This window comes from Flavobacterium sp. RSSB_23 (assembly GCF_051547145.1).
Classification (GTDB): domain Bacteria; phylum Bacteroidota; class Bacteroidia; order Flavobacteriales; family Flavobacteriaceae; genus Flavobacterium.
Genome location: NZ_JBPTTO010000001.1, coordinates 288238 through 345908 on the forward strand (window position 1 = coordinate 288238; position 57671 = coordinate 345908).

General features: G+C 34.6%; 49 protein-coding genes (2 of these 49 only partly in view). 26 read left to right on the forward strand and 23 right to left on the reverse strand.

Annotated elements, in window-relative coordinates; all coding sequences use genetic code 11:
• From ACSVH9_RS01330 to ACSVH9_RS01375, 10 genes are all read right to left on the reverse strand, one after another.
• A protein-coding gene (locus ACSVH9_RS01330; RefSeq protein ID WP_438062131.1) for an ankyrin repeat domain-containing protein crosses the window boundary here: on the reverse strand, positions 1-1416 show its 5' portion. Its footprint begins 99 nt before the window's first position; only the first 1416 of its 1515 coding nucleotides appear in the window; its start codon is at positions 1414-1416; its stop codon lies off the left edge, out of view.
• 190 nt (positions 1417-1606) lie between these two features.
• Positions 1607-2728 carry a PepSY-associated TM helix domain-containing protein gene (locus ACSVH9_RS01335; RefSeq protein ID WP_438062132.1) on the reverse strand — a complete coding sequence of 374 codons (1122 nt, stop codon included), beginning with the start codon at positions 2726-2728 and terminating at the stop codon, positions 1607-1609.
• A 69-nt stretch (positions 2729-2797) separates the two neighbouring features.
• Complete coding sequence (locus ACSVH9_RS01340; RefSeq protein WP_438062133.1) at positions 2798-4930, reverse strand: TonB-dependent siderophore receptor; 2133 nt, start codon at positions 4928-4930, stop codon at positions 2798-2800.
• Between the two features lie 184 nt (positions 4931-5114).
• On the reverse strand, positions 5115-5591 hold the full coding sequence (locus ACSVH9_RS01345; protein WP_438062134.1) for a DUF6265 family protein: 477 nt from the start codon (positions 5589-5591) through the stop codon (positions 5115-5117).
• 145 nt (positions 5592-5736) lie between these two features.
• Positions 5737-8043, reverse strand: a complete 2307-nt coding sequence (locus ACSVH9_RS01350) for a DNA topoisomerase 3 (protein ID WP_438062135.1) — start codon at positions 8041-8043, stop codon at positions 5737-5739.
• Between the two features lie 375 nt (positions 8044-8418).
• Positions 8419-10182 carry a flavin monoamine oxidase family protein gene (locus tag ACSVH9_RS01355; RefSeq protein WP_438062136.1) on the reverse strand — a complete coding sequence of 588 codons (1764 nt, stop codon included), beginning with the start codon at positions 10180-10182 and terminating at the stop codon, positions 8419-8421.
• Positions 10183-10190: 8 nt separating this feature from the next.
• A complete protein-coding gene (locus ACSVH9_RS01360) occupies positions 10191-11381 on the reverse strand; it encodes an FAD-dependent oxidoreductase (RefSeq protein WP_438062137.1) in 1191 nt (396 codons plus the stop codon).
• 609 nt (positions 11382-11990) lie between these two features.
• Positions 11991-12527: a DUF998 domain-containing protein gene (locus ACSVH9_RS01365; RefSeq protein ID WP_438062518.1), complete on the reverse strand. Its 537-nt coding sequence runs from the start codon at positions 12525-12527 to the stop codon at positions 11991-11993.
• A gap of 514 nt (positions 12528-13041) precedes the next feature.
• Positions 13042-13794: an HNH endonuclease gene (locus ACSVH9_RS01370; protein WP_438062138.1), complete on the reverse strand. Its 753-nt coding sequence runs from the start codon at positions 13792-13794 to the stop codon at positions 13042-13044.
• Entirely contained in the window at positions 13787-14965 is a 1179-nt protein-coding gene (locus ACSVH9_RS01375; protein WP_438062139.1) for an AAA family ATPase, read from the reverse strand. The genes ACSVH9_RS01370 and ACSVH9_RS01375 overlap by 8 nt, the downstream gene beginning before the upstream one ends.
• 501 nt (positions 14966-15466) lie before the next feature.
• On the opposite strand from ACSVH9_RS01375, the gene prfA reads away from it, so the two are divergent.
• The 4 genes from prfA to ACSVH9_RS01395 all read left to right on the forward strand — a co-directional run bounded on the left by prfA (position 15467) and on the right by ACSVH9_RS01395 (position 19651).
• Positions 15467-16543, forward strand: coding sequence for a peptide chain release factor 1 (prfA, locus tag ACSVH9_RS01380; RefSeq protein ID WP_342692445.1), 1077 nt, complete (start codon positions 15467-15469; stop codon positions 16541-16543).
• A gap of 175 nt (positions 16544-16718) precedes the next feature.
• Positions 16719-17540 carry an orotidine-5'-phosphate decarboxylase gene (gene pyrF / locus ACSVH9_RS01385; protein WP_438062140.1) on the forward strand — a complete coding sequence of 274 codons (822 nt, stop codon included), beginning with the start codon at positions 16719-16721 and terminating at the stop codon, positions 17538-17540.
• A gap of 420 nt (positions 17541-17960) precedes the next feature.
• Positions 17961-18767, forward strand: a complete 807-nt coding sequence (locus ACSVH9_RS01390) for an ABC transporter substrate-binding protein (protein ID WP_438062141.1) — start codon at positions 17961-17963, stop codon at positions 18765-18767.
• Between the two features lie 98 nt (positions 18768-18865).
• Entirely contained in the window at positions 18866-19651 is a 786-nt protein-coding gene (locus tag ACSVH9_RS01395; RefSeq protein ID WP_438062142.1) for an alpha/beta fold hydrolase, read from the forward strand.
• A 193-nt stretch (positions 19652-19844) separates the two neighbouring features.
• On the opposite strand, the gene ACSVH9_RS01400 is transcribed toward ACSVH9_RS01395, so the two are convergent.
• Both ACSVH9_RS01400 and purU read right to left on the reverse strand, forming a co-directional pair.
• The gene (locus tag ACSVH9_RS01400) at positions 19845-20561 is read right to left on the reverse strand and encodes a DUF4197 domain-containing protein (protein WP_438062143.1); all 717 of its coding nucleotides are present in this window, start codon (positions 20559-20561) and stop codon (positions 19845-19847) included.
• A 30-nt stretch (positions 20562-20591) separates the two neighbouring features.
• Positions 20592-21446, reverse strand: coding sequence for a formyltetrahydrofolate deformylase (purU, locus tag ACSVH9_RS01405; RefSeq protein WP_300976839.1), 855 nt, complete (start codon positions 21444-21446; stop codon positions 20592-20594).
• Positions 21447-21733: 287 nt separating this feature from the next.
• On the opposite strand from purU, the gene ACSVH9_RS01410 reads away from it, so the two are divergent.
• Entirely contained in the window at positions 21734-25174 is a 3441-nt protein-coding gene (locus ACSVH9_RS01410; RefSeq protein ID WP_438062144.1) for a methylmalonyl-CoA mutase family protein, read from the forward strand.
• Between the two features lie 84 nt (positions 25175-25258).
• Here ACSVH9_RS01410 and ACSVH9_RS01415 read toward each other — a convergent pair whose 3' ends face one another.
• The 3 genes from ACSVH9_RS01415 to ACSVH9_RS01425 form a co-directional block, all read right to left on the reverse strand.
• A complete protein-coding gene (locus tag ACSVH9_RS01415) occupies positions 25259-25657 on the reverse strand; it encodes a secretion protein (RefSeq protein WP_315139896.1) in 399 nt (132 codons plus the stop codon).
• 408 nt (positions 25658-26065) lie between these two features.
• Positions 26066-26464, reverse strand: a complete 399-nt coding sequence (locus tag ACSVH9_RS01420) for a secretion protein (protein ID WP_315159909.1) — start codon at positions 26462-26464, stop codon at positions 26066-26068.
• Positions 26465-26819: 355 nt separating this feature from the next.
• Complete coding sequence (locus tag ACSVH9_RS01425) at positions 26820-27209, reverse strand: FimB/Mfa2 family fimbrial subunit (protein WP_315230781.1); 390 nt, start codon at positions 27207-27209, stop codon at positions 26820-26822.
• A gap of 192 nt (positions 27210-27401) precedes the next feature.
• Here ACSVH9_RS01425 and ACSVH9_RS01430 point away from each other — a divergent pair, with 192 nt between their 5' ends.
• The 3 genes from ACSVH9_RS01430 (at position 27402) to ACSVH9_RS01440 (ending at position 29777) form a co-directional block, all read left to right on the forward strand.
• Complete coding sequence (locus tag ACSVH9_RS01430) at positions 27402-28274, forward strand: AraC family transcriptional regulator (protein ID WP_438062145.1); 873 nt, start codon at positions 27402-27404, stop codon at positions 28272-28274.
• Positions 28275-28339: 65 nt separating this feature from the next.
• Positions 28340-29191: an alpha/beta hydrolase gene (locus tag ACSVH9_RS01435; RefSeq protein ID WP_438062146.1), complete on the forward strand. Its 852-nt coding sequence runs from the start codon at positions 28340-28342 to the stop codon at positions 29189-29191.
• A gap of 73 nt (positions 29192-29264) precedes the next feature.
• Positions 29265-29777, forward strand: coding sequence for a hypothetical protein (locus ACSVH9_RS01440; protein ID WP_438062147.1), 513 nt, complete (start codon positions 29265-29267; stop codon positions 29775-29777).
• Positions 29778-29835: 58 nt separating this feature from the next.
• Here ACSVH9_RS01440 and ACSVH9_RS01445 read toward each other — a convergent pair whose 3' ends face one another.
• Positions 29836-30789 (reverse strand): TerC family protein, encoded by a 954-nt coding sequence (locus ACSVH9_RS01445; protein ID WP_438062148.1) that lies wholly within the window; start codon positions 30787-30789, stop codon positions 29836-29838.
• A gap of 190 nt (positions 30790-30979) precedes the next feature.
• On the reverse strand, positions 30980-31996 hold the full coding sequence (locus ACSVH9_RS01450; RefSeq protein WP_315139877.1) for a glutamine synthetase beta-grasp domain-containing protein: 1017 nt from the start codon (positions 31994-31996) through the stop codon (positions 30980-30982).
• 550 nt (positions 31997-32546) lie between these two features.
• Here ACSVH9_RS01450 and ACSVH9_RS01455 point away from each other — a divergent pair.
• From ACSVH9_RS01455 to ACSVH9_RS01515, 13 genes are all read left to right on the forward strand, one after another.
• Positions 32547-34736: a glutamine synthetase III family protein gene (locus ACSVH9_RS01455; RefSeq protein ID WP_438062149.1), complete on the forward strand. Its 2190-nt coding sequence runs from the start codon at positions 32547-32549 to the stop codon at positions 34734-34736.
• Positions 34737-35058: 322 nt separating this feature from the next.
• Positions 35059-36285 (forward strand): hypothetical protein, encoded by a 1227-nt coding sequence (locus tag ACSVH9_RS01460; RefSeq protein ID WP_438062150.1) that lies wholly within the window; start codon positions 35059-35061, stop codon positions 36283-36285.
• A 65-nt stretch (positions 36286-36350) separates the two neighbouring features.
• The gene (locus ACSVH9_RS01465; protein ID WP_438062151.1) at positions 36351-36845 is read left to right on the forward strand and encodes a hypothetical protein; all 495 of its coding nucleotides are present in this window, start codon (positions 36351-36353) and stop codon (positions 36843-36845) included.
• Positions 36846-36849: 4 nt separating this feature from the next.
• Positions 36850-37245 (forward strand): hypothetical protein, encoded by a 396-nt coding sequence (locus tag ACSVH9_RS01470; protein ID WP_438062152.1) that lies wholly within the window; start codon positions 36850-36852, stop codon positions 37243-37245.
• 35 nt (positions 37246-37280) lie between these two features.
• Complete coding sequence (locus tag ACSVH9_RS01475) at positions 37281-37568, forward strand: CsgE family curli-type amyloid fiber assembly protein (RefSeq protein ID WP_438062153.1); 288 nt, start codon at positions 37281-37283, stop codon at positions 37566-37568.
• A gap of 16 nt (positions 37569-37584) precedes the next feature.
• Positions 37585-37989 (forward strand): curli production assembly/transport component CsgF, encoded by a 405-nt coding sequence (locus ACSVH9_RS01480; RefSeq protein WP_438062154.1) that lies wholly within the window; start codon positions 37585-37587, stop codon positions 37987-37989.
• A 1-nt stretch (position 37990) separates the two neighbouring features.
• On the forward strand, positions 37991-39364 hold the full coding sequence (locus ACSVH9_RS01485; protein WP_438062155.1) for a CsgG/HfaB family protein: 1374 nt from the start codon (positions 37991-37993) through the stop codon (positions 39362-39364).
• Positions 39365-39405: 41 nt separating this feature from the next.
• On the forward strand, positions 39406-40887 hold the full coding sequence (locus ACSVH9_RS01490; protein ID WP_438062156.1) for a carboxypeptidase regulatory-like domain-containing protein: 1482 nt from the start codon (positions 39406-39408) through the stop codon (positions 40885-40887).
• A gap of 248 nt (positions 40888-41135) precedes the next feature.
• Positions 41136-41861 (forward strand): OmpA family protein, encoded by a 726-nt coding sequence (locus ACSVH9_RS01495; protein WP_438062519.1) that lies wholly within the window; start codon positions 41136-41138, stop codon positions 41859-41861.
• Between the two features lie 79 nt (positions 41862-41940).
• Positions 41941-43119 (forward strand): AIR synthase related protein, encoded by a 1179-nt coding sequence (locus ACSVH9_RS01500; RefSeq protein WP_438062157.1) that lies wholly within the window; start codon positions 41941-41943, stop codon positions 43117-43119.
• Positions 43120-43197: 78 nt separating this feature from the next.
• Positions 43198-43554, forward strand: a complete 357-nt coding sequence (locus tag ACSVH9_RS01505) for a hypothetical protein (protein ID WP_024981137.1) — start codon at positions 43198-43200, stop codon at positions 43552-43554.
• A gap of 240 nt (positions 43555-43794) precedes the next feature.
• A complete protein-coding gene (locus ACSVH9_RS01510) occupies positions 43795-44391 on the forward strand; it encodes a GNAT family N-acetyltransferase (RefSeq protein ID WP_438062158.1) in 597 nt (198 codons plus the stop codon).
• A 239-nt stretch (positions 44392-44630) separates the two neighbouring features.
• Positions 44631-45071, forward strand: coding sequence for a hypothetical protein (locus ACSVH9_RS01515; protein WP_024981135.1), 441 nt, complete (start codon positions 44631-44633; stop codon positions 45069-45071).
• Between the two features lie 72 nt (positions 45072-45143).
• Here ACSVH9_RS01515 and ACSVH9_RS01520 read toward each other — a convergent pair whose 3' ends face one another.
• The 6 genes from ACSVH9_RS01520 to ACSVH9_RS01545 form a co-directional block, all read right to left on the reverse strand.
• A complete protein-coding gene (locus ACSVH9_RS01520; protein WP_438062159.1) occupies positions 45144-46358 on the reverse strand; it encodes a peptidylprolyl isomerase in 1215 nt (404 codons plus the stop codon).
• 139 nt (positions 46359-46497) lie between these two features.
• Positions 46498-47604, reverse strand: a complete 1107-nt coding sequence (locus tag ACSVH9_RS01525; RefSeq protein ID WP_438062160.1) for a peptidylprolyl isomerase — start codon at positions 47602-47604, stop codon at positions 46498-46500.
• A 24-nt stretch (positions 47605-47628) separates the two neighbouring features.
• Positions 47629-48258 carry a gliding motility-associated peptidyl-prolyl isomerase GldI gene (gene gldI, locus ACSVH9_RS01530; protein ID WP_438062161.1) on the reverse strand — a complete coding sequence of 210 codons (630 nt, stop codon included), beginning with the start codon at positions 48256-48258 and terminating at the stop codon, positions 47629-47631.
• A 4-nt stretch (positions 48259-48262) separates the two neighbouring features.
• Positions 48263-49267 (reverse strand): DHH family phosphoesterase, encoded by a 1005-nt coding sequence (locus tag ACSVH9_RS01535; protein WP_438062162.1) that lies wholly within the window; start codon positions 49265-49267, stop codon positions 48263-48265.
• 171 nt (positions 49268-49438) lie between these two features.
• Positions 49439-50704 carry a chloride channel protein gene (locus ACSVH9_RS01540; protein ID WP_438062163.1) on the reverse strand — a complete coding sequence of 422 codons (1266 nt, stop codon included), beginning with the start codon at positions 50702-50704 and terminating at the stop codon, positions 49439-49441.
• A 47-nt stretch (positions 50705-50751) separates the two neighbouring features.
• Positions 50752-51138 carry a RidA family protein gene (locus tag ACSVH9_RS01545; protein WP_298295092.1) on the reverse strand — a complete coding sequence of 129 codons (387 nt, stop codon included), beginning with the start codon at positions 51136-51138 and terminating at the stop codon, positions 50752-50754.
• 407 nt (positions 51139-51545) lie between these two features.
• On the opposite strand from ACSVH9_RS01545, the gene ACSVH9_RS01550 reads away from it, so the two are divergent.
• The 5 genes from ACSVH9_RS01550 to ACSVH9_RS01570 form a co-directional block, all read left to right on the forward strand.
• Complete coding sequence (locus ACSVH9_RS01550; protein WP_315175485.1) at positions 51546-52220, forward strand: hypothetical protein; 675 nt, start codon at positions 51546-51548, stop codon at positions 52218-52220.
• A 78-nt stretch (positions 52221-52298) separates the two neighbouring features.
• Positions 52299-53828 carry a glutamine-hydrolyzing GMP synthase gene (guaA, locus tag ACSVH9_RS01555; RefSeq protein ID WP_438062164.1) on the forward strand — a complete coding sequence of 510 codons (1530 nt, stop codon included), beginning with the start codon at positions 52299-52301 and terminating at the stop codon, positions 53826-53828.
• Between the two features lie 127 nt (positions 53829-53955).
• Positions 53956-55917 (forward strand): PBP1 and LysM peptidoglycan-binding domain-containing protein, encoded by a 1962-nt coding sequence (locus ACSVH9_RS01560; RefSeq protein ID WP_438062165.1) that lies wholly within the window; start codon positions 53956-53958, stop codon positions 55915-55917.
• A gap of 8 nt (positions 55918-55925) precedes the next feature.
• The gene (locus ACSVH9_RS01565) at positions 55926-56156 is read left to right on the forward strand and encodes a DUF3820 family protein (RefSeq protein WP_159683298.1); all 231 of its coding nucleotides are present in this window, start codon (positions 55926-55928) and stop codon (positions 56154-56156) included.
• Positions 56157-56328: 172 nt separating this feature from the next.
• Positions 56329-57671: the 5' portion of a CTP synthase gene (locus tag ACSVH9_RS01570; RefSeq protein ID WP_300978573.1), read on the forward strand. Its footprint extends 271 nt past the window's final position; only the first 1343 of its 1614 coding nucleotides appear in the window; the start codon lies at positions 56329-56331; its stop codon lies off the right edge, out of view.

The window sequence follows — 57671 nt, forward strand, 5'->3', positions numbered from 1 at the left end:
TTGAGCCCCAACAGAGATTAAGTATTTTAATATAGTATCGTCTTTCGCAATCATGGCCGCTTTATGTAAAGCCGTCAAGCCATCATTGTTTTTTGCATTGCTATCAATTTTTAAATCGGCTAGTTTTTTGAGCAAATTTAAATCGTTTTTAATAACCGCCAAATGATACAGTGTGTTTCCATCTTTTTGAGGTGTAGAGAGTACAAAGCCTTTGTCTTGTAGTATTTTAATTTTAGCATCAAAAGGGTCTTGTTTTGGAGAGTTGGCTGCTTCAGGACCACGTCCGCCGCCTGTTTGAGGACGATACGATTGAATTAAATAGTAGCCTAAATTGTTACCATCTTTATCGGTTACTTTGATATCAGCATTATGATTCAAAAGTTGCGTGATTGCCTCTGGCGTTCCTGATTTAACTGCAAAAGTTAAAGCACTTTCTTTTTTTAAGTTTTGCGCATTAATGTTTTTGGTTACCGCTATTAATTGTTCCAAAGTAGCAGTTTCACGACCAGCAGCTGCAAGCATCAATGGTGTATTTCCTTCTTTGTCTGCTTGGTTAGAATCTACACCTTTAGAAAGGAAATAAGTTATGATTTCTGTTTGATTAGGTTTATTTGCTAAAAAGTGAAGTACTGTTTCACCAGACTTACTGCTAATAGTAGGTTTGATTTTCAATTCTTCAACCAAATATTTATAGGTTTCAAGTGTGCTTGATTCTCTTCGTGTGCCTTGAGCGGCAAAAAGAAGCGCATTATTAGTGTATTTTACTCCTTTTGCTAAAAGGGTTTTCAAGAAAGCAACATTGCCAGTTTTTGCAGCATAATCAAATGCTGTGTTGCCGTTGCTATCTACATCTTTTAGGGATAAGCCTTTTGTAGTTAAATAATCACTTAAGGTTAAGTTTTTATCTGTAGCAATGGTCATTAGTTGCAGGTTAACCCCGTCTTTGTATTTTTTCTTTGGATCAATGCCCGCTTTAAAAAATGCCTCGTACAATTTCGGATTTGCTTGTCCACCAATGGCTGCAAAAGTAAGAGGTGTTTCTCCTTTACTGTCTTCCAAATTGATGTCAGAACCTTTAGCGATTAAGTATTCTATAATTTCCACATTCCCTTTGTTAGCTGCCCAATGCAGGTAGATTCGGTTGTCGTGGGTCAGTTTGTTTACCTCGTTTCCTGGTTGTTCCAATAAGAATTTAATAGTAGGAGCTGGCGCATCATTATTGATAGCCATTACGGTTACATCAAAAGCATTGGGTGTTGCCGCAGATGGGCTGTTGCCTTTTTCAATTTCTGCTTTTACAGTGGCCACATCGGGCGAAGTTTTCCAAAAGGATTGGTCGAGTAAGCTATTTTTTTGTTGGGCACTGCATAATAAAGTAATAGCAAATGCTAATGGGGTTATAAAGTATTTTTTCATATTTTGAAAAGTAAAACGATAGGGGTTAGAGTGTTATTTAGAATAAATAAAAATAATAGCAAAAGTAAAAATAAAAAGGAATCTACCAATATTAAATTTGTCTTTTATTACCGTATTTATATGGTTATTTAGATGCAAATAAAGGCAAAAGGTTTAATGGAGATTCATAATTTAAAGCTAAATATGTGTTTTATTTAGCTTTTTTTCTGCCATACCAAATCATGCAACCTGTAATCGGTAATGTGGCGATTAATAAACTAATCAAAAAAGCAAAAACTTTACCTGCTAATCCCATTATAGCTCCTGTGTGAATATCATAATTCATTCTCAGCAATCGGTCTGAGGTATCTGCCTTAGCTATTTTTCCGTAGATGTGAGTTACTTCTTTTTCTTCTAATGTATTTTGGTCAAAATAGCGATAATCGGTTTTCCAGTAGGTTCCTTTTTCTAAGTTAGCATTAGTAGCTATAGCGCTTTTTGGGTTTTCAGGTGGATGTACTTCAATATAAACGGCCTTCGGGTATTGTTCTTGCATGAGCAGAAATACTTTGTCCAAAGGGTTCTCTATTTTTTTTGCTAGTGCAACTTCTTTTGAAACGGGGTCTTCATAGAGTAATGACTTTTCTCCTCCTATGATTTTGTAATAGCCATACGCAAACCAAGGAAATCCCCAAACGAGGCCTGTTATGGCAAAGATTAGAGCGATTGCCAAGACATAAAATCCCGTAATATTATGCAAATCGTAGTTTTTTCGTTTCCATTTTAGACCTTCTTTCCATCTAAACCAAAAACGTTGTTTGGCTGCTTTCTTGTTTTTAGGAAACCATAAAATTAAACCAGATACAAGTAGTACAAGGAAGATAAGCGTAGCAGAAGCAACTATAACTTGTCCTATTTTATGAGGTAACCACAAGTAGAAATGACCATCTAATATAAATCTAAAAAAGCCATCTTCCATATTGGCTACTTTTAGTACTTTGCCCGAGTAAGGGTTCAAGTATACCACATAATGATAGGTAGGTTCATAGTGATAAAAGATAGCTTCTACAGCTTGGTCAGGAGCATTGTATTTTAAGGCATGTAACACCTTGTTAGGCAATTCTTTTTTAGCAATTGGTAGTAATTGCGAGGGCAAAAGAAAAGGTACTTTTTGTTTTTCTACAAAGCGGTATTCTTGTGTAATGTCCTGAATTTCTTCCTGAAAAGCATACAAACAACCAGTTACAGCTATGATAAATACAATAATTCCTGAACCCAAGCCCAGCCAAAGATGCAGTAGTCGAATGCTTTTTTTAAAATTAATTTTTTTCATTTTAAATGATTAAAACTCCTCACCGAAATGAGGAGTTTTGTTAAACAAAAACAATAGCAATTATGAAAACTAAAACTTATACGATAATCCAGCGGTAAGACTTCTTAATCGTTGAGGGGTTACCGTTGACCAACCAGAAAAATACTTCTCATTCAATACGTTATTTAATTTTAAAACAAAATTGAATTTATCGTGATTGAAAGACAAAGCAGTGTTCAACACGGTGTAATCTGGTAAAGCAAAAGTGCCTGTAGTACTTCTGTTTAATGTTTTGTATTCGCTAGCATAATTTCCGCCAAGACCAAAGCCAAAGCCTTCTAATGCGCCAGATGGAATGGTATAATTTGCCCAAAGATTGATTAATGTTTCTGGTCCCGCTTCTTCTGGTCTAAACCCTAAATAACCATCTCCAGGATTGTCTTTGGTTACTTCACTTTTATTGTTGCTCACGCCAGCGATGATGTTAAGTCCTTGGGTTGGATTTGCTGTAAAACTAATTTCTACTCCTTTGCTATTCACTTCACCGCCCTGAAAAGAATCGTTGATGTTGTTTGGATTGGTCATTAGTCTGTTTTTTACATCAATATTGTAGTAACTAATCGATGCTGATATGATGTCTTTGTACAGATTGGTTTTTAATCCAAATTCATACTGATTGGCGTGTTCGGGGTCGAAAGATTTCATTCTTGGATTACTTCCGTCAACATTGCTAACTTCTTTTGGAGCCACGTTGGTAAATCCATTCATATAATTTCCAAAAACAGAGACTTTGTTTTCAATGATTTGATATACGGCGCCAAATTTTGGAGAAACAGCCGTTTGAGAATTACTTTCATTAGCTGTTGATGATTTGAAATTATCAATACGTAAACTTGCCATAACCGAAAGTTGATCTGTAATATTTAGAACATTAGAGGCATATGCGCTCAAGACTTCGGTTTGTGCATCTGTGTTACCTTCGAAAGAACCCACGAGTAACTTATCAACGCCTGCTTGGGTAACATCTCCTGTATCGGTTTGATTCACAAGTGATACTTTACCATTGCCAACCCAACCAGTACTTCCGTTGATGATATTGATTTTTAAATAATCAGCACCAACGACCAAACGATTTCTTAGGGAGCCAATTTTAAAGTCTCCAATGAAATTTTGTTGCAAATCTGTGCCTAAGGTTTCACCATTTCTTTTTGAAATGAAACGGGTGAATTCATTTCCATTGGCTGAATCCCACAAATAGGAATAATAACCATTTGTTTTGCTGTTATTTCTTGATAATACGGTTTGTGAAGTCCATTTTTCAGAGAGTTTATAGAACATTTGTGCTTGTAAGTTGAAGCTGTTGTTGTTGATTGTTAACTCATTCGAAGTATATGATTTTTTGTAATTGTCTTCAAAAAGAGCTATCGAATTAAATGACAAAGGCGCATATCGGCTTAAGAAAATCATAGGTGCATTGGCAGAAGTGCGATTGGTAAATTCGGTTGTAATTAAGAAAGACAATTTATCATTTATCTTATAGCTCAACGAAGGTGCTAAGAAAAAGGATTTCGCAAAACCTGCATCTTGAAACGAATTCTCTTTTTGATGAGCCGAAGTCACACGAATTGAAGCGTCTTGGTTCAATGGGATATTTACATCGGCAGTTACGCGATTGAGTCCGTAGGATCCTGAAGTATAGCTCACTTCTCCGCCAAAGTTTTGAAACGGTTTTTTGGTCACAACATTAATTAATCCTCCGTAAGAGATGAGGCTGCTTCCGAACAAAGTTCCAGAAGGTCCTTTTATCACTTCGATATTGTCGATGTTTATAGGGTCTATGGTTCCGTTATTAATCCCTGGAAGACCATTAATCATTGTGGGTTGCACCGCAAATCCTCTCATCGAAAAGTACTCAGCACCATCGCCGCCTCTTCCCGTTGATTCCCACAAACGAGTAATTCCTGTAGCATTTTTTAAGGCATCATTAAAGTTGGTAACCAATTGCTCTTTCATCAACTCACCCGTAACGGTGTTGTATACTTGTGGGTTTTCGATATTATTCAGTGGCATTTTAGCAACAGTCGTACTTTTTTCTCTTTTGTATTTGTACTTGTTGCTAATTTCTACCGATTTTAATTTGTTGATGGTGTCTTTTTCTGTGTTTTGACCATAAAAAGCATTGCTTAATAACAATGCGGTTGTGGCTAGTAGTATTTTATTCATTTTATTTAGATTGATTAAAAATAATATTGCAAATATAAAAGCCTCTTTGATAAAATCAAAGTTTATTTAGAATAAATAAAAATAAAAACAAGTGCAGCCTTCTATCCGTTTCAATAATAGTATTTTACGGATAAAAAAAACCTCGATTTTTTAGAATCGAGGTGCAAAAAGAATGGGGATAGTGTTATTTTACCTTTTTAAGCGTATAGGTTTCGGATGTAACTTTTCCGGCTTGTTTTCCAGAAATTTTTGCAATCAGCGTAGTGGCATCTGCTAATTTATAATTGATTTTTTGTGGGTAATCGTGTTTTGGATTTTCGAATACCAAGTTTTTTTCGGTGGTGGAAGTGAGGGGAAACGAAACGGCTTCGTCATTATTTTCACCTTTTACAGTAGCTTTATAGATAAGGTTTTCTCCTTTTTGTTGCAACACAATTGTTTCGTTGTGCAAAGTATCTTTCCCTTTTATAAAATACGAAGTCCCTTCAAAAGTGCTGTCGTTTACAGATTTCCATGTTTCTTCTAAAATTCCTTGTTCAGACTGCTGGCTCCAAGTGCCCAAGAGCCATTGCGAAGCTTTGATTTTTTCATTTTTGTTCGCGTTGTTGTTACAAGACGCAAGTGCTAAAAAGACCAATAAAAGTGTCGTTTTTTGAAACATGATGCAAATTTTTTGTTTGGATTGATGGCGCTAATTTATGAAAAAAGTTTGCGTTCTTAACCGCAAAGATCACAAAGTTAGCGCAAGGAACGCAACGCTTAGCGAACTTTGCATAATTCTTTGTGAACTTTGCGGTTGAATAGAATTAAATGCTTTTCTCTAAAATAGAATAAACCAGTTCTTTTGTCGGTTTTTGATCTTTTAGTTTTTCTCTAACCATTTCAAAAGTAACTTTAAAATCACAACCCAATTTATAATCGCTACAACCGTAAGCCGTTTTTCCTTTTAGCACTGTTCCTTTTTTGCATTTTGGGCAAGTCAAAGTATCAACTGTCTTTTTTAATTCGGTTTTCTTTGGTTCTAATTTGAGTTTGAAATTTTCTTCAAAACGGATTAAACCCTCAACTGATCCTGCATCGGTTTTAAAGTCTTTTAAATTTACAGTTGATCCTTTTTGAAGCAAGCGCAAATATTGACTTTCAGAAATCTTTTTACCTTCAAAAACATAGGGAAGTACAAAATCACAATCCGATTTATATTCACTACAACCATAAGCCGATTTTCCTTTAATCAAATTTCCTTTTTTACATTTAGGACAGATTGCTGCCAAAATTCCTACCGCTTTCTTTTTCTCTACAACAGTTTCGATTTTTGGAACATTTGCGGCGTGTGAAATATTGGCACGTCTGGTTTCGCTTCTCACTTCATAGACTAAATTATCCACCATTTGCTTCATGTTTTTTATGAAAGCCGAAGCCGTATAGGCGCCTTTTTCAATGTCGCGCAATTGCTTTTCCCAAGTTCCTGTGAGTTCTGCTGATTTTATCAATTCATTCTGAATCGTATCAATCAATTGCACTCCTGTTGGTGTGGGCAAAACTTGTTTTTTATTGCGGACTATGTATTTTCGTCTAAAGAGCGTTTCAATAATATTCGCGCGAGTAGAAGGACGACCAATACCATTTTCTTTCATTAATTCTCGTAAATCCTCGTCGTCTACTTGTTTGCCAGCGGTTTCCATAGCTCTCAAAAGTGTAGCCTCGGTAAACTGATTGGGCGCTTTGGTTTCCTTTTCTAAAAAAGAAGGTTGGTGTGGTCCTTTTTCGCCAACCACAAAATTAGGAAGGAGGTCTGCTTCTTTTTCTTTGGTATTTGTACTGAGCGGAGTCGGAGTCTCAAAAACAACGCGGAATCCTTTCTTTAAGATTTCCTTCCCAGTAGTTTTGAAATGTACCTCGGCTGCTTTACCAATTACGGTAGTGTTAGCCACCAAACAATCGTCATAAAATACAGCGATAAAACGCTTTACAATGCTATCATATACTTGCTGCTGATTGAATTGTAAATGGCTCTGCACGCCAGTAGGAATGATGGCGTGGTGGTCGGTAACTTTTTTATCGTTAAATACCTTGGGCGATTTTTTTATCTTTTTTGCCAACAGCGGTTCTGTCAGTGCAGCATATTGCGTTAAGTTTTGCAAAATTGCAGGTACTTTTGGATAAATATCGTTGGGCAAGAAAGTAGTGTCAACTCTAGGGTAAGTAACTACTTTTTGTTCGTATAAAGTCTGAACAATTTTAAGTGTTTCCTCTGCTGAAAAACCAAATTTGGTATTGCAATACACCTGTAATCCTGTTAAATCAAAAAGTTTTGGAGCATATTCATTGCCCTTCTTTTTATCGATACTAACAATCTCAAAATCACTTTCTTTAACTTTGTTGGCCAAAACCGCTCCCTCGTCTTTATTCAAAAAACGCCCTTCTTCATAACTAAAAACCGTTTCTCTGTACAAGGTTTGCAATTCCCAATAGGGCTGAGGTTTAAAATTTTCAATCGCTTTGAAGCGTTCTACAACCATCGCCAGTGTAGGAGTTTGCACCCTTCCAATTGACAATACTTGTTGGTAACCACCGTGTTTTACAGTGTACAAACGCGTGGCATTCATCCCCAGCAACCAGTCGCCAATGGCTCTAGAGAAACCCGCATAAAACAAATTATCATATTGTGACGCTGGTTTTAGGTTTTGAAAACCTTCTTTAATAGCCTCTGAGGTCAGAGACGAAATCCATAAACGTTGTACTTCGCCTTTGTACTTCGCTTCGTTCATTACCCAACGCTGAATGAGTTCCCCTTCTTGTCCAGCATCACCACAATTAATCACAACTGTAGCTTTGTCAAACAAACTTTTGATGATGTTGAATTGCTTTTGAATTCCCGAATTCTGCACCAATTTAGTTTCAAATTTTTCTGGAAGCATCGGAAGGTTATTCAAATCCCAACTCTTCCAGTGAGGCCAATAATCGTTTGGTTCTTTCAAAGTACACAAATGCCCAAACGTATACGTTACCGCATAACCATTACCTTCAAAATACCCATCGTGCTTGGTATTCGCGCCCAATATGGTGGCAATTTCTCGAGCAACGCTGGGTTTTTCGGCAATACAAACCTTCATTTTTTCTTTATTAATTTGAAGGCGCAAATTAGGAATTTAGAAATTGAGAAACCATCAAAATAGGTAGGAGTTATGAACGAATCTTTTGGTTGTATTTAGGAGCAGCAACAATAGTGCTACCCTCACGAATCCTCCTGCTGTCCGCTATATCTGTGGCTCTGAACCCCAGAGCCACACGATGCCGCTACCATCAGGGCTAGACAAGAAGGTCTCCTTTTCATAACATAAAAAAACCTCGCTTATAATTTCCTAAGCGAGGTTCTATATATTTAATTTTTACTATTCTTCCATCAAGTATAACTTTCGATAGAAAAGAAGGTTCAATAGGCTTTAAAACGTATTCAGTTCTGGAAGTAACTAAAAGGCAAAGTAATTTTACCAACCTAAGTAATAATCATTTGCTAACCAGATAGGACGTTGTAATCCAAAGTGTTCTTGCAGCATTTTTTCTGCTTCGCAAAACGCTCCTTCAACCCAACCTTGCTGGTCTGAGTAGGCTTCTCCACAAATATGAATTTGCTCATTTTGTTCTGGTTTTCTCATATAAAGCATTACATTTTTTACCGCATAACCCGCTTTCCATGCATGGTAACCTGCTCCAAAAGGGTCATCCGTCCAATCTTTAAAATACGTTACATATGGCTCCGGAATAGTTACTTGCGGGCCATGCACTTCCCTAAGTTGATTGAGTAATTCGTTTACCATCAATTTTGTGGCTTGCACATCATTCAATTGATGCAATTCTTTTAAGGAGGCTGAGTTAGCCGCTTTAACTTCAAAAAGTACTTTGTCGTCGGATAATGCTTTCCAGAAGGTTTCGGTTTCCATATCTCCATAACTTCCCAATAACATAGAATTGTTTGTTACGGTATCTGTACCAAAATAATAGCATTGACGCATAGGTATGTCTGTAATAGAATGTCCCGAGTCGATGCCTAACTCTTTCCACCAAGGGTATTCAAATCCCATTAATATTTTAAAAGCGGGTTCCATTATAACGGAGCGAATATTTTCATTTAAAACAGAGTTTTCATTACTGTTAAAGAAGAAATTATTTTGGTCCAAAAGCTCTAAAGATTTTCTTGGCATTGCCAGTACAATGGTATTAGCATATACGTTCCATTCTGTGTTTGTTTTTAAATTCAAGAAGGTCAATTGGTATTTATGTGTGCTAGTACATGGATGCTCTTTTGTGAAAGTAATCAGTTTATTTTCAGACCAAATGCAAGCGTCTGAGTGTTCCATATACGAATTAGCAATGGCGTAGGCTATACTATCGTAACCTTCTTCTATAGTTTTATAAATGGTTCCTTCAGAAAAATCTCCTACCATATATGGAAATGCTTCTGCAGCATTCCAATTGATAGTATTTGAATAGTATCCACCAGCATTTGCCAGAAATTCATAACCCTCTTGCGAAACTTGATCTTTGATTAAATTCCAAAATCCTAAATCGTTGACTTTTCGATTGTAGTAAGGAGAATTAGGAAAATTATATACTAATTTGGGTTTTATATCGTCCCAGTCGACACTCGTAAGTTCAAAAGAATAGTCATAAATAGTCGTTCCTTTTTTAATTTTCGTGCCATAGTTTTCAGCTACCCACGCATCGGCCATTAATACGTCATAAATGATTTTATTGAAAAGTTGGTCAGAACTAAATCCTAAATCATTTTCATTTAAGAAATATCTTGTGATCAATTTTTTATCCTCTTTTTGTGCTTCATCCCAAGCGTTTTGTTTGAAATGCTCTTTTCGAAGATACATAATGAGTTTCGATGGATCTCCCATAGGAAAAGGAACAGGTGTCATTTTGTCTTTTAAAACAGGAATGCGTTTTTCAGGGTTTACTTCAGTTAAAGGATATCCTTCAATAAGTGTAGTTACGATTTGTTGAGAAGTCAGGTAGCGCATACCGCCTAATTCTCCCCAAAAGTTCATCCCAGGCATAATAACCGATTCTAGTCTTCCGCCGAGTTTACTATTCATATCAAAAATTTGTACTTCGCTTGCTTTGTATTTTTTATCTGTAACCAAGCGATAAGCTGTGTATAGTCCAGAAGTTCCTGCACCAATAATAGCTACTTCAATTTTTAAATCAGGTTGCATACCTGTTTGTAGTGGGGTGTTTTTATTCATTGTGTTCGTTATTTAGTTGATTTGAAAAATTGATGACCTAATTGAAAAGGAGTGATGTCAAAATTGGTTTTACCGTCCAATGCGAGATCGGACATAATTTTCCCTAAAAAAGGAGTGAATTTTGCCGCCCACCCAGTGGCATACAATACAATGTTCTTGTGATTCGGAACATAGCTTGGAGCAAAATCAATTAATAATTCTTTGTTGGGAATAGTACTCAAAGAAATTAGACAAGTTGAGGTGTATTCTGGAGTAGGATCTAAACCCGTCATATGGTCTTTTACCCAATCTGAAGTATATCCTAGTTCTTGTGCATTAGGAATAAGTTTTCGCTCACTAGGTTCATCAAGTGGATTGATAACAAAATCGGGAGCTACTCGAATGTACTCTGGATGGTCCCAATCTACTGATGGAAAACCATAAAATTGATTGCCGTTTTCACCGATGTTATTTTGGAATACAAACCAAGTTGGATATTGAATATTTGGATCGTTTTTTTTGAAATAAGCAGATGACATATTCCAATACGTCGCATCAATTTTGAAATGGAGCAAATTGATTACACTGTTGATGTATGGCCCAGGAATTATCACTAGTTTTTTAGAAATGTACTTTCCGTTTGGAGTAGTCACTTCAAAAAGCTCACCTGATTGATCGATAGCTATTACCGGTGCATTCTCTTCTAGGGAAACAGTTTCCTCTTTTTTACATAAATTTAAAAGGGCTTCGTTAGTGGCTTTAAAATTAATACTTCCACCATCGGCTTGAAATAATCCTGTGTAGTTTTCGGGGATGTTTTTAAAATGGTATTTTTCTTCAATTTCCTTTGCTGTAAGCGAAGTGTAAGGCACATTCAATGCTTTTAGTGCTTCTTCTGCTTCAGCAATATTTCCTTCTGTAGATTGTACCGTAGGGTCTCCAAACCAAAGTGTACCAACTTTGTCTATCAATTTGGTTTCACTTTCCTTTTCTAATTCAACCCAATACGGTTCTGAATCCAAAGCCATTTGTACCATGTATTCGTCGGGATAGGGGATTCTAAACTGACGCGAAACTCCTGCCGAACTGCCTAATTGATTTACAAAGGTAAACTGCTCTAAGACCAATGTTTTTGCTTTTCTTTTGCCAAGATGGTAAGCGGATGCTAATCCAATGGGACCACCTCCAATAACTATTGCATCGAAGTTTTCTGTTTTCATAGTTGCTCTTTTTAGTTTTTATCTTGTAATGTAATACAAGTCTAAAATTACTTCGGTTGCAAAATGTGTACAGAAAAAATGACACCAAGCTGTTTTTATTTGTTATTAAACCATCAACAGAAAAGCGTAACGATACCAATATTCTTAGCTGCTATGCCAATTGGATTATTCACTGCTTTTTTATGAAATGAAACTAAAAATGAGAGAAGTAGTAGCAATTCCTTAACGATAGCAGTTGCAAAAAAAAATCAGTCTGTATTTATTAGTGAGTTATTACGTTAGGTATGGGTTTCAAAGTCGCACTTTTGGAGCTGTAGTTGCTGATTTTACATTGATATCATTCTAAAGCTATTCCCGTAAAAAGTCAGGAGGCTTTTTCATATTTACGGTTTATAACACGATTTAAAATAGCTCGAAGTCAGAGACGTTCGAGCAGCATACACAAGAAATTTATTTATGGATAAGAACACTTCGGGTAGCGGGGTTATGAGATTCTCTGATGTTTTTTAGTTTGGATATATTTTTAATTGATAGTTCTGTTTTTCGAAAATGAACACTTGAGCTATTGTAAAGACTGAAATAGCAGGGCTTCAGGGCTTAAATGACGAATTAATTAGTTGTTATGACGTTGTTGTTTTTTATAAAGAATGAACAAGTGATAATCCAAATGATGAATGTTCCTTCGATGATACGTTGAAAAAGCCCTGTGTACTGTGGAAAGGAGTTAGATAGAAAAAAACCAATGAAAAGAATAGAATTTAGCCCGCAGAAAATGGCAATTTTTGATAATTGCAAATGTGTCTTTAATTGGCGTAAACCAATACCAATAGCAATAATACTAAGAGGGACAAAAATGTAAGTCAATAAACCGGTTAAGGTATGTATTAATTGCGATACACTTGGGTTTATAAATTCTTTATTGCATCCTTTGTCGCAAGGGAAAATGCCAACAATAGTGGTTGCAAAACCATAAAAAATCCCTAGTCCATAAAACCCAATTTTTATTAGGTTAGATTTCGGGAATTTTTTGTAGCCAAAAAAAGCAAAGAATGCTAACAATAGCCCACTAGGAATATAACCGAAATATCTTAAGCTCTCTCCATATGGTGTTCCAATAGCGTAGGGTGCAATCGTTTTGCGATAGATAGTCTATTGATTTTTCTATAAAGTTTTGTTGACCAAAAGAAAGCTGAATAACCAAAAAAAGTGGTAAAAAAAAGACCGTTGTATTGAGTTTCATAATTTCTCAGATTAAAACTAGTACCAAGAAGTGGTACAAAAATAAGAATGAGGTATAAATTTAGGAGTTTTTTTGATAGGTTACTACAAGTTTGTAGCCTGAACCCAGATAAAGCTTCAAAAAAGGTAAATTAAAAAGCTATATTTTTTGTGTTTAAGTGGGCTAGTTCGTGAGTTATTGGAGGAGGTACGGATTGCAAATCCGCGCTATCGGGCTTATGCCCAAAAGTGATGGAAAAACACTTAAAAAACCACATTCTTTTTACTCCAAAAAAAAAGAGAACTGAAAATCCTCTTGCAATCTCTCTAAAACTTTACGATAACCCCATAGATGGCGGACGTGTAATTGGTTCCGTTCAACACAGGTTTCATTGTTCGTGCTGCGCACGCAACGAAACCTTGGCTGTTAGCTGTAGCTTTTTTATTTATAAAGTTCAAGTCCTGTATTTTGTAAGTTAGTTTCAAGATACGATAATTCTTCATCCCAAAATTTCAATAAAATTAATTTTGATTTTAATGTGTCAAATTCAATGTCAGTTAAAATTATTGTTGCTGTAGTAGCTGAATAAATAGAATTAGGAAGTCCTTCTTTCATAAGGGCTTTTGTTCCATTTATTATTTTGTTTTTTCTTATTGTGCTTGTCTGAATACCGCTAATGAAATCGTCTGTAAATTCGTTTAATTGTTCTAATTTTTCTTGAATAGCATTACCAATTTCATATCTTTTAGTAACTAATCTGTCTTGGTCATTTAAGTTTAAAACAGAAACAGTTAATTTACCAAATTCATCAGTACCTTTTATTCTGTATCGCCAATATTTTAAATGCTTTTTCGGCTCAACAATGCTTGGGTCAATTATTGGTTCTAATATGGTGTCGTGGTCATTTTTAGTCCCATTACATTTTTTACAAGAAGGAAGTAAATTATCCCATTCTAGAACTTCATCTTTATATTTACCTTTATGGTGGAAATGTTCTACTTCTAAATATTTACTTTCTTCTTTTATATTTGCTTCGCAATAACAACATTTATTATTTGAAAAGTCTAATAAACTATTTTTTATAAAATCAATATTCCAAACTGATTTCCCCGTTAATTTAAATTCATCTGTTAATTTAGCTTGCAATTCAGCAGTAAGTTCAACAGGCTTTGGTGTTCTATCTAGTTTAATCATTTGCTGAAATTCCAGTTAATTGAATTTTTAATATTTTTTTTAATGAGTTTTCAGGATGCAACATTGCATCAAGAATTGCGAAATATTTAGATGCTTTTTCAAAATCTTCAATATCAATTGCAGTATTGAAATTTGAAACAGCATCTAAATAGGTAGAAGTTCTTGTTTCTGTCATTCCCATAACATCAGTCAATATTTCTTCTACTGTCCAACCTTGATAGCCATATTCTTGATTTATAATTGAGTTTAATTTGACTTCATTTGTTTCATCAAGTGTTAAAGGAATTATCTCTTTTGCATTTGCAACTTGTATAATATGAGGACTGTGAGTTGATGTAAATATTTGTGCATTTGGCAAGATTATTTTTAATGCTTCATATATTTTAGCTTGCCATTCAGGATGTAAGTGTAAATCAAGTTCATCTATAAAAACTATTCCATCAAAATCTTTGATATACTTACTTGGGTTTTTATATCTAAATTCGATTTCTTTTATTAAACCAATCATAACCGCCATACAAGACTTGTAACCCGATGATAAATATTCAAAATAAATTTCTCCATTTGGTGTATTAAGCATTAGGTCATTTGTGTTTGGATTTACTTTGACAAATGAAATTTGAGGATTTAAAATGTTAAAACACTCTTTTGCAAGATTAATATTTTTAATTTGATGTTCGTCTAAATGGTCTTTGTGAGCCGACCATAAGTGTCTATTTACAAACCAATTTTTTAAATCGTGTGGTAATGAGCCATGCATTGTTTCTCCCGCAAATTGATGAATGGTTTTTTGTGGATCTGTACTTAAAGACGATAAATGTTGATATGTAATATCTCTATGAGTTTTAAAAACGATAATATCATTTGAATTATCATAGAAACCTCTTGTTTGAGTTCTATTCTCATTTGGATGAAAAGTAGTTATAGTAAAGTTCTTTTCTAGATTAGTTCCGTTTTTAGATATATTAATATTCCAACTTCCACTTTCTACGCCCGCCATTCTTTTTATAGATGTAATATTATCTCCAAAAGATTGTGCTAAACAGTCTAATATTGTTGTTTTTCCGATACCATTTTGTCCACAAATTATATTAAAATGTTCATCAAAATTTAGTTCTAAATTTTTAATCGGTCCTATGCCTTTAATTTTTATATTATTTATTTTTAGCATTTTTGGTTTTTTATATGATTTTTGTTTCTGAAGAGGTAAAGTTACAGCTAACTAGCTTATAGGTCTGACAAAATCATTCAAAGCCATCCAATTTTGGGTAGATAGTTATGATAAGTCTCATAGCGCATTAGCCTTTCAAATATATACAATTTTCATTACAAAATTTATTGTCTTTGTTTTGTTTCTGAAGTTTGGGATAAAAAAAAACACACCCCCAGCCCCTCTCAAGAGGGGAGTTATGACTGCAAGGATTTCGGTTTTCCATAGTAATAGTACTTTGGGTTTTGTTATGGATAGTTTTCCATCAGCATAATTTCTAATCTCTAACTTCTTATTTCTAACGTTTCTAGCCCTGATGGGAGCGGCATCCTGTGGCTCTGGGGTTCAGAGCCACAGATATAGCGGACAGCAGGATTTAGCTCCTAAAAAAATCTGAAAAGGGGTTTCTGTAAATTGCTTTCTTTTTTGTATTTTTGCCGTCCAAAATATAAGGACAAGAATATGTTAGATAGACTTCAATATGTAAAACAGCGTTTCGACGAGATTTCGGATTTGATTATTCAGCCCGATGTTATCGCGGATCAAAAACGATATGTGCAACTCAACCAAGAATATAAAAGCATCAAAGCCTTGGTTGAAAAAAGAGAAGAATACATTATTGTCTTAGCCAATATTGATGAGGCTAACGAAATCATTGCTGATGGTAGTGATGCCGAAATGGTGGAAATGGCCAAAATGCAGTTGGAAGAAGCCAAAGAGCGTTTGCCACAACTTGAAGATGAAATCAAATTTATGTTGATTCCAAAAGACCCAGAAGACGCGAAAAACGTGATGGTGGAGATTCGTGCTGGTACGGGTGGTGATGAAGCGAGTATTTTTGCGGGCGATTTGTTCCGTATGTACACTAAATATTGCGAAAGTCAAGGTTGGAGAACCTCAGTGGTGGATATGAACGAGGGAACTTCGGGTGGTTTCAAAGAGGTGATTTTTGAGGTTACAGGAGAAGATGTATATGGAACTTTGAAGTTTGAAGCAGGTGTACACCGTGTGCAACGTGTCCCACAAACTGAAACACAAGGGCGTGTGCATACTTCGGCAGCAACAGTTATGGTGCTTCCAGAAGCAGAAGAATTTGATGTACAAATTGATATGAACGATGTTCGTGTGGACTTTTTCTGTTCGTCAGGACCTGGTGGACAATCGGTAAATACGACCAAATCTGCCGTTCGTTTGACGCACATTCCAACAGGATTGGTGGCGCAATGTCAGGATCAAAAATCACAACATAAGAATAAAGACAAGGCGTTGAACGTATTGCGTTCTCGTTTGTACGAAATGGAATTGGCCAAAAAACAAGCGGAAGATGCTTCAAAACGTACTTCGCAAGTGAGTTCAGGTGACCGTTCTGCTAAAATTCGTACTTATAATTACGCTCAAGGTCGTGTAACCGATCACCGAATTGGTTTGACGTTATATGATTTGGGTAACATTATGAACGGTGATATTCAGAAAATTGTAGCCGAATTACAATTGGTGAACAATATGGAAAAACTGAAAGAAGCTAGCGAGGTTTTTTAATTAACTAAGTATTGAGTACTAAGTACTAAGATTAAGATATTAGAAAAGATGCCATACTGAAATGTTTGGCATTTTTTTTAACAGGTTGCGAACTTTGAAAAAAACTTTGCGAACTTTGCGAACTTTGCCAACAACAACAACAACAACAAACTACAAACAATAAACAACTACTGTTTTGACAACACAACAACTACTAGAACAAATCCAATTGAAAAAGTCTTTTCTATGCGTAGGCTTAGATGTTGACTTGAATAAAATACCTTCTCATTTATTAGCAACGGAAGATCCAATCTTCGAATTCAATAAAGCCATTATCGATGCGACGCACGATTTATGTGTGGCCTACAAACCCAATACGGCTTTTTTTGAAGCGTATGGCATAAAAGGTTGGCAGTCGTTGCAAAGAACCATTGAATACATCAATGCTAATTATCCTGAACTCTTTACGATTGCAGATGCAAAACGTGGCGATATTGGGAATACGTCTTCAATGTATGCCAAAGCCTTTTTTGAGGATTTGAATTTTGATAGTGTAACAGTTGCGCCATATATGGGAAAAGATTCTGTGGAGCCATTTTTGGCTTTCGAAAACAAACACACCATAATGTTGGCCTTGACGTCTAACGAAGGCGCTTTTGATTTTCAAACCTTATCGGTAAATGGTACAGAATTGTACAAACAGGTTTTAGAAACCTCAAAATCGTGGAAAAACAGCCATAACTTGATGTATGTCGTAGGTGCCACCAAAGCAGAATACTTTACGGAAATTCGTAAAATTGTTCCTGATAGCTTCTTGTTGGTTCCTGGTGTTGGAGCACAAGGAGGCAGTCTGTCTGAGGTTTGTAAATACGGATTGAATAGTCAAGTAGGTTTGTTGATCAACTCGTCTCGCGCTATTATTTACGCTTCGAATAAAGAAGATTTTGCCGAAGTTGCTAGAAACGAAGCGTTGAAAATGCAACAGGAAATGGAGGAGATTCTTAGGTTAAATGTTTAAAGTTTAAAGGTTTAATATTGTTTGTTTAAACCGTTGCGTGCTTTGCGGTTATTTGTTTAAACATATAAGGCATATTAGGTCATTGAAGTTTTTTCTTTGCGACCCTTGCGTAAATCCTTGCGTCCTTTGCGGTTAAATTTTTCAAACCATTTTAAGACATTTAAGGTCATTGAAGTTTTTTCTTTGTGAACCTTGTGTAAGTCTTTGTGCTCTTTGCGGTTAAATTTTTCAAACCATTTAAGGCATTTAAGGTCATTTAAGTTTTTTCTTTGCGACCCTTGCGTAAATCCTTGCGTCCTTTGCGGTTAAATTTTTCAAACCATTTAAGGCATTTAAGGTCATTGAAGTTTTTCTTTGCGACCTTTGCGTAAATCCTTGCGCCCTTTGCGGTTAAATTTTTTGCGGTTAAATTCAATCAGTATGAAACAACTAACAGATCAAATCGGTACTTCTCATTTTTTTGAATCGACACCTCGTCGAATTGTATCGTTGGTTCCCTCACAAACGGAGTTGTTGTTTGATTTAGGATTGGAAGACCAAATCGTTGGAATCACCAAGTTTTGTGTACATCCAAAGCAATTGCTTAAAACCAAGAAAATAGTTGGCGGTACTAAACAAGTTCATTTTGATAAAATCAAAGCCTTACAACCTGATATCATTATCTGCAACAAAGAAGAAAACACGCTGGAAATGGTGCAAGAACTTTCTACAATTGCGCCAGTTTGGGTGACCAATGTAGTTACCATTGCAGATAATTTTCAAATGATTACCGATTTTGGATTGCTTTTCGATACAACTGCCGAAGCCAAAATTTTGAATGAAAGTATCCATTTGGCGTTGGCTGATTTTACAACTTTTATAGCAACCATTCCTACTCAAAAAGCAGTTTATTTTATCTGGAAAAAGCCTTATATGGTGGCAGCATCAGGTACTTTTATCCACGAGTTGTTGCAATTGAATAGATTCGATAATTTTTTTGGGACGCAATCCCGTTATCCCGAAATAGCTGTTGATGCGTCAACTCGATTTGATGCTGTTGATTTGGTGTTGCTTTCTTCGGAACCTTATCCTTTTAAGAATGAAGATGTAGCAGAGTTCACTTCCTTTTTTCCTAATGCCAAAATACGTTTAGTAGATGGTGAATATTTCTCGTGGCACGGCAGCCGATTACTTAAGGCGCTTTCTTATTTTAAAGAATTACAACAAGAGTTGGTTTTGAATGTTTAAGTTGTTGTTAGTTAGTGATTTGTGTTAGAGTTGCTAATTTCAACACATTGAATTGGCTTTTAAAATTATTATTCTATTTTTACAAAAAAAACTAACGAATGCTTAATTACACTATCTACAAGAATGAAACAAGTACACAATGGGTAACTTTTGTCCATGGTGCAGGAGGAAGCTCGTCGATATGGTTTAAGCAAATTCGAGATTTTCAGAAGCAATACAATGTTTTACTTTTGGACCTCAGAGGACACGGAGAATCTAAACCAACCCTGAAAACGGCTTTTAAACAGAAATATACTTTTTCAGCTTTGGCGAATGATATAGTGGAGGTTTTAGAGCATTTGAAAATTGAACGTTCTCATTTTGTGGGCATTTCATTAGGTACGATTTTGATTCGTCAATTGGCAGAAATGTACCCTCAAAAAGTGCAAAGTATGATTTTGGGTGGTGCCATTTTGAAAATGAATTTCCGTTCACAAATTTTAATGCGTTTGGGTAATGCCTTCAAATATGTATTGCCTTACTTGGTATTGTATCGCTTTTTTGCTTTTGTCATTATGCCCAAGAAAAGTCATAAACAATCTAGAGTGTTGTTTATCAATGAAGCTAAAAAATTATACCAAAAAGAGTTTATAAAATGGTTTAAACTCACGGCCGAAATCAATCCTGTTTTGAAGTGGTTTCGACAAGTAGAATTGAATATTCCAACACTTTACGTTATGGGAGAAGAAGATTATATGTTTTTGCCTTCTGTTCGAAAAGTAGTCGAAAATCACTATCGCTCTTCTAAGCTTTTTGTTATTGAAAAATGCGGTCATGTGGTGAATGTTGAGCAGCCTGTGGCTTTCAATACAGCCGTACTTTCTTTTCTAAATACTGCACAATAAAAAATGCCGACATCCTGAGATATCGACATTTTTATAACTAACCAAAACCAAATAATAAATAACCAGTTTATTACACTACAAAGGTCAGGAATAAGTTAGTATGTCATTGTTAAAATTATGTTATTACTTTGTTGTCAATAAGTTAAGTCTAATTAACAACGTTTTTTTGGTGTTTTTTTCTTGTTATATTGTGTTAATCTTGCATTGCAAAAACCTTCTTTAAAACTGTCGAAGTTCTTGATTGTAAATCAGTTCTGATGTTTTTTTCTTCAATGGCAATCATTTTAAAAACGCCTTCTAGTGCTTTGTTGGTGACATAATCATTCAAGTCGGGATTGATTTTTGAAACCAAAGGCACCGTGTTGTATTTTTGAATGATTCCATTCCAAATTTTATCGGCACCAACCTTTCCGATGGATTGTTGTACTACAGGAAGGAATTTAGCATATAATTCTTTATTGGTAGATTGCTGTAAATAAGTTGTTGCAGCATTTTCATTACCCATCAAAATGGATTTAGCATCCGCAATTTTGATGTTTTTTATAGCAGCTACAAATACAGGAGTAGCTTCTTTTACGGCATCTTCAGCGGCTCTATTCAAGGCTTTAATTCCGTCATCGGCTAGCGAACCCATTCCTAGTTTACGTAATGTTTTGTCGACTTTGGTTAACTCTTCTGGCATTACGATTTTGACCAATTCATTTTTGTAGAAACCGTCTACTTGCGTCAATTTCGAAACCTGTTCGGTGATTCCTTTGTTTAAGGCTTCTTTTAGCCCAGCCGCGATATCTACTTTTCCGTTTTTGTTTAAAATACCGGTTGCTGTTTCGGATGATTTTTTTAGAATGTTTTTGAATTGAGCGTTACTAATAACAGGGAATAAAATAAGTAGGATTAAAAATTTTTTCATTAGGATTTTTGGGTTTTTTAATTGAAAAGGCTACAAAAATACTACAGTTTTGTTGTTATACACCATAGTTTTTCGTTCTGCATGCAATTTAATGGCTCTTGCCAAAACCATTCGTTCTAAATCACGTCCTTTCATAATAAAATCTTCTATAGAGTGACTGTGGGTTACACGAGCAATATCTTGTTCGATGATTGGGCCTTCGTCCAAACCTTCGGTTACATAATGACTAGTAGCGCCAATGATTTTTACGCCGCGTTTAAAAGCAGAATGATAAGGTTTTGCCCCAGGAAAAGCGGGTAAGAAAGAATGATGGATATTGATAATGTTGTTTTGGTACTTTTCAATCAGTTTTGGGGTAATGATTTGCATGTAGCGCGCCAATACAATGAAGTCGATATTGTATTTATCTAATAACTCTAATTGTCCTTTTTCTCCAATTTCTTTAATTTCTTTGGTGAAAGGAACACAATAAAACGGAATAGCAAATTGTTCGGCTACTTTTCTTAAATCTTCGTGATTGCTAATGATTACAGGGATTTCAAGTGGTAATTCACCAGCGCTATAACGTCCCAAAATATCGTATAGGCAATGATCGTATTTAGAAACAAACAGAGCCATTCTAGGTTTTTGCTGTTGCGGATAAATTTTCCAATCCATATCAAATGGAAGGGCTAGATTGGTTTCAAAATCAGCTTTTATGGCGTCGATAGGCCATTTTTCTGACTCTAATTCACATTCCAATCGCATAAAAAAAACATTTTCATCGGCATCCACGTGTTGGTCCAAATAAATAATGTTTCCTTCTATCGAGGCGATATAGTTGGTAACTGAGGCTATAATTGACTTTTGATCTTTACAATGTATGAGGATGGTAATTTTTTGCATTTTTTCTTTTAATTGTGCTTTATTGCTAGGTTTTAAAATGTTTTTATCATTAAACGTACTGAATGACTATTTTTTTGTTTATTTGAGGATAAAATCTTGTTTGCTTTAGAATCAAAAGAAAACGTTTTCTTTTGATTCTATTGCGATTAGTTATCCTTTTTTACCAAAACTAACTTATTTTTTTTAAGAAATAGCAGCATTTAGTTGTTTTATAGTAATTCAATAAAATGCTAATTTTTATTTTAAAAAATGTGTAATTTGGCGCTATTAATTATCATATTCATAAAATGGAACCACAAAAACCTTATATTCCTGTTAATAAAGTAAGAATTGTTACCGCAGCCTCACTCTTTGACGGTCATGATGCCGCTATAAATATTATGCGTCGTATTATTCAGTCAACTGGAGTAGAGGTGATTCATTTGGGGCATGATCGAAGTGTAGAAGAAGTTGTAAATACCGCCATTCAAGAGGATGCCAATGCGATTGCAATGACTTCTTATCAAGGGGGACATAACGAATATTTTAAATACATGTACGATTTGCTTCAGGAAAAAGGAGCAGGTCATATCAAGATTTTTGGTGGAGGCGGAGGCGTTATTTTGCCTTCAGAAATTGAAGAATTACATCAGTACGGTATCACCAGAATTTATTCTCCAGATGATGGTCGCGCAATGGGTTTACAAGGCATGATTAATGATTTGGTGGAACGTTCTGATTTTGCTATTGGCAATCAATTAACCAATGAATTAGAATTAATTGAAGATAAAACACCAACTGCTATCGCAAGATTGATATCGGCGGCTGAGAATTTTCCTGAAATTGCAAAACCAGTTTTTGATACAATTCATACTAAAAATGAAACTTCTAAAATTCCTGTTCTAGGAATCACAGGAACTGGTGGTGCAGGAAAATCCTCTTTGGTAGATGAATTGGTTCGTCGTTTTTTAATTGATTTTCCAGAGAAAACCATTGGATTAATCTCTGTAGATCCATCAAAACGTAAAACAGGTGGCGCCTTGTTAGGCGATAGAATTCGTATGAATGCAATCAATAATCCTAGGGTTTATATGCGTTCGTTGGCGACACGTCAATCTAATTTGGCTTTGTCTAAATATGTAGCCGAAGCAATTCAGGTGCTTAAGGCGGCGAAATACGATATTATTATTTTAGAAACTTCAGGAATTGGGCAATCGGATACTGAAATTATGGACCATTCAGATGTTTCATTATATGTAATGACACCTGAGTTTGGTGCAGCTACGCAATTGGAAAAAATTGACATGCTTGATTTTGCAGATTTAGTGGCCTTGAATAAATTCGACAAGCGTGGTGCTTTGGATGCGCTTAGAGATGTGAAAAAACAATACCAACGCAATCATAATTTATGGGATGTAAATCCTGATGAAATGCCTGTTTTTGGTACTATTGCTTCTCAGTTTAACGATCCAGGAATGAACACGCTTTACAAATCGATTATGGATAAAATTGTAGCCAAAACGAGTTCGGACTTAAAATCGACTTTCGAGATTACTCGTGAAATGAGCGAGAAAATTTTTGTCATTCCGCCACATCGTACTCGTTATTTATCTGAAATAGCGGAGAACAACCGTAAATATGATGAAACGGCTTTGAGTCAAGAGCAAGTGGCTCAAAAGTTATATGGAATTTATAAAACAATCGAAACGGTTTCTAATAAGAAGCCAGAACTCAATAAAGCTGGAATTGATGACGCGTCTGTATTGCCATCTGCTACAGCGCCGCATGATGAAAACCGTATCTTTTTGAATTTACTTTTGAATCAATTCGACAAAGTAAAAATGGATTTAGATCCTTACAATTGGGAAATGATTCTGACTTGGAATGAAAAAGTAAATAAATATAAAAATCCAGTCTATACCTTTAAAGTTAGAGATCGTGAAATCAAAATGGCGACGCATACCGAGAGTTTGTCGCATTCACAAATACCCAAAGTTGCTTTGCCAAAGTATAAAGCTTGGGGTGATATTTTGCGTTGGTGTTTACAAGAAAATGTTCCAGGAGAATTTCCATTTACTGCAGGATTGTATCCTTTCAAACGCGAAGATGAAGATCCTTCTCGAATGTTTGCAGGTGAAGGTGGTCCAGAGCGAACTAATAAACGTTTTCATTATGTAAGTGCAGGTTTACCAGCCAAAAGACTTTCGACAGCTTTTGATAGTGTGACTTTGTACGGAAACGATCCACACATTCGTCCTGATATTTATGGCAAAATCGGAAATGCAGGAGTTTCTATTTGTTGCTTGGATGATGCTAAAAAACTGTATTCTGGTTTTGATTTGGTGCACGCTATGACTTCGGTGAGTATGACCATCAATGGACCAGCGCCTATGTTGCTTGGATTCTTTATGAATGCTGCTATCGATCAACAATGTGAGATGTATATCAAACAGAATGATTTGGTGGATGAAGTGGAAGCTAAGATAAAAGCGATTTACCAAGAAAAAGGAGTAGAGCGCCCAAAATATCAAGGTGATTTACCAGATGGTAATAATGGTTTGGGATTACTACTTTTGGGAGTAACAGGGGATCAAGTGTTGCCATTGGAAATTTATAATGAAATAAAAGCCAAAACATTAGCGCAAGTTCGTGGTACCGTTCAAGCGGATATTTTAAAAGAAGACCAAGCACAAAACACCTGTATTTTCTCTACGGAGTTTGCGTTACGACTAATGGGCGACGTTCAGGAATATTTCATTGCAAAAAATGTCCGAAACTTTTATTCGGTTTCTATTTCAGGCTATCATATTGCCGAGGCTGGAGCTAATCCTATTACGCAATTGGCTTTTACTTTGGCCAATGGTTTTACTTATGTAGAATACTACTTGAGTAGAGGAATGAGCATCAATGATTTTGGACCAAATTTATCGTTCTTTTTCTCGAATGGTGTAGATCCAGAATATGCAGTTATCGGACGTGTTGCCAGAAGAATTTGGGCGAAAGCTTTGAAAAATAAATATGGAGCCAACGAAAGAGCTCAGATGTTGAAATACCATATACAAACTTCAGGGCGTTCTTTGCATGCTCAAGAAATTGATTTCAATGATATTCGTACGACTTTACAGGCTTTGTATGCGATTTATGACAACTGTAACTCTTTGCATACCAATGCGTATGACGAAGCGATTACTACGCCAACAGAAGAATCGGTGCGTAGAGCTATGGCTATTCAGTTGATTATTAATAAAGAGTTAGGTTTGGCTAAAAATGAGAATCCAATTCAAGGTGCTTTTATCATCGAAGAATTAACTGATTTGGTGGAAGCAGCCGTTTTACAAGAATTTGATAGAATTACAGAGCGTGGTGGAGTGCTTGGAGCTATGGAAACCATGTACCAACGTTCTAAAATTCAAGAAGAAAGTTTGTATTACGAAACATTGAAACATACAGGTGAGTTTCCAATTATTGGGGTAAACACATTTTTAAGTTCTAAAGGATCTCCAACGGTAATTCCAGCGGAAGTGATTCGAGCTACCGAAGAAGAAAAGCAATACCAAATTACTATGTTGAATAATTTGCAAAAAGCCAATGCAGATTTGGTTGCCGAACATTTGAAAACCTTACAAGAAGCAGCTATTAAGAATGAAAATATCTTCGATCATTTGATGGAAGCAACAAAAGTATGTTCTTTAGGGCAAATTACAGCTTCTTTGTTTGAAGTAGGTGGACAATACAGAAGGAATATGTAATCCTATTTATTTATTGAAATAAATCAAGAAAGGCTGTCAATACTGACAGCCTTTCTTTTTAAACACACTTTTAAAAACCAATTTTTAGTTATTCGCAACAGCAAGGTATTTTTTTGGACTGTTTTTGTAAACCTCCGCTATTGCTTTTCTGTTCAAAACCGTTTCTTTTTTTGAAATAGTGATTTCATGTTTTACGGTTTTTAAATTGTTTTCTACCACCAAGATATACTTGCCTTCTGGGAATTCCTCTAAACTATAGGTTTTAGAAATTCCTTTTTTACCTGAAGCATATTCTGTGAATAGAAGGGTATTGTCTTTATCATAAATAGAAACTGTAACTTTTTGTTGTCCATTGAGAGCAAAGCTAATTTCGTTTCCTTTTCCTTTTTTTACATTAAGTAAAAAATCGCCATCAACTGCGTAAGTGTTTAGACTGGCTAAAGCAAATACTAGTACCAAACTTAATTTTGAGATTGTTTTCATAATTCTTGTTTTTAAGTTGTTAGTTAAATTTCTATTGCTAAAGTATAGTAACAAACAAATTTATAACACAACAGAATTTTCTAATTATTATGTTATTTTCACTATTCGAAAACGATATAGTGATATTTTGGGTAAAATAGAATAGCTCTTGGGTAATTTTGAATATACTAATTTTGTGTTATATTGATAAATATGTTAAAAATGTTTAATAAAATGATGTAATTGATGTTTTTGTATTAATAATTATTGCTTAAAACGGTTATTTTTTGAATATAATAAAAAATACAAATTTAATTTATGTATTGTGTTTTTAATACGTTGAATTTTTATGAGATATTCAAAATCTTGAGATGTGCGTAAAAAAAAAGACTGCCTATGAAGACAGTCTTAATTTTGAGTAGTTTTTTTTTATTTTATGTCAAGTAGTTTTTTATCATCTTCATCTTTCAGATAAACTTCTAATACGGGTTTTTTACTTAAAACAGCAGAGCCTCCATTTACTTTGATTGTGTGTTTAACCGATTTGAAATCATTAGTCACTATTAAGTAATAATTTCCTTCTGGGAATTCATCCAGATTGTAGGTTTTGGATATGCCTTTCTCACCAACAGCATTTTCAGAAAATAAAACTTTATTAGAAGTATCGTAAATAGTTACTTTAGCTTTTTGTTGACCATTAAGGGCAAAACTAATTTCTATTCCTTTTCTTTTTTTTACGTTAAGTAAAAAATCACCATCAATAGCATAGGTAGTACTACAAGCCAATGCGAATAATGTCACTAAACTTAATTTTGAGATTGTTTTCATAATTCTTGTTTTAAGTTGTTGATAGGTTTTAGATTACTAAAATAATGTAACTAAAAGAAGTTTAACACAACAGAATTTGCTTATTAGAGTGCTATTTTGTCTTTTCGAAAACGTTATAGTGTTATTTCTGTTAATATAGTATAGGTTTGAGGTAAAATAGTATAGGCACTTTTGTCTTTTTATGATAAAATAAATTAATAAAATTAGACGAATTGGCTTAAGTGTTACTATTTTTTTTATGTTTTCGCCTTTTTGATAATAAAAATTCAAGTTATTGGTGTTTTTTAACGCAAAAAAAAAGCTGTCAAAAATGACAGCTTTTAAAAAGTATGAATTTTTATGGTCGAAGTACTAATTAATTTGAAGCAACATTTTTGTCAGCAAATGAAGTTTTGTAAACTTCTAAATAAGCTCTTTTGCTTAAAGTAACATTTGAAGCAGCTACTTTAATTTCATGTGTTACTTCTTTTAGGTCGGTTTTAACGATTAAAGAATAAGTTCCCATTGGTAATTCTTCTAAATTGTAATATTTTACAATTCCATTTTGACCAGTTGCGTTTTCAGTATAAATTAAGTTGTTTTCTGAATCAAATATTGCGATGGTAGCTTTTTGAACTCCATTCATTGCAAAGCTAATTTCGTTTCCTTTTCCTTTTTTTACGTTAAGTAAAAAATCTCCGTCTACTGCATATGTGTTTAAAGATACCAATGCAAAAAGTGCTACTAAACTTAATTTATTCATCATTTTCATATTTTCAATTTTTTAAATTATTAGTCATTATTTATTTTGCTAAATTAGTCTGATTACGTGTGACTAAGGACAACACAGTTTTCAGATATGTGTGCTATTTTATCATTTACGAAAACGTTATATGTTAAAAAAGGTAAAATTGTATCATTAATTGTTTAGCTTTGTTAGAGACCAAACCGAAACTAAATGAAAAAAGTAGAAGCCGCTTTAGAAATTATTTCTCCGTCTTACGGAAGTTCATTTACAATTGCTAAGTATAATGAAAGTAGCAACATCAAATCCCATTTGTGGCATTACCACCCCGAGATTGAGTTGGTCTATGTTCATGGAGGTTCTGGAAAACGGCAGATAGGAAGTCATTTATCTTATTTTACAGATGGTGACCTTATATTAATAGGTAGCAATTTGCCTCATTGTGGATTTACGAATTCTCAAACAGGTAATAAATCAGAGACGGTCATTCAAATGAAGCCTGATTTTGTTGGAAATGACTTTTTTAATATACCTGAAATGGCTGCAATCAAGAATTTATTACAGCAAGCTAAAGCTGGAATTGCATTTTTGGGAGAGAGTAAAGCTAGAATTGGAGCAAAAATCGAAATGATGCATCAATTAGATCCTTTTGATAGATTGATTGCGCTTTGGAGTATACTCAAAGAGATGAGTGAATCTAATGAAAGTATTATTTTGAATGCGGTTGGTTTTTCTTTAGAATTGCAGGTACAAGATAACGACAGGATTAATGTTGTTTTTAATTACGTAAAAGACCACTTTCAAGAACCCATAGCTTTAGAAGAAGTTGCCGATTTAGTGAGCATGACGATTCCTTCTTTTTGTAGGTACTTTAAAAAAATTACCAATAAAACTTTTACCACTTTTGTGAACGAATATCGAATTGTACATGCATCTAAACTTCTGGCTGAAAAACCAATGAGTATAAATGAGGTGTGTTTTGAGAGTGGTTTTAATAATTTTAGTCATTTTAATAAATCCTTCAAGGCCTATACAGGCAAAAGCGCTTCTCAATACCGTAATGAATTAAAAACCATTATAAAATAGACGGTCGTTTTTTGCAAAAATTTGAACCTTAAGTTTTGTAAATTGCAGAAAATAAATTTTACAAAATGAAAAAGTTAAAATCGATTATCTATATGTGTTTGTTTTTTTGCAGCACATTTCTTTTTGCAGCCAAAGTAGATACCCTTCAAGTAGCAAGCGTAGCGATGAATAAAACTTATAAAGCTGCAATTGTACTTCCTAATTCCTATGCAAAAAGCAAAACAGCTTATCCTGTATTGTATTTGCTTCATGGTGCTTATGGGCATTTCAATGATTGGTTAAGTAAAACACCAAATAAAGAAGTAGTTAAAAATCTAGCGGACCAATACGATATAATTATTGTAATGCCAGAAGGCGAAACTTTTAGTTTTTATATTGATAGCCCAGTTAATTCAGGTAGCCAATTCGAGACTTTTATTAGTAAGGAAGTAATTGGTGCGGTTGATAAAACATATAGAACAATTGCAGATAAACGGGCTCGTGCCATAACAGGATTATCGATGGGAGGTCATGGAGCTCTTTATTTATCAGCCAAACATCCCGATTTATTCTGCGCAGCAGGGAGTATGAGTGGTGCAGTGGATATGAGCACAATGCTTAACCGAGAATCTTCGCAGCAAGTCATTCAATTAATGCAGCCAGTTTTTGGCGAGCAAAGCGGAAATCAAGAAATGTATGTAAAGCATGCTGTATTGAGAATGGTTGATATTATCAAAGAAAATAAACTACCTTTAATTATTGATTGTGGTGTCGATGATTTTTTGATTGAATCCAATAGAGAATTGCATCGTAGATTGGTGTATAATAAAGTGGCACATGATTATACAGAGCGGCCAGGGGCTCATACTTGGGAATATTGGGAAAATGCATTACCATATCACGTATTCTTTTTTAGTAAAATACTATCAAGAAAATAGCTGATTTTATTCTAATTGAAATTTTGGTTCGATTTTTGAACACAGCATAACATAACTTAAAAAATAAATAATTATGAAAAGAATAGTTACATTATTTGCTATTATAGGGCTAATAGCATTTTCTGGTTGTACAACTGATGACAATGTGGATTCAGATACTATTGCAGAAGTGATTGATGTTAATAATGTTAATTTTGATTTAAATGGTAATGGAGGAATTAGAAGATTTGGATTTACACTTTTTCCAGGTGATGTAGTTTTAGCTTATAGAGCGACAGGAGTAGAGAATGGCCGTACTGTTTGGACTCAAATTCCAGAAACTTTTTATTATGATGATGGAACGCAATATTTTACTTATAAATTTAATTTTACGGATGTGGATTTTGAACTATATTTAGATGGTTTTAATTTAAATACTGTTCCTTCAAATCTAAGAACTGCTCAAAAATTCCGTATTGTTATTGTTCCGGGGACAAATCCTTCAATTATTAATAAATCAGTTAATAACAAGGTGGATTATTCTGATTATTACGCTGTAATTAAAAGGTATAACATTAATGATAGTAATGTTAAACAATTAAATTAACTTTTGTCAATATAAAAAAAGCTGTGAATTTTAATTCACAGCTTTTTTTGTGCTTTAATTACTCAATAATATCTTCGTCTTTGTTGAGTTTTAATGAGACTAATACTCCTGTCAGTAGTGATAAGGCAATAAAACCAAGTGAAGCCCATTCAGGAACTTCTATATAATCATGCAGTAACATTTTTAATCCTACAAAACTTAAAATGGCAATTAAGCTGTATTCTAAATAGCTAAATTTAGCAAGCATATTCGCCAAGAAGAAATACATAGATCGTAAGCCTAAAATTGCAAAAATATTAGAACTAAATACTAAAAAAGGATCTGAAGTTATTGCTAAAATAGCCGGAACGCTATCAACAGCAAATAGAACATCCATTACTTCAATTACAATTAAAGCGACAAAGAGTGGCGTGGCATGATTCTTTTCATTTATTTTAATAAAAAAATGCTCTTTATCAGTGTGTGAAGTTAAAGGTATGATTTTACCAAGAGTTTTGTATACGAAAGATTCTTTAGGTTCAAATTCGTCATCTTCGCCTGCAAAAAACATCTTTATAGCAGTAAAAAGCAAGAATGCTCCAAATAAATAAGTTGTCCAAGCAAATTTATTAATGATTAATACGCCAAAGAAAATCATTAGTCCTCTAAAAACTATTGCGCCTAAAATTCCCCAAAAGAGTACACGGTGTTGGTATTTTTGTGGAATCTTGAATGCTGAAAAAATTATTGCAATAACAAAAATATTGTCAACACTTAGCGATAGTTCTATTAAGTAGCCGGTAATAAATTTCATTGAAGCAACAGCAGGTTTTAATCCTGTAGTGTTGGCAACATATCCATTGCTATAAAGCCAATATATTACTCCAGAGAAAAGCATGGAAATTGTAAACCAAATCAACGTCCATTTGCTGGCTTCTTTAGTGTTGATTATATGAGGAGTTTTATTGAAAACACCTAAGTCTAATGCTAAAATTCCCATAATAAAAACCAAAAAGAGAGTCCAAATCAACATAATAGTTTGTTTTAAATGAGCTACAAAGATAGTTTTTGAATTTTGACTTAAAAAGAGATATAAAAATTAAATTCATTTTTTTAAATCATACATTATTGTTTGCTTACATGATTCGTTCTGATTTGTTTTATAGATATAAAAAAAGTGCTAACTATAATAGCTAGCACTTTCTGTATAAGTATTGTAGAAATTACAAAGCAGATTTAACTGTTTTGATAATTCTTGCAGCAATTTTGTATGGATCGCCATTAGATGCTGGTCTTCTGTCTTCTAACCAACCTTTCCATCCTTTTTGTACAGTCATTAAAGGAATACGGATTGAACAACCTCTATCTGATACTCCATAAGAGAAATCATGAATAGATGCAGTTTCGTGTTTACCAGTTAAACGTTGGTCGTTATATGCTCCATAAACTGCAATGTGTTCAGCAGTTACTGGACGGAAAGCTTCACATATTTTTTCATATACTTCTTGAGAACCACAAGTTCTAAGTACACTATTTGAGAAGTTAGCATGCATTCCAGAACCATTCCAATCTGTGTCTCCTAGAGGTTTTGGGTGGTACTCGATATAGTAACCGTATTTTTCAGTCAAACGATCCAATAAATAACGTGCTACCCATATTTCATCCCCTGCTTTCTTAGCACCTTTTGCAAATAATTGGAATTCCCATTGTCCGCAAGCTACTTCTTGGTTAATTCCTTCAAAGTTGATTCCTGCTGCAATACATAAATCAGCGTGTTCTTCAACTAATTTTCTTCCATGAGTGTTTTTTCCTCCAACTGAACAATAGTACATACCTTGTGGAGCAGGATATCCACCAACTGGGAATCCAAGAGGAAGTTGAGTTTTGGTATCCATTATAAAGTATTCTTGCTCGAATCCGAACCAGAAATCATCATCTTCATCATCAATAGTAGCTCTACCATTAGATGGGTGAGGTGTACCATCTGCGTACATAACTTCAGACATTACTAACCATCCGTTGATACGAGTTGGGTCAGGGTAAATGGCAACAGGCACTAAAAGACAATCAGAAGATCCGCCTTCAGCTTGTTTAGTAGAGGATCCATCAAAAGACCAGTTGCCTAGTTCTTCTAAAGTTCCTTGAAAATTTTCATGCTCTTCAACTTTTGTTTTACTTCTTAAATTTTGTGTTGGTTCGTATCCGTCTAACCAGATGTACTCTAATTTAATTTTAGCCATAACTATATGAATTTGTTTTATTTTTTTTCTGGGTCAAATATAAATTTATTTTTTTTACTACTAAAAAATAGGGGGTAATAATTATGCTTTTGTTGAAGGATTTTAATTAAGTGCAATTTTGGAGGGGGTATATTTTAAAAAAAATAATTTTATACCTACTAAAAATGCAAATTCGTAATAATTGTCTTTTTTTTATTGAGTAATTAATGTGTCGATTGATAAATAGATGTTTTTTATATAAAATAACTGCTTTTTTTTGTTATATTTTTGTAAAAAAGTGGTTTTTGTATTGAAAGTTGTTTGTTTTTATGAATATTTCTTGTTTTGTGCTTGTAGTTTGTTCATCCAATTAGCTTTTTCTTTTTTTGAGTTTTATTTAGGTCTTACGATAAATTTTTTATTGCAGTTTGCTTAACTATGTGGTAGTTTGTTTTTTTACTCTTTCTTTTTTTTCGTCCAATTATTAAATTTTAATACTCCGCTCTAAAAGTGTAATTGCTTATATTTGTTACATTAAAAAATAAATTGATAATAATTAAAAACCATTACTATGTCTACAATACGTTTTCAAGCTTTAAGTGAAGCAGCGAATAGAAAGCCGGTAAAATTTGAGGAATCAGATAGAAAGTCATCTCTTTTTGGTTCGAATGTTTTTAATGATAAAGCAATGAAGCAATATTTGACTTCGGATGCTTACAAAGCAGTTAAAGGTGCCATTTTGCATGGAACAAAAATTGACAGAAAAATTGCAGATTACATAGCAATGGGAATGAAAGAGTGGGCTTTAGCTAAAGGTGTTACTCATTATACGCATTGGTTTCAACCTTTAACAGGTACTACAGCGGAGAAACATGATGCTTTTTTTGAAACTTCTTATGATGGTAGTGATCCAGTAGAAAAATTTGGTGGAGCGCAATTGGTTCAACAAGAGCCTGATGCCTCTAGTTTTCCAAATGGAGGGATTAGAAATACTTTTGAAGCTAGAGGTTATACTGCTTGGGATCCAACTTCTCCAGCTTTTATTTATGGTACAACTTTGTGTATACCAACCATTTTTATTTCGTATACTGGTGAAGCGTTAGATAATAAAATTCCATTATTAAGAGCTTTATCAGCTATGGATGAAGCGGCGACTGAAGTGTGTAAGTATTTTGATAAAAACGTAAAGAAAGTAACGGCAACTTTAGGATGGGAGCAAGAATATTTCTTAATCGATAAATCTTTGGCAAATTCACGTCCTGACTTGATGATGACAGGTAGAACTTTATTAGGGCATACTTCAGCAAAAGGGCAACAGTTGGATGATCATTATTTTGGTTCTATTCCATCACGAGCTTTAACTTTTATGAGAGATCTTGAGCAAGAGTGCATGTTACTTGGGATTCCTGTTAAAACACGTCATAACGAGGTTGCTCCAAACCAATTTGAATTAGCGCCAATTTTTGAAGAAACGAACTTGGCAGTAGATCACAATTGTTTGTTGATGGATGTAATGGGGAAAGTTGCTGAAAGACATGATTTCAAAGTGTTGTTGCACGAAAAACCATTTAAAGGTGTTAATGGTTCTGGTAAACACAATAACTGGTCATTGGCTACAGATACTGGAGTGAACTTGTTAAGCCCAAGTAAAACGCCGATGAGCAACTTACAATTTTTGACTTTCTTTGTCAACACTATCAAAGCCGTTAATGATTATGAAGAATTATTAAGAGCCTCTATCGCTACGGCTAGTAATGATCATAGATTAGGAGCTAATGAAGCACCACCAGCGATTATCTCTGTTTTTATTGGTGAACAATTAACCAAAGTATTAGCTGAATTAGAGGGTGTAACTGCTGGAAAATTATCACCTGAAGAAAAAACAGATTTAAAATTGAACGTAGTTGGTAAAATTCCAGACGTACTTTTAGACAATACAGATAGAAATAGAACTTCTCCATTTGCTTTTACGGGAAATAAATTTGAGTTTAGAGCCGTAGGTTCTTCTGCAAACTGTTCTAACGCAATGACTACTTTGAATGCTATTGTTGCAAAACAACTTAAAGACTTCAAAATAGAAGTTGATGCTCTCATAGAAGAGAAAGACATGAAAAAAGATGATGCTATTTTCAATGTAATAAGAGAGTACATCAAACAATCTAAAAAGATTCTTTTTGAAGGAGATGGCTACAGCGAAGCATGGGCTAACGAAGCAGCAAAAAGAGGATTGAGTAACTTCAAAACGACACCAGAGGCATTGAAAGCGAGAGCTTCTAAAAAAGCTTTAGATTTATTTGCTGAATTAGGTATTATGAATCATGTTGAGGTTGAAGCTCGTTATGAAATTGAATTAGAGGAGTACACTAAAAAAATTCAAATTGAAGGTCGTGTTTTAGGTGATATTTCTAAAAATCACGTGATTCCAACTGCAATTCGTTACCAAAATACTTTAATTGAAAATGTAAAAGGACTAAAAGATATTTTTGGGTCAGATTATGAAAATGTTGCAAAAGAACAAATCATTCTCATCAAAGAAATTTCAGGTCATATTGAAGGAATCAATTCAAAAGTTGCTTTAATGACTAACGAAAGAAAAATCGCCAACAACTTGACTGATGCTCAGGAAATGGCTCAAGCATACTGTAATAAAGTAAAACCATATTTTGAAGAAATTCGTAACCACTGCGATAAACTAGAATTGTTAGTTGATAATGAATTATGGACTTTAACCAAATACAGAGAGTTATTGTTTACTAAATAATTTTACTAATACTTATTGATAGAAGGGAGCCTAATTTTAGGTTCCCTTTTTTTATAATGTTTTACCTACGTAAATTTTTCTTTGAATTGTAGTTAGACCGACAAGATTTACACTTCATCGAAAAGTTAGTTAAATATCTAAAATACAGACTTTTACTTTTTTGAAGTATTTAAAAACCATCCTATCTTTGACTCAACAAATAAACAAAGTTTATTTTTTTAACATTTAATAATGTTTATTACGAAAAAGTGAATGCCCTAATTACTTTTTTTAAAAAACCTACATATTAAGTTGTATTAATAACCAATTAAATATATTTATTATGAAAAAAGTAATTTTAAGCATCTCAGCGATGCTGGTTTCGGTTTTTGGATTTGCACAAGCTAATGTAAGTAGTGTAAGTTCTACGGGAACAGGTAACATGGTTGGGGTAACTCAAGTAGGTACTGATAATGATTCAAAAGTGAATCAATCAGGAATGAATTTTGGGGATGGAGGGCATAGTAACTCAGCTATGGTTTCTCAAAATGGAAAGAAAAACAAGTCTAATGTGAAGCAAGCAGGTGACAGCAATATTGGAGATGTATTGCAAATTGGAAATAGAAACAATGCTAAGATTGATCAAGGTGTAGGATATGCAGAAACAAACACAGCAACTACATCTCAAATTGGAAACAGAAATGACTCAAAACAAACTCAAAGATTTGACAACAACATGGCTAGTGTGACACAAAATGGTGATCGTAACAATGCTACTCAAAATCAAAATTCTGGTCCAAATCAATCTCCAGGTAATACAGCAACAGCTACTCAAAATGGAGACGACAATACCTCTTGGCAAAAACAAGATGGAAGCAGTAATAATGCTACTGTAAATCAATCAGGAACGAATCATGATGCAGTTCAAGACCAAGTAGGATTAAGCAATGTTGCTTTGTCAGTTCAAAGCGGTGATAATAATACATCAAGTCAACTCCAAGCAGGCAATGGTAATGATGCCTATGTTTCTCAAGCTAATCTGAATAATTTTGCAGCACAATTGCAAGATGGAGAAGGCAACAGAGCTATTATTTGGCAAGATGAACCTGGATCATTAGGAGGTGATATGGCTTACCAATTACAAGCAGGGGATGGTAACTATGCAGCAATTGATCAAGGTACTTTTGGAAATGATTTACCTGACAGCGCTGATTTTGGAATAATTGACATCTCTGCTGTAAGTTTAGTTTCTGTACCTTTTGCTCCTCATGGTTCTAATTTAGCCGCACAATGGCAAGCAGGAAATGGAAATAGTGCTTATGCAAGCCAAGGTGGACAATTAAATCAATCTTGGAGTTTACAAGAAGGTAATGCAAACAACACCAAAAGTTTTCAATATGGTAATGGTAATTTTGCAGCATCAGGACAATTTGGTGAAGGTAATTTCTCAAGATCACTTCAAATTGGAAACGGGAACAATTCTGGTACTGGGCAATACGGAACAGGACATATTAGTGCTACTTTCCAAAATGGAACTTCAAATACTGCTTTAGTGTTGCAGTCTAACTAAAAAATAATCTTAGCTGGATGGATTGTTTACTACAATTCATCCAGTTTTTTTTAAAATTTCCCAAAATGAAAAAATTAATAGGATGTGTCGGATTATTTTTTCTTTTTCAGATCAATATTTATGCTCAATCACAAGTAGGTTTAGCTGATACTTTTACTAAAGCTGAAACACAAAAAATATTGTCAAATCAGTATGAAAAAGTAAAAAGTAGTATTGATAATAATAGTGCTGTTTACATACAACAAATTGGGAATTTTAATTCTGCAAATAGTAATATCATAGCAGATAAATCTGAAATAAGGTTTAATCAACAAGGTAACCGCAATAGTATTGTTGTTTCTAAAGATGCAATTTCAGTTCAACAAAAAATAATGCAGAATGGCAATAATAACACTGTTGTTGATTTTGGTGGTTATTCCAATCATTCTGTTTTTATGGATTTTATTCAAAAAGGGAACAATCAAAGTATTCATTCTTTTGGAACAAATTCTCTTTCAAAAGATATGAAAATAACGCAAAGTGGTAACGGTTCAACGGTTATAGTAGTCAATTTAAAATAATACTATGTCTAGATTTATTTTTTCGCTCTTTTTTATTTTTATCAATATGAGTTATGCTCAAGTAGTTCAAGATGAGATAAAAGCTAAAATCGAAATAAAAAATATTGAAGGAAATACTATTCTTACAGGTACTGCTGAGAATAGTTCAGATATTTTAAAAAGTGCGAGCTATAAATTAACTGTTATAAAAAAAAATAATATAAGTAATAATCAAACTAATAATGCTCAAGAAGGTATGTTTACTTTAAATCCCGGTGAGTTTAAAAAATTATCTTCTACTCAAATAAATATCGAAAGTGGTGATGAAGTAATTGTTATGTTAGTTTTTCTTGATGAAAGAAAGCAAATTATTAGCAAAGAAAGAGTTGTTCTTGGGGAGCAAAAAAAAAAGACAATATAAAAATACCTATTGATGGTTTTGAGTTACGAGGAGTTGTGCTCAACGAAACTAAAACACGAATTGGACAAGATTTTTATGATCGATATTATTACAAGTATAATGAAATTGGAATAAATGCTAAGAAAATTGTAGTTATTGGTGAAGAATTCACTTTTGCAAGAAATACAAAAATTATAATAAGTATTGACAATTCAATAGTTTATGAATTTATTGCTCGTCCAGATGACGAGTATTTAGAATCGGTTGCTCAAGAATCAGTAGAAGGGACTTATTATTATTTTAAAGAACTAGAAAAACAAAGCAAATATTTCATTCAATATTAATTTATTTTTTTTTACTATGAAAGCAATCTTAACCCTTCTTTTTATTGGCATAGTTTGTCCTTCTTTTTTTGCACAAAGTTTGGTTTACAAACCTAGAAACCCAGCATTTGGTGGGGATACCTTTAACTACCAATGGTTGATGAGTTCTGCTGAAAACCAAAATAAATTCAAAGATAAATCTCAAGAAAGAGTTGAAAAAACAGAACTTGAAAGGTTTACGGAGAGTTTGAATTCTCAATTATTAAATCAAATTACTAGATCTCTTTTTACCCAACAATTTGGAACTTCAGGTCTTACAGAAGGTTCCTATACTTTTGGAAGTTTATCTGTAGATATTTTTCCTTCGGAGGGTGGGCTTAGTGTAACTATTTTGGATACCAATACAGGAGAACAAACTACTGTTATAATACCTAAAAAATAGTATGAAAAGCCAAAGGTATTTACTTATGACTTTGGTCATTCTATTGACTAGTTGTGGGGCTTATTTTAATCAGCCGACAGGAGTTCAAAAAGCCGTTATAGGAGAAAACACACCAGCTACTTCATTATTGAAAAATCTTCCCAGACCTCAAGAACCAGTAGTTGTTGGTATATATAAATTTCGAGATCAAACCGGACAATATAAAGAAGCCGAAACTGGGAGTACATTTAGTACCGCCGTTACTCAAGGGGCTACTTCAATATTGATTAAGGCATTAGAGGATTCTAAATGGTTTGTTCCAATTGAAAGAGAAAATATTGGGAATTTATTGCAAGAACGAAATCTTATTCGGTCAACACGTCAAGAGTATTCTAAAAGTTCAAATCCAAATGAAGTTCAAATTACGCCTTTATTGTATGCTGGCGTTTTATTAGAGGGAGGAATAATTTCATATGATTCAAATATTTTAACTGGAGGTTTTGGGGCACGTTACTTTGGTGCAGGAGGTTCTGTAAAGTACAGACAAGACCGGGTGAGCATCTATTTGAGGATGATTTCTACAGCTAATGGTAAAATTCTTAAGTCAGTTTATGTTTCAAAAACTATACTCTCTCAAGCCATAGATCAGAGCTTGTTTCGCTATGTTAATTTTAAACGGTTATTGGAGGTTGAAACAGGTTTTACAACTAACGAGCCCGTTCATATGGCTGTTACAGAAGCTATTGAAAAAGCGGTTCATTCTCTAGTATTAGAAGGGCTAAAAGCAGGAATTTGGAAATCATCTGCACCTAAAAAAGTGGTGGATGATTATATTGCCAGTTATTCTGATGAGAAAGAAGAAGCGGAAGTCGCTTTATTACACGGTAGAGATCGATTGGAAAAAAGAGGTCGTTTTGGTATCGAAGTGACGGGAGGTGTAACTTATATGGATGGCGATTATACCAATCCAATAGCTAAACCTATGGGAAGAGGAGCTGCAAAATTTTATTTTACGCCTAATTTTTGCTTTAGTGCCTCAGCAAATGTTTTTAAGTTGGGCAATAAGAACAAACTAGATGTTGGGTATACAACTTTAGACGCTAATTTAGAATTTTTGGTTCTTCCTTATGATGCCTTAAGTCCCTATTTGTTTATTGGTACAGGTACCGGTTTCAATTCAAAATATGAAAATTTCCATTCTAAAATCCAATATGGTGGTGGTTTGGAGTATTTAGTGACTAATAATTTTGGAGTAAAATTATATGGAGAATACAATATGGCTTTTACAGATAATATTGATTACATCAGTAATGGAGTCAGAGATGATTATTATTGGAGGTTTGGCTTAGGAATGACCTATTATTTTCCTAAAAAAATAAAAGCAAAAAAACGTTAGTTTATTTAAAAACAGAAGTAAACGCTTTATACTTATTCTAAATGAGAAAATTAAATATACTATTTTTTTTATGTATGGCTTTATTCTTTGCTTGTAGTGAGGAACAAATAGATGATGCGGGTAAAGGAATTGTAAAAGGCAGAGTTGTAAACAAAGTAGGTTTTGAACCCATTGCCAATGCAAAAATATCCTCTAGTCCAGTAACAAGTACTGTATTTACAGATAGTGAAGGCTATTTTACTATTAATGATGTTCCTGCTGGAGAATATTCATTTCAGGCTCAAAAAGAAGGTTATCTAGCAAAATTTGAACCTGCAAATGTTACCTTAAACTCAACTAGTCAAATTGTATTTGAACTATCAGTGTCTTCTGTTAATAACAAAGCTCCTGATGTCCCTGTGTTAACTGCCCCAAATGATAATGCAACAAATCAATCCATAACTACAAAACTTACTTGGACCGCAACGGATATAGATAAGGACCCTTTAACTTATTCAGTTACTTTAAAAAATGCAGCTACTGATGTCACAACAACGTATACTGATTTAAAAACAGCAAGTTTAGACTTGACTAATTTAAGTTATAATACTAAATATTTTTGGCAAGTATCCGTTTCTGATGGTATCAATAAGCCAGTTAACAGTGTGACTTTTTCGTTTACTACTTTGCCTTTTCCAAATGGAAGATATTTGTTTGTTAAAAAAATAAATTCCAATAATGTAATTTTTACAGCAAACGACAACGGAGAGCAACTACAAATCTCCTCTTCAAGCAGTAATTGTTATCGTCCTCGAAGAAATAATAATTCTGGCAAAATAGCATATATAAGTTCTGACGGTTCTCAAAATCATATATATACAATGAATACCGATGGTTCATCTATAAAAAAAGTTACCAATACAGTTCCTATTGCTGGATTTAATATGGAACATGTTGGGTATAGTTGGAATGCTACAGGAAATCAAATAATTTATCCAAATTTTGATAAACTATATAAAATTAATGCTGATGGAACTGGGTTAACTCAAATTTACCAAACACCTAATGGGAAGTTTATTTCTGAATGTGTTTGGAGTAATGATGGTAGTTCTATTGTTTTAAAAGTAAATAACAACATTGGTTACGATGTCGATGTGTATGTAATAACTTCTTCTGGTGTTGTAGATTATATGGTATCAACTGGTTTAAGTGGAGCTTATAGCGGATTAGATATAAACTTTAATAAAAGTTCTATTGTTTTTGCAAGAGATGTAAGTGGCTTTCAAAATCTTGAGTATAGATTTTTAGATTCTCGAATGTTTGTATTTAATACAAATACTAAAACAACCCAAGAAATTTTATCCAAAAAGTCTTCAGGTTTTAATGATTTAGATGTGAGATTCTCTCCTAATCAAGCAGAAGTAATTTTTGTAAATACTTCAAATGATGGAATCTCTACAAAAAACATACAAAAAGTTAGTTTGTCTGATTCAGATTCAAGAACAACCGTTTTTACAGGTGCTTATATGCCTGATTGGAAATAAATACCACTTCATTTTTAATTTTGTTTTTTAAAACCGATATGATTTTATAATCTATCGGTTTTTTTATACTATTTTGTTTTTTTGTCGTTAATAAGAAGGAATTTATGTATGAAATAGTAAATTGGGTTTTAGGTAAATCTAATTTAGAATTTTCAATTAAGTGTTTCACTATATCTTAAATTTATGCTTATACGATGTTTTTTATTATTGTTCAGTATTAACTTTTTCACATTATCAGCTCAGGACAAATTAGTTTTTTTTTTAATTCTAATGAGGATGTGATTAATGAAGAATCCCAAAAGAATTTCAATGCTTGGCTTTCCAATGCTAAAGAAATTGAAGTAACCAATATTCAGGGGTATTGTGATAGTATTGATAACAAAATTTATAATATGCATTTGTCGAAGAGAAGAGTTGATAATGTCCTGTCTCTTTTGAAGACAAATAAGGTTGTGCTGAGTAAAAACATACAATTGAGTTCACTTGGAGAAGATTTTCTTCAATCCAATATTCTGAGTGAAAATCGAAAAGTTGAAATTTTATTTCATAAAGTCCAACCATTACCAATTAAAAAGGAAGAGCATAAAATATCAGCTATTGAATTCAATTTAAGTAAGGCTTATGTCGGTGATTTGTTAAAATTAGATAACATTAATTTTTTAAATCTAAGTGACCAATTATTGCCCGAGTCTAAACCAGCTCTTTTGGAGTTAATTTCTGTTATGAAAAAGAATAAAGATTTAGAAATTGAAATTCAAGGTCACATATGTTGCCAGAAAAAGGAGGGAAAATATGATGTTTCGGAGGCAAGGGCCAAGAGAATCTATGATATCTTGATTGAAAACGGAATTGAAAAAGTGAGGCTTTCGTATAAAGGATTTGGGAGTAAAAAGCCTATTTATCCATTGCCTGAGAAAGATGAATATGAAAGAATCGCCAACAGAAGAGTTGAGATTTTGATTGTAAAAAAATAGTCGAATAAATCCTAAATACTGATTCTTAATTCCTAAATCAAATTAGTATCTTTGCACCACATCAACACAAACTAATTTCATGAGTTCAGATACTTCTAAAAGATATGCACAACGCGGTGTTTCGGCATCCAAAGAAGATGTGCATAATGCTATTAAAAACATCGATAAAGGTTTATTCCCACAAGCATTTTGTAAAATTGTCCCTGATTACCTTACCCAAGATAAAGACTATTGCTTGATTATGCATGCCGATGGAGCAGGAACTAAATCCTCTCTAGCGTATATGTATTGGAAAGAAACTGGGGATATTTCTGTTTGGAAAGGCATTGCGCAAGATGCATTAATTATGAATATTGATGATTTATTGTGCGTTGGTGCTACTGACAATATTTTACTTTCTTCCACTATCGGAAGAAACAAAAATCTAATTCCTGCTGAGGTGATTTCGGCGATTATTAATGGTACTGAAGAATTAATTCAGGAACTGGCTACTTTTGGGGTGACCATTCATTCTACCGGTGGTGAAACGGCCGATGTAGGTGATTTAGTTCGCACCATTATTGTTGATTCTACGGTTACCGCACGGATGAAACGTTCCAAAGTAATTGATAATGCCAATATTCAAGCTGGTGATGTTATCGTTGGTTTGGAATCTTTTGGTCAAGCGACTTATGAAAAAGAATACAACGGAGGAATGGGAAGTAACGGATTAACTTCTGCCCGTCACGACGTTTTCGAGAAATACTTAGCGGCCAAATATCCTGAGAGTTTCGATGCCGCTGTTCCTTCAGACTTGATTTATTCTGGACAAGTAAAACTAACTGACGCTGTAGAAAATTCACCAATCGATGCAGGTAAATTGGTCTTATCACCAACTAGAACTTATGCGCCGATAATAAAAGCTATTTTAGATAAATATTCTGCTAACGAAGTACACGGAATGGTACACTGTAGCGGAGGAGCACAAACCAAAATCTTGCATTTTGTCAATAATTTGCACATCATAAAAGACAATTTATTCCCAGTACCGCCTTTGTTTCAATTGATTCAAGAGCAATCCAAAACGGATTGGAAAGAGATGTATCAAGTATTCAATTGTGGACACCGAATGGAGTTATACGTGCCAGAAGCTATTGCACAAGACATAATTGCGATTTCAAAATCGTTCAATGTCGATGCGAAAATTGTAGGTAGAGTAGAAGCCTCAGATGCCAAGAAACTAACCATCAACAGCGAATACGGTACTTTCGAATACTAAAAAAAGGTTTAATCGTTTAACTGCTTAACCGATTAAACCTTTAAACAATAAAACTCTTAAACAGTTAAACTTTTCCCTATGTACGAACTACTTTTTTGGCGCTATCAAGAGGGCATTTACCTCAATCATCATTTGGTTTACGAAGCCTTGGTCGAGCAAGAAATCGTTGAGGGTTTAGAAGATTTACCTGTTGAGGTTATTTTGAATCGGTTGAATAGTGTTTTCGCTACTTGGGAAAAAGTAGACGACAGCAGTTGGAAAAACACCAAAGGCAAAGGCGCTTTTCAAGTCAAAACCACTCCACAAAGCATTCAAATTGACTGCTATGGCACCGATGGAAAAACGATGAATCTATTGGCTGACACCCTCGAAGAGTTCAAATGTCCAGTTTATGACCCTCAAGTTCCCGTTCGCTACGACGAGTTCAATGAATAATTTATAGGAGCTATTTCCAGCGCTCCGTTACAAGTCCTCACAAAAAAAATGATTTTTCTACATTCTAAAAGGAGCTTCTGTTAGTCGCTCTTTTAGAAAAAGAAAAATCAATTTTTTTTGCTCCGGGCTTTCCACTACGGTCTGGGCTAAGTAGGTCGCTACATAGTTTTGATTATTTTTGATGGTTTTTTAAGGTTGATACAACGCTTAAAGTTTTATCTTTAAAGCTAATTCAGTACTATGAACCTTAATTTGTTTTCCAACGCTATTTTAGAAAATGACCGTGTGCAGTTACGCCCGCTAGAAATGGATGATGTTACTCATTTATTGCCCATTTCTCTACACGAACCCGAAACTTGGGAATTCTCGTTAGTAAAAGCCGATGGTCAGGCCAATCTCGAAAACTATATTCAATTAGCCTTGAAGGCAAAGGAAACGCAGAAAGAATTTCCCTTTATCGTTTATGATAAACAATTGGGAAAATATGCTGGAAGTACTCGTTTTCATGATATCAACTTTGAATTCAAAACGCTGCAATTGGGCTACACTTGGTATGGTAAAGATTTTAGAGGAACGGGACTCAACAAGCATTGTAAATATTTGTTGCTTCGTTTTGCTTTCGAGACTTTAGGAATGGAGCGCGTAGAATTTAGAGCTGATGCCAATAACCAACGCAGTATTGCGGCGATGAAGCGTATTGGTTGTACGGTGGAAGGTGTTTTGAGAAGTCATATGCCTACACATACTTCCGAAATACGAAGAGATAGTATTATTTTGAGTATTTTGAAGGACGAATGGTTTGATAAGATAAAAATGAGTTTGGAGCAACAATTGTAATCTCTCTCCAAAAAGACAGGATGTTGTTCTTTAGCCCCGATTGCAGTGAAAATCCTTTGCTGCCGGGGTTCGGCAGCAAAGATTGCAACGGAAAGCGGGACGATGTAGCCTGATAAAGCCTTATGTTGCTGCTCCTGATATAAAATAATGTTTCGATATTATTTTTTGGAATTGGGTGGTTATCCCAAAAAATGGAAATACCTTTGCGCTTTAGTTATACAATTTAAACACACTTTCATATGAAAATAAATTTAAAAAGCGGGATTGAACAGCTTTTGTTCGGGATGAAACAAAATGATGTGACCGCCATTTATGGTAAGCCAGACCGCAATTACAAAGACGAAGATGATAACGTGATTTTGGTGTACAACAAATTGAAAATGCGTTTGACTTTTTATCAAGAAGAAGAGTTGAGATTGGGCTATATCGTGGCTTCAAGTCCAAAATTAGAATTGTTTGGTAATTTGATTATTGATAAACCAATTGCATCGGTTAAAAAAGACTTGGCTGCAAAAGGAATAACCAAATTCACACAAGAAGAATTTGATACGTTTGAAAATTACTTCAACGAAGAGAATTGGTTTATCCTACAAACCGAATTTGAAGAAGTAGTAAAGTTTGAGATTGGTGCGATTATCAATCAAAAAGACGAATTTGACTGGAAATTTGGAAAGAAATAAGCCTTTCTAAAGCATAAAAAAAACCGATAACTTTTACTTGTTATAGGTTTTTTTGTTTTGTCCCAAAAAGAATTACTTCGTTTCTGGTTTTTTATCCATTATTTCTAATTCGAATACAAGATTAGCATTAGGTGGAATTACTCCGCCAGCACCTCTTTCGCCATAGCACAAATTAGATGGCATAATAGCAATCATTTTTTCTCCTACATGTAACAAGCTCAACGCTTCAATAAATCCAGGAATCATTCCTTCTTTTTTGCCTGCTACGAACGGGAAAGGTTGGTAGCCATTTTGAGCGGCGCGGTTCGCATCGAATTTTCCGTAAGCTTTGTTCACCTCTTCGTAGCTACTGTCAAACATATTTCCATCTTCAAAATAACCGGCGTAGTGAAAATAAATGGTCGACCCATCAACAGGTTTTACATCGCTTCCTTTTTGAATAACCTGATAGATTACTCCTGAAGGCGTTTTTGTTCCTGATGCTCTAACTGAGCTAATGTAATCGGCTTTAGCTTTTATAACTGGACCAAATTTTGCTTCATAGGCTTTTATGGCTTCTGCTTCTAAAGCGGCTTTTTTGGCTTTATTTTCGGCATCAATAGCGGCTTGCTTTTTGGCATCCTCTGCTTTATTGGCATAATAGTCTGTGAAAACTTTAGCAGCATTGAATTTTTTAGCCAAAGCGCCTTTGCGTGTAATGGTAACCTTAGTAATTACATCGTTTTGTTCAATAGCATTTACGACATTCATTCCTTCAGTAACGTGACCAAACACAGTGTGTTTTCCGTCTAACCAAGGCGTGTCTTTGTGTGTAATAAAGAATTGGCTTCCGTTGGTAGCGGGACCAGAATTCGCCATAGATAAAATACCGCCTTTGTCGTGTTTCAAATCGGTAAATTCGTCTTTGAATTTGTATCCTGGGTCACCAGAGCCATTACCTTCTGGGTCACCACCTTGAATCATAAAGTCTTTGATTACTCGGTGGAATTTTAATCCGTCATAAAATGGTTTTCCTTTTAATTTTTCCTTGTTTACATAAGGATTAGTTCCTTCTGCTAAACTTACAAAATTAGCTACAGTAACCGGAGTTTTTTGAAATTCAAGCGCCAAAACAATGGTTCCTTTATTGGTTTCGATTGTAGCAAATAATCCTTCTCCAGGTGCAACTTTTGTTGGATTAACAGCGGCTTTCGCTGCTGGTTTTTTAGCAGGAGTGGCTACTTTTTTTACTTGTGCATTGATGCTTACTATCCCGAAGAATAACAAAAAAAGCAATTTTGATTTCATTTGTATTGATAGTTTTTTAATTAGTTTTAAGTTCTTAGTAATTAGTCCTTAGTTTTTACTCCGTAGTACTTAGCTGTTGTAAATAGTGCTTGGTAATAGCTAATTACTAATCACTATGGACTAGACTATTCACTAAATACTACATTTTCTCTAATAACTCAATTTCGAAAATAATGTTAGCATTTGGTGGAATTGGTCCTACACCTTGAGCACCATATCCTAAATTAGATGGAATGAAAATGGTAGCTTTTTCACCAAATTTTAATTTTTCAATTCCTTCGATAAATCCAGGAATCAGACCGTCTTTTTTACCATATTCAAAAGGAATTGGTAAGTATTGTTTGGCTGCGGCACGAGCGGCATCAAATTTTCCGAAAGTTTTTGAAACACTTTCAATGCTACTATCAAATAAAGTTCCGTTTTCTAAAAATCCTGCATAGTGAATGTACACATTGGCACCAACAGCAGGTTTTTTACCATTACTTTTTTGAGTGATTACGTATTCTAAACCTGTATTGGTTTTGGTAGCTTTTGCTTTCAATGCTTTGAAATCACCTACTTTCTGGTCTTGTACGGCTTTGAATTTTGCATTATAAGCGTCTAATTCGGCTTGTAGTTTTTTCTGATTTTCAGCTTCAACAATATAATAATCGTGGAATGTCTTTACAGCATTGAATTTTTTTGCAGCTTCACCATTTCTGATGATGGTCACTTTTTTCATAAAGTCACCTTGCTTGATTTGGTTAACCACTTCCATTCCGTTGCCTACAACTTGACCAAAAATAGTGTGTTTTCCGTCTAACCAAGGCGTTTCTAAATGCGTGATAAAAAATTGGCTACTATTGGTTGTCGGTCCATTATTGGCCATTGCCAAAACACCACCTTTGTCAAATCTAAACTCACAAAATTCATCTTTGAATTTGTAACCTGCATCACCAGAACCAGTTCCTAAAGGGTCTCCAGTTTGAATCATAAAATCTTCGATAACGCGGTGGAATTTTAAACCATCATAATACGGGCGATTTTTCAAATTGGGGTCGGTAATGAATTCATTGGTTCCTTCGGCTAGTGTTACAAAATTAGCTACCGTAATAGGTGCTTTGTCATACGCTAGTTGTAAGATGATATCACCTTTGTTGGTTTCAATTTTAGCGTATAGACCATCAGGTAAATCGTTTTTTTCTTCATTTTTACAAGAGAAGAAAGTCGTTAAGACTAGTAATCCAAGAACAATTCTTTTTTTCATTTTAATAAATTGATTTTAGGTTTTTTATTGATTTAGGGTATCTTTTGCAATCGTTTGTTGTTTTAATAAAGCTTTGGCTCTAAGCATTTCTTGTTTTTTAAGTTCGGCTTCGGGCATAAAATTTCGTAAAGTTACGGTGCACAATAGTGGGACGTTAGTGCCAATTTTTTTATTGTCACCGTGATAGCCGTATCCCATATGTGAAGGGAATAAGAACACAAAAGTTTCTTTTTTACGCATCAATTTTATTCCATCTCTTAGTCCCATCATAATGTTTTGTTTGTCCACATAATAGGTTTGAGGCTGTGTTTCTTCCTTGGTGTAAATTATGTTTCCTTTCAAATCTTTTACTTCGTAATCGTAAAAAGCTACATCTCCTTTCTTAGGAGTAAGCGTATCTAGCGTATTTCTTTTCGAAAAATGATACCAATATCCTTTTTTGGAAGCCAAGAATTCTATTCCAGCATTTTTTTTGATAACCGCTTGAATTCGGTCTTCTTCTGAAGCTACTAGTTTTTTATTTCTTTCAATCGATTTTTTCATAAAACTTCCTGAAGCTTGCGAAAGTGGTCTGCGGGCTTCTTGGTTTTGTTCACAACTCCAAAGAAAGCAAGCGAATAAAACGACTAAAAGACTGTTTTTTATACTGTTCATACGATTATAGATTAAGTTGATGTACCAATTCTTCAAATTTAGCTACAGTAGCACTGAGCGATTCCTCAGATTTTCCTCCTGCGGCATTGATGTGGCCTCCGCCATTAAAATGGTTTCTAGCAAATTCATTGACATCAAAATCACCTTGAGAACGGAAAGAAATTTTGATGATTTTTTCTTCTTGATTTTCAATAAAAATAGCCGAAAATACAATTCCTTTGATGCTCAATCCATAATTGACAATGCCTTCGGTGTCGCCTTTTACAAATTGAAATTCATTCAATTCGGCTTGGGTAAGGGTAATATAAGAAGTTTGTTTCTCGGGAATCAATTGCATATTCTGCAAAGCTCTTCCCAATAGTTGCAAACGATTGTAGGAACTATTATCAAAAAGCAAAGTTGGAATAACAGTATTTTCTACTCCCAAATCAATCAAATCGGCCACAATTCGATGCGTGTTTCCTGTTGTTTTTGGAAAACGAAAAGACCCTGAATCCGTCAAAATACCTGTGTAGATGCAAGTTGCAATAGTTTTATCAATACTTGATTTTTGACCTAAATAGGTAATGAAGTTGTAAATCATTTCGCAAGTAGAACCAAATTGCGTATCCGAATACATTACAGCGGCATATTCATCAGGTTTTTGATGATGGTCAATCATAATGAATGGAACGGTCAGTGTTTTCAAAACCGTTTCCATTTCACCTGTACGATGTAAGGCGTTAAAGTCTAAAGTAAAAACTAGTTCCACATCATTTAAAATGGCAGTACATTTTTCTCTTTCTTTTTCATAAACTTCCACCGTTTCAGAACCCGGCAACCAAGCCAGAAAGTCTGGAAATTCATTGGGAGCCATCACAACTGGTTGGTGGTTGTTTTTAAGTAGAAAATGATACAGCGCCAAAGTAGAACCCATAGCATCGCCGTCTGGCCCTCGGTGTGGAATAATGGCAATTTTTTTTGGTGTTGCTAATAACTCTTGAACTGCTTGAATATCTTGTATTGTCATTCGTAATTTTGATTTTTTTAAAGAACACCAATTAACTGCTTCGCCTTTTCATTTTTGACCAGATTGTTTAGTTATTGGTGTTGAACTCCATTAGAGGTTATGTTCATTTCATAAGTTGCGAAATTACATTTTTTTATCTAATGTAAAAATCATTAAGAGTTATTTGGGATTTTAACGAAACGGAAGTTTTCTTCTAATGTTCTCATACAAAACTGCCTTTGGCCCTTTTACAATTTGCGATTTATAAATCCCTACTGCTCCTGAGCAAAAATAGGCAATGATACACGCCAAAGCTATGTAAGCGCCACTTTCTAAACCAAAAAGCTCTATTCCCATTAAGCTACAAGCAATAGGTGTATGCGTGGCACCAGAAAAAACAGCCACAAATCCCATTCCTGCCAAAAGTGCAATAGGCATTGGAATAACAAGCGACAAAGTACTTCCTAAAGTAGCGCCCACAAAAAACAAAGGTGTTACTTCTCCTCCTTTAAAGCCAGTACCTAAGGTAAAACCAGTGAATAGAATTTTCAATAAAAAAGCATACCAAGGATTTGCCGTACTAAAAGCGTCAACAATCACTGGTACTCCTAATCCAATATAAGGTTGCACCGAAAAATTAAAAATCACCAAAGCCAAAATACAACCACCCACCAAAGGTCGAAAAGGCGCGTAAGCAATCGTTCTGCTAAATAAATGACCCCAAAAGTGAGTTGAACGCGAAAAGAGTAGTGCGGCAAGTCCAAAAAGAACACTGGCGAAAACCGTCCATAAAATAGTTGCAAGTGAAAATTCAGGCACAATCGGAATGCTGTAGTGAGTGTGTGCCACTGGCCATAATTCAACAGTATAATAGGCTGCGTAAGCCACCGCAAAAGATAAAAATACGGTCTTAAAAGTTACTTTTTTAAAACTCAGTACTTCCATAGCAAAGAGCGCACCCGCAATTGGTGTTCCAAAAACAGAAGCAAAACCCGCACTGATTCCTAGAACCAACATTGTTTTTCGGTCAATAACAGCCCATTTGGACCAGCGTTGCATTCCGTCTGAGATTGCGGCTCCCATTTGCACCGCAGTGCCTTCGCGTCCCGCAGAACCTCCAAAAAGATGAGTAAGTAAGGTGGTAATCAAAACCAAAGGCGCCATTCTGAATGGAATAGTTTGTTGCGGTGTGTCGTATTCTTCCAAAATTAAATTATTGCCCTTGACCACCGATTTACCGTAGTAATGGTACAACAACCCAATGGCAAATCCACCCAAAGGCAAGAATACAATTATCCAGAAGTTAGCTGTCCTTATTTGTGTAACTTTTTCTAAAGCCAACAAAAAAATCGCAGATGCCGACCCAGAAAAAACGCCTAGCACTACACAAACGAAAATCCATTGGAGTAGCGTAAGCCCTTTATTTTTTATCGCGTCAAAAGTCATAGTGAGAATCAAAAGCAAATGATGTTGCTAATGTAAGCATTCAATATAAATTTTGAGCACTATTCAGCCGCAATAGCCGTAAATTCAATTTCAACCAAATATTCTGGCGCGACCAATTGATTAATACCATAAAAACCAGTCGTAGGTTTCACCTCTTTAAAGAAAGCCGAGTGTGCTCTCGCCACATCCTCAAAAGTGCTAACATCGGTAGTAAAAATGCGCGTTCGAATCACATCTTTCATTCCCACATTCAAATCCTCCAAAACTTTTTCAACCCTTTCGAGTATGTTCAGCGTTTGCGCATACGCATCATTTGCCTTCACTTTTTCACCATCCACAATCGCTACAGTCCCCGAAACTTCTATGATGTTTCCAATGCGAACCGCACGGCAATACCCCATTTTATCCTCCCAAGGTGAACCTGTCAAAATATTTTGTCTTTTCATTTTCCTAATTTAAAATTACTTTTTGGTTATAATAGAATAACAAAACTAGGCAATCATCGTTCAATAAAAAAACGATAACCATACGTTAAAAGTTACATTTGTTTCTTTTTTTGGAGCAGTAACAAAGCACATTTTTGCCATCATCGTCCCGTGATACGCTATATCTTTGCCGCCGAACCCCGGCAGCAAAGGATGACGCTCCTCCCGGGGCTAGCAGGAAATAAAGAGTGTTTTTGTATGCATCGTTCAATATATTTCTAGGAACATCGATAACATACTTGGAAAATACCTATTAAATGTTAAGATATTTCTAATACCTTAGTATAAAATAAGAAATAAGTTAGTTTTGTAAACAGAAAGGGATTCTTCCTTTGCAATCAATCGAAATTACAAAAGCATCTTAGCGAATGAAACATTTTCTATTCCTTTTTTTATTCTTGGTTTTGGCATTCAAAGGAAATGCTCAAGCAGAGTTTGGTCCAAAATTCAAACCCATTCCGCCAGCTAAATTTCCTGCAGCACCAAAGAAAAAAGTAATTCCTCCCGCCGAGCTGCCCAAAATAGAACAACCCAACGTTTTTAATTCGCCAGAAAATCCCAATAAAGCATCCACAACCATAACAAAGTCGAATGATGTAGATATGTTTCCCAAAGAGAAGTTTATCAATGTGGGCGAGGAGTACTTAAAAAAGATGCAAAAAGACGTCGATAAAACGTTGAACGAAAATAATATGCCTTTGCTTCGTCGCAATTTCGATTTCGGTCAAATCAATACCAAATCCAAATATGTGATTGTAAGAGTTCGAGATTTTATTTATGTAGATGGCGATTTACTTCGAATATATCAAAATGCGACGATACTAAAAGAGCAGGTTTTTCTCGGGGACTCTTTTACCGATATCAAAATTTTATTGGGTGAAGGCTTTAATAAACTGGATTTCGAGGCGCTAAATACAGGAACTAGTGGTGGTAACACCGCCGAAATCATCATTATCGACGACCAGAAAAAAGTACTTTCTAAAAATTATTGGGACAACTTAGCTACTGGTTTTAAGGGAACTATACTCTTGGTGAAGGAATAAGATTTCATTCCTTTTTGCAAAATAAAAATTTTTCAAAATTCAATTTTTCAATTCCGAAATTTAGAAGTATTTTTGCGCATGCAACACAACGTACTTATTTTAGATTTCGGGTCGCAATACACTCAGCTTATTGCGCGAAGAGTTCGAGAATTAAACATATTCTGCGAAATCTTCCCTTACAATCACTTTCCTAGTGATTTATCATCTTACAAAGCAGTAATTCTTGGCGGAAGCCCATTTTCTGTTCGTTCAGAAGATGCGCCACATCCAGATTTATCTCAAATTAGAGGAAAACTTCCTATGCTGGCCGTATGTTACGGAGCACAATATTTAGCGCATTTTAGCGGTGGGGAAGTAGCAGCTTCTAATACTAGAGAATATGGTAGAGCCAATTTGTCTTTCATCAAAGAAAACGAAACCTTCTTCGAAGGAGTTTCTGAGAACAGCCAAGTTTGGATGAGCCATAGTGATAGTATCAAAGCATTACCAACCAACGGTATTAAATTAGCAAGTACTCACGATGTAGAATTTGCAGCTTACAAAATTGAAGGCGAAACTACTTATGCTATTCAATACCACCCAGAGGTTTTTCACTCCACAGATGGTTCTAAAATGTTGGAGAATTTCTTGGTAAAAATTGCCGAAGTTCCTCAAAATTTTACACCAAACGCTTTCGTAGAAGAAATTGTAGCTGAAATGAAAGAAAAAATCGGAAATGACAAGGTGGTTCTTGGTCTTTCTGGTGGAGTAGATTCTACTGTAGCTGCGGTATTATTGAATAAAGCAATTGGGAAAAACCTATATTGTATTTTTGTAAATAACGGCTTACTTCGTAAAAACGAGTTCCAAAGTGTTTTAGACCAATACGAAGGTATGGGGCTAAATGTAAAAGGAGTGGATGCTTCGCAACGTTTTTATGATGCACTAGCTGGAATTACAGACCCAGAATTAAAAAGAAAAGCCATCGGAAATGCTTTTATAGAAGTTTTTGATGATGAGTCACACAAAATAGAAGACGTTACTTGGTTAGCGCAAGGAACAATTTATCCTGATGTAATTGAATCAGTTTCTGTAAAAGGTCCTTCTGCAACTATCAAATCGCATCATAATGTGGGTGGTTTACCAGATTATATGAAACTGAAAATTGTAGAGCCTCTGCGTATGCTTTTCAAAGACGAAGTACGTCGCGTAGGAGCTACTTTAGGAATCGACCCAGAGTTATTGGGTAGACATCCTTTCCCAGGACCAGGTTTGTCTATTCGTATTCTAGGAGATATTACTCCAGAGAAAGTACAAATTTTGCAAGATGTTGATAAAGTTTTTATCGACGGTTTAAAATCTTGGGGATTGTATGACAAAGTTTGGCAAGCAGGTGCTATTTTGTTGCCTGTAAATAGTGTTGGTGTGATGGGTGATGAGCGTACTTACGAAAAAGTAGTAGCGCTTAGAGCGGTTGAATCTACCGATGGTATGACTGCGGATTGGGTACATTTACCTTATGAGTTTTTGATGAAAGTGTCAAACGATATCATCAATAAAGTAAAAGGAGTTAATCGTGTGGTTTACGATATTAGTTCGAAACCGCCAGCCACAATCGAGTGGGAATAAAATAAGTTGTAGAGTTTCTTTTTCAATAGAAATTACAATAATTAATACGAAAACGGTATCAGATTTTGGAATAAAATTTGATGCCGTTTTGCTATCTTTGAACGGTACTAATTTATAATTTATTCGGATGCAATATTATAGTAAGATTTGGTTTTGTGGGTTGTTTTTTATAGGAAGTTTGTTTGCTCAAGACAAAGCAACCACTCATAAAGTTGCTAAAGGTGAAACCATAGCGCAAATCGCTCAAAAGTACAAAGTAAGTCCTTACGACATCTATCAACTAAATCCTGATGCCCAAGCTGGAATCAGTCAAAATACTGTTTTGTTAATCCCTAAAGCAGGAACTAAAGTTCAGTCTAAAACAGTGACAAGCTCAACAGTTGTATCTAAAAAAGTAACGCACGAGGTAGCGCCAAAAGAGACTTTATTCGGTATCCAAAAAAAGTATAATGTTACCGAAGCGGCTTTATTTAAAGCGAATCCTTTTTTAGAAAAAGACGGCTTGCAAATTGGGCAAACACTCGTTATTCCAAATGGAGTTGCTAACAAAACTACTACAGTAACTGCTGCTCCAAAAACTGTAACGCCCGTTTTTCATTTGGTACAACCTCAAGAAACTAAGTTTTCGATTGCTAAGAAATACAATATTACTATCGAAGAATTAGAGAAAAAAAATCCAGAAATTGTATCAAATCTGCCTGTTGGTTTCAATTTGTTGATTAAAGGAAATCGTCCAAAAGAAACCAAAGAAATTCCTGTAAATGCCGACAAAAAAGAACTTACTGCAACTACTGTAAAAAAGGCAGTTGTAGCCGATTTTCAAAATTATACAGTGAAACCAAAGGAGACTTTGTACAGTTTGACCAAAACTTCAGGTTTGTCGCAAGAAGAGTTAATTGCTTTAAATCCTGAATTGAAAAATGGTGTTCAGGAAGGAATGTTGATTAAGTTACCAGCAGCTGTAAAACTGATAGCGCAACCAGAAGTCAAAAAAGGAATTGTGCAGTTAAGCAAGCAAAATACAGCAGATAAAAAGAGGTTGGTCTTGCTGTTTCCATTTAATATGGCAAAAATCGCCAATGACACCGTTAATTCAACCACTGAACGTTTAAAGAAAGACAAGTTTTTGAATATGACGTTGGATTTCTATTCTGGTGCTTTGATTGCCATAGATTCAGCAAAGCAATTAGGAATTGATGTGGATGTTCAGGTATTTGATTCTCAAGAGACCAAAATGAGTTCTCAGGTTCCGTCATTAATCAAAAATAACAATATAGAAAATGCACAAGTAGTTATTGGTCCGTTTTATCAAAATAATGTTGAAAAAGCAGCTGAATTACTTAGTGGAACTGATGTTGCGGTAATTTCACCATTATCAAAAGAGACAGGAAAGGCATTTCCAAATTTGTATCAATCAATAGTTGCAGCCGATGTAATTAAAAATACTGCTTTTGATTTTATGAAAAGCAAGGAGGGTAATATAATTGCGGTTGTAGATAAGAAAAAAGAATCTGCAAGAAATTATTTTAGCCAATTCCAAAAAGAGGTGAAAATTGCACCACTGACCCCTGCGGGTGGTTTAAATGTTGAAGCTTTGAAAGGTTTGTTGGATAAAGAAAAAATGAATTATGTCATTTTGGAAACAGGAAGTACAATGATGATTAAATCTACAATTGCCACACTTTTAGGGGTTATGAAAACATACAAAGTGCAATTGGTAACTTTAGAGCCTAATCCTACTTTGGATACAGATGAAATTTCATTTGCAAATTTGGTTAAATTAAAATTGATGTATCCTTCGGCAACACGTGAAAATGAAACGGAAGAAGCCCGAATATTTGAACAAAAATATCGCAAAGAAAACAAAGTGTACCCAAGTTCATTTGCAACAAGAGGTTTTGACCTTACGTTTGATACACTAATGCGAATGGCTCAGGACAAAACGTTTCAAGAAACCATTGAAAGCACTGCTACAGAACAAGTAGAAAACCGTTTTGAGTATTATAAAAAAGAAGACGGTGGCTATACGAATAAAGGCGTCTATATTTTGTATTACGATTCGGATATGACCATTAAGCAAGCCAATTAGTTTTTATTTTGGATGAAAATCAAAAACACTTGATTCAATTGGCACACACTAAAATGCCTTTTGGAAAATATGAAGGTTGGTATCTTATTGATATCCCTGAATATTATATCGTTTGGTACAGAAATAAAGGGTTTCCTAAAGGTGTTTTGGGCGAACAACTGCAATTAATTTATGAGTTAAAAGCCAACGGATTAGAAGATTTAATTCGGAACATAAAAAAGAAATACCCTAAACCATAAAAGTGACACCTCAGGAATTAGAGCAATACTTTAGCTAGTATTCTAAATCCTGAGGTGTCTTTTTATTGTGGTTAAATTCTAAAAATCTCCCGAATGAAGCAGGTAAGTATTCCAATTAAATTTGTACTTTTGCCACGTTTTTTTACACAACTACATTACAAACAACAACAGAATGAATCAAACGAAATATATTTTTGTTACAGGCGGTGTGACTTCTTCATTAGGAAAAGGAATTATAGCGGCATCATTGGCGAAATTATTACAAGCAAGAGGGTATCGAACAACTATTCAAAAATTCGACCCCTATATTAATGTTGACCCAGGAACACTTAATCCTTACGAGCACGGAGAATGTTACGTAACCGATGATGGAGCCGAAACAGATTTAGATTTAGGTCACTACGAACGTTTTTTAAACGTGCCTACTTCTCAAGCGAATAACGTTACTACTGGTAGAATTTACCTTTCGGTTATTGAAAAAGAAAGAAGAGGAGAGTTTTTAGGGAAAACAGTTCAAGTAGTTCCTCATATTACCAATGAAATCAAAGACAGAATGCAATTGCTTGGCAAATCAGGTGATTATGATATTGTCATTACAGAAATTGGAGGAACTGTAGGAGATATCGAATCTTTACCATACATCGAGTCTGTTCGTCAGTTGGTTTGGGATTTAGGTGAAAACAATGCTATTGTTATTCATTTGACGTTAGTTCCTTACTTAGCAGCAGCTGGAGAATTGAAAACTAAACCTACTCAACACTCTGTGAAAACATTGATGGAGAGCGGAATTAAAGCTGATATTTTAGTTTGTAGAACAGAACACGAAATCGCAGATGATATTCGCAACAAATTGGCTTTGTTTTGTAATGTAAAAAGAGAAGCTGTTATTCAATCTATCGATGCTTCTACTATTTATGAAGTACCTAATTTAATGTTGGAAGAAGGTCTAGATGTAGTAGCTTTAAAGAAACTAGACTTACCTAAAAAAGCAGCTCCAGATTTAAAAAATTGGAATACCTTCTTGAAACGTTTAAAAAATCCAAAACATACCGTAAATATTGGTTTGGTTGGGAAATATGTCGAAATGCAAGATTGCTACAAATCTATTTTGGAAGCCTTCATTCACGCAGGAGCGGCAAATGAAACAAAAGTAAATGTGATTTCGATTCATTCAGAGCATTTGGACCCTTCAAATATTGCTGAGAAATTAGCTGGTTTGGATGGGGTTTTAGTGGCGCCAGGTTTTGGTGAAAGAGGAATCGAAGGTAAAATAGAAGCGGTTCGTTATGTTCGCGAAAACAACATTCCATTTTTTGGTATTTGTTTAGGAATGCAGATGTCAATTATAGAATATTCAAGAACTATTTTGGGTTACAAAGACGCCAATTCTACTGAAATGAATGAGAATACGCCTCATCCAGTTGTCAATTTGATGGAAGACCAAAAAACAGTAACGGATAAAGGAGGTACAATGCGTTTAGGAGCTTGGAAATGTGAAATAAAACCAGACTCATT

Bases quoted from the DNA above. Each gene is read 5' to 3' on its own strand.
- ACSVH9_RS01425 (WP_315230781.1), bottom strand. From the start codon at position 27,209: ATGATGAATAAATTAAGTTTAGTAGCACTTTTTGCATTGGTATCTTTA.
- ACSVH9_RS01370 (WP_438062138.1), bottom strand. From the start codon at position 13,794: ATGATTAAACTAGATAGAACACCAAAGCCTGTTGAACTTACTGCTGAA.
- ACSVH9_RS01395 (WP_438062142.1), top strand. From the start codon at position 18,866: ATGCTTAATTACACTATCTACAAGAATGAAACAAGTACACAATGGGTA.
- ACSVH9_RS01460 (WP_438062150.1), top strand. From the start codon at position 35,059: ATGAAAAAAGTAATTTTAAGCATCTCAGCGATGCTGGTTTCGGTTTTT.
- ACSVH9_RS01415 (WP_315139896.1), bottom strand. From the start codon at position 25,657: ATGAAAACAATCTCAAAATTAAGTTTGGTACTAGTATTTGCTTTAGCC.
- ACSVH9_RS01550 (WP_315175485.1), top strand. From the start codon at position 51,546: ATGAAACATTTTCTATTCCTTTTTTTATTCTTGGTTTTGGCATTCAAA.
- ACSVH9_RS01520 (WP_438062159.1), bottom strand. From the start codon at position 46,358: ATGAAATCAAAATTGCTTTTTTTGTTATTCTTCGGGATAGTAAGCATC.
- ACSVH9_RS01455 (WP_438062149.1), top strand. From the start codon at position 32,547: ATGTCTACAATACGTTTTCAAGCTTTAAGTGAAGCAGCGAATAGAAAG.
- ACSVH9_RS01485 (WP_438062155.1), top strand. From the start codon at position 37,991: ATGAAAAGCCAAAGGTATTTACTTATGACTTTGGTCATTCTATTGACT.
- ACSVH9_RS01450 (WP_315139877.1), bottom strand. From the start codon at position 31,996: ATGGCTAAAATTAAATTAGAGTACATCTGGTTAGACGGATACGAACCA.
- ACSVH9_RS01560 (WP_438062165.1), top strand. From the start codon at position 53,956: ATGCAATATTATAGTAAGATTTGGTTTTGTGGGTTGTTTTTTATAGGA.
- ACSVH9_RS01480 (WP_438062154.1), top strand. From the start codon at position 37,585: ATGAAAGCAATCTTAACCCTTCTTTTTATTGGCATAGTTTGTCCTTCT.
- ACSVH9_RS01525 (WP_438062160.1), bottom strand. From the start codon at position 47,604: ATGAAAAAAAGAATTGTTCTTGGATTACTAGTCTTAACGACTTTCTTC.
- ACSVH9_RS01430 (WP_438062145.1), top strand. From the start codon at position 27,402: ATGAAAAAAGTAGAAGCCGCTTTAGAAATTATTTCTCCGTCTTACGGA.
- ACSVH9_RS01535 (WP_438062162.1), bottom strand. From the start codon at position 49,267: ATGACAATACAAGATATTCAAGCAGTTCAAGAGTTATTAGCAACACCA.
- ACSVH9_RS01335 (WP_438062132.1), bottom strand. From the start codon at position 2,728: ATGAAAAAAATTAATTTTAAAAAAAGCATTCGACTACTGCATCTTTGG.
- ACSVH9_RS01515 (WP_024981135.1), top strand. From the start codon at position 44,631: ATGAAAATAAATTTAAAAAGCGGGATTGAACAGCTTTTGTTCGGGATG.
- ACSVH9_RS01355 (WP_438062136.1), bottom strand. From the start codon at position 10,182: ATGAATAAAAACACCCCACTACAAACAGGTATGCAACCTGATTTAAAA.
- ACSVH9_RS01435 (WP_438062146.1), top strand. From the start codon at position 28,340: ATGAAAAAGTTAAAATCGATTATCTATATGTGTTTGTTTTTTTGCAGC.
- guaA (WP_438062164.1), top strand. From the start codon at position 52,299: ATGCAACACAACGTACTTATTTTAGATTTCGGGTCGCAATACACTCAG.
- ACSVH9_RS01510 (WP_438062158.1), top strand. From the start codon at position 43,795: ATGAACCTTAATTTGTTTTCCAACGCTATTTTAGAAAATGACCGTGTG.
- ACSVH9_RS01440 (WP_438062147.1), top strand. From the start codon at position 29,265: ATGAAAAGAATAGTTACATTATTTGCTATTATAGGGCTAATAGCATTT.
- ACSVH9_RS01500 (WP_438062157.1), top strand. From the start codon at position 41,941: ATGAGTTCAGATACTTCTAAAAGATATGCACAACGCGGTGTTTCGGCA.
- purU (WP_300976839.1), bottom strand. From the start codon at position 21,446: ATGCAAAAAATTACCATCCTCATACATTGTAAAGATCAAAAGTCAATT.
- ACSVH9_RS01490 (WP_438062156.1), top strand. From the start codon at position 39,406: ATGAGAAAATTAAATATACTATTTTTTTTATGTATGGCTTTATTCTTT.
- ACSVH9_RS01340 (WP_438062133.1), bottom strand. From the start codon at position 4,930: ATGAATAAAATACTACTAGCCACAACCGCATTGTTATTAAGCAATGCT.
- ACSVH9_RS01400 (WP_438062143.1), bottom strand. From the start codon at position 20,561: ATGAAAAAATTTTTAATCCTACTTATTTTATTCCCTGTTATTAGTAAC.
- ACSVH9_RS01345 (WP_438062134.1), bottom strand. From the start codon at position 5,591: ATGTTTCAAAAAACGACACTTTTATTGGTCTTTTTAGCACTTGCGTCT.
- ACSVH9_RS01410 (WP_438062144.1), top strand. From the start codon at position 21,734: ATGGAACCACAAAAACCTTATATTCCTGTTAATAAAGTAAGAATTGTT.
- ACSVH9_RS01350 (WP_438062135.1), bottom strand. From the start codon at position 8,043: ATGAAGGTTTGTATTGCCGAAAAACCCAGCGTTGCTCGAGAAATTGCC.
- ACSVH9_RS01445 (WP_438062148.1), bottom strand. From the start codon at position 30,789: ATGTTGATTTGGACTCTCTTTTTGGTTTTTATTATGGGAATTTTAGCA.
- ACSVH9_RS01360 (WP_438062137.1), bottom strand. From the start codon at position 11,381: ATGAAAACAGAAAACTTCGATGCAATAGTTATTGGAGGTGGTCCCATT.
- ACSVH9_RS01465 (WP_438062151.1), top strand. From the start codon at position 36,351: ATGAAAAAATTAATAGGATGTGTCGGATTATTTTTTCTTTTTCAGATC.
- ACSVH9_RS01375 (WP_438062139.1), bottom strand. From the start codon at position 14,965: ATGCTAAAAATAAATAATATAAAAATTAAAGGCATAGGACCGATTAAA.
- ACSVH9_RS01420 (WP_315159909.1), bottom strand. From the start codon at position 26,464: ATGAAAACAATCTCAAAATTAAGTTTAGTGACATTATTCGCATTGGCT.
- ACSVH9_RS01470 (WP_438062152.1), top strand. From the start codon at position 36,850: ATGTCTAGATTTATTTTTTCGCTCTTTTTTATTTTTATCAATATGAGT.
- ACSVH9_RS01505 (WP_024981137.1), top strand. From the start codon at position 43,198: ATGTACGAACTACTTTTTTGGCGCTATCAAGAGGGCATTTACCTCAAT.
- ACSVH9_RS01545 (WP_298295092.1), bottom strand. From the start codon at position 51,138: ATGAAAAGACAAAATATTTTGACAGGTTCACCTTGGGAGGATAAAATG.
- ACSVH9_RS01390 (WP_438062141.1), top strand. From the start codon at position 17,961: ATGAAACAACTAACAGATCAAATCGGTACTTCTCATTTTTTTGAATCG.
- prfA (WP_342692445.1), top strand. From the start codon at position 15,467: ATGTTAGATAGACTTCAATATGTAAAACAGCGTTTCGACGAGATTTCG.
- gldI (WP_438062161.1), bottom strand. From the start codon at position 48,258: ATGAACAGTATAAAAAACAGTCTTTTAGTCGTTTTATTCGCTTGCTTT.